Annotated in this window: 47 protein-coding genes (1 of these 47 cut by a window edge); 37 read left to right on the top strand and 10 right to left on the bottom strand. The window is 71.5% G+C overall.

Features of this window, described 5'->3' with window-relative positions:
• Positions 1-387: 387 nt before the first annotated feature.
• The 8 genes from AC067N_RS20610 (at position 388) to AC067N_RS20575 (ending at position 9,467) form a co-directional block, all read left to right on the top strand.
• The gene (locus AC067N_RS20610; protein WP_478680322.1) at positions 388-1,389 is read left to right on the top strand and encodes an ABC transporter permease; all 1,002 of its coding nucleotides are present in this window, start codon (positions 388-390) and stop codon (positions 1,387-1,389) included.
• Between the two features lie 106 nt (positions 1,390-1,495).
• On the top strand, positions 1,496-3,265 hold the full coding sequence (locus tag AC067N_RS20605) for an ABC transporter substrate-binding protein (RefSeq protein ID WP_478680321.1): 1,770 nt from the start codon (positions 1,496-1,498) through the stop codon (positions 3,263-3,265).
• A 125-nt stretch (positions 3,266-3,390) separates the two neighbouring features.
• Positions 3,391-4,392, top strand: coding sequence for an ABC transporter permease (locus AC067N_RS20600; protein WP_478680320.1), 1,002 nt, complete (start codon positions 3,391-3,393; stop codon positions 4,390-4,392).
• Positions 4,389-5,486, top strand: a complete 1,098-nt coding sequence (locus AC067N_RS20595; RefSeq protein WP_478680319.1) for an ABC transporter ATP-binding protein — start codon at positions 4,389-4,391, stop codon at positions 5,484-5,486. The genes AC067N_RS20600 and AC067N_RS20595 overlap by 4 nt, the downstream gene beginning before the upstream one ends.
• A 23-nt stretch (positions 5,487-5,509) precedes the next feature.
• On the top strand, positions 5,510-6,784 hold the full coding sequence (locus AC067N_RS20590) for an ABC transporter ATP-binding protein (RefSeq protein WP_478680318.1): 1,275 nt from the start codon (positions 5,510-5,512) through the stop codon (positions 6,782-6,784).
• A gap of 78 nt (positions 6,785-6,862) precedes the next feature.
• The gene (locus tag AC067N_RS20585) at positions 6,863-7,522 is read left to right on the top strand and encodes a trimeric intracellular cation channel family protein (RefSeq protein ID WP_478680317.1); all 660 of its coding nucleotides are present in this window, start codon (positions 6,863-6,865) and stop codon (positions 7,520-7,522) included.
• A gap of 55 nt (positions 7,523-7,577) precedes the next feature.
• Positions 7,578-8,432, top strand: a complete 855-nt coding sequence (locus AC067N_RS20580; RefSeq protein WP_478680316.1) for a thioesterase family protein — start codon at positions 7,578-7,580, stop codon at positions 8,430-8,432.
• Between the two features lie 48 nt (positions 8,433-8,480).
• Entirely contained in the window at positions 8,481-9,467 is a 987-nt protein-coding gene (locus tag AC067N_RS20575; RefSeq protein ID WP_478680315.1) for a helix-turn-helix transcriptional regulator, read from the top strand.
• A 638-nt stretch (positions 9,468-10,105) separates the two neighbouring features.
• Here AC067N_RS20575 and AC067N_RS20570 read toward each other — a convergent pair.
• Positions 10,106-10,732 carry a TetR family transcriptional regulator gene (locus AC067N_RS20570; protein ID WP_478680314.1) on the bottom strand — a complete coding sequence of 209 codons (627 nt, stop codon included), beginning with the start codon at positions 10,730-10,732 and terminating at the stop codon, positions 10,106-10,108.
• A gap of 147 nt (positions 10,733-10,879) precedes the next feature.
• On the opposite strand from AC067N_RS20570, the gene AC067N_RS20565 reads away from it, so the two are divergent.
• From AC067N_RS20565 to AC067N_RS20555, 3 genes are all read left to right on the top strand, one after another.
• On the top strand, positions 10,880-11,044 hold the full coding sequence (locus AC067N_RS20565) for a hypothetical protein (protein WP_390953777.1): 165 nt from the start codon (positions 10,880-10,882) through the stop codon (positions 11,042-11,044).
• Positions 11,045-11,101: 57 nt separating this feature from the next.
• Complete coding sequence (locus AC067N_RS20560; protein ID WP_478680313.1) at positions 11,102-11,380, top strand: DUF4190 domain-containing protein; 279 nt, start codon at positions 11,102-11,104, stop codon at positions 11,378-11,380.
• Between the two features lie 152 nt (positions 11,381-11,532).
• Positions 11,533-12,696 (top strand): cysteine desulfurase family protein, encoded by a 1,164-nt coding sequence (locus AC067N_RS20555; protein WP_478680312.1) that lies wholly within the window; start codon positions 11,533-11,535, stop codon positions 12,694-12,696.
• An 83-nt stretch (positions 12,697-12,779) separates the two neighbouring features.
• On the opposite strand, the gene AC067N_RS20550 is transcribed toward AC067N_RS20555, so the two are convergent.
• Positions 12,780-13,487, bottom strand: coding sequence for an N-acetylmuramoyl-L-alanine amidase (locus AC067N_RS20550; RefSeq protein WP_478680311.1), 708 nt, complete (start codon positions 13,485-13,487; stop codon positions 12,780-12,782).
• A gap of 59 nt (positions 13,488-13,546) precedes the next feature.
• Here AC067N_RS20550 and mnmA point away from each other — a divergent pair, with 59 nt between their 5' ends.
• The 16 genes from mnmA (at position 13,547) to AC067N_RS20470 (ending at position 34,406) form a co-directional block, all read left to right on the top strand.
• Positions 13,547-14,677 carry a tRNA 2-thiouridine(34) synthase MnmA gene (gene mnmA, locus AC067N_RS20545; RefSeq protein WP_478680310.1) on the top strand — a complete coding sequence of 377 codons (1,131 nt, stop codon included), beginning with the start codon at positions 13,547-13,549 and terminating at the stop codon, positions 14,675-14,677.
• A gap of 141 nt (positions 14,678-14,818) precedes the next feature.
• The gene (locus tag AC067N_RS20540; protein ID WP_478680309.1) at positions 14,819-15,676 is read left to right on the top strand and encodes a class I SAM-dependent DNA methyltransferase; all 858 of its coding nucleotides are present in this window, start codon (positions 14,819-14,821) and stop codon (positions 15,674-15,676) included.
• Between the two features lie 9 nt (positions 15,677-15,685).
• Complete coding sequence (locus AC067N_RS20535) at positions 15,686-16,225, top strand: LOG family protein (protein WP_478680308.1); 540 nt, start codon at positions 15,686-15,688, stop codon at positions 16,223-16,225.
• Positions 16,226-16,278: 53 nt separating this feature from the next.
• Positions 16,279-16,968: an SDR family oxidoreductase gene (locus tag AC067N_RS20530; protein WP_468102861.1), complete on the top strand. Its 690-nt coding sequence runs from the start codon at positions 16,279-16,281 to the stop codon at positions 16,966-16,968.
• A 234-nt stretch (positions 16,969-17,202) separates the two neighbouring features.
• A complete protein-coding gene (locus AC067N_RS20525) occupies positions 17,203-18,219 on the top strand; it encodes a methionine synthase (RefSeq protein ID WP_478680307.1) in 1,017 nt (338 codons plus the stop codon).
• A gap of 15 nt (positions 18,220-18,234) precedes the next feature.
• Positions 18,235-20,463, top strand: coding sequence for an NAD-dependent DNA ligase LigA (ligA, locus tag AC067N_RS20520; RefSeq protein WP_478680306.1), 2,229 nt, complete (start codon positions 18,235-18,237; stop codon positions 20,461-20,463).
• A gap of 228 nt (positions 20,464-20,691) precedes the next feature.
• The gene (locus AC067N_RS20515; RefSeq protein ID WP_478680305.1) at positions 20,692-23,043 is read left to right on the top strand and encodes a putative bifunctional diguanylate cyclase/phosphodiesterase; all 2,352 of its coding nucleotides are present in this window, start codon (positions 20,692-20,694) and stop codon (positions 23,041-23,043) included.
• A 288-nt stretch (positions 23,044-23,331) separates the two neighbouring features.
• On the top strand, positions 23,332-23,628 hold the full coding sequence (gene gatC, locus AC067N_RS20510) for an Asp-tRNA(Asn)/Glu-tRNA(Gln) amidotransferase subunit GatC (RefSeq protein ID WP_018531282.1): 297 nt from the start codon (positions 23,332-23,334) through the stop codon (positions 23,626-23,628).
• Positions 23,629-23,635: 7 nt separating this feature from the next.
• Positions 23,636-25,132, top strand: a complete 1,497-nt coding sequence (gatA, locus tag AC067N_RS20505; RefSeq protein WP_478680304.1) for an Asp-tRNA(Asn)/Glu-tRNA(Gln) amidotransferase subunit GatA — start codon at positions 23,636-23,638, stop codon at positions 25,130-25,132.
• Positions 25,129-25,368, top strand: coding sequence for a hypothetical protein (locus AC067N_RS20500; protein ID WP_093723316.1), 240 nt, complete (start codon positions 25,129-25,131; stop codon positions 25,366-25,368). Before gatA ends, AC067N_RS20500 begins: the two co-directional genes overlap by 4 nt.
• 16 nt (positions 25,369-25,384) lie before the next feature.
• On the top strand, positions 25,385-26,899 hold the full coding sequence (gatB, locus tag AC067N_RS20495) for an Asp-tRNA(Asn)/Glu-tRNA(Gln) amidotransferase subunit GatB (RefSeq protein ID WP_478680303.1): 1,515 nt from the start codon (positions 25,385-25,387) through the stop codon (positions 26,897-26,899).
• Between the two features lie 277 nt (positions 26,900-27,176).
• A complete protein-coding gene (locus tag AC067N_RS20490; RefSeq protein WP_478680302.1) occupies positions 27,177-29,474 on the top strand; it encodes an MMPL family transporter in 2,298 nt (765 codons plus the stop codon).
• Positions 29,452-30,027, top strand: coding sequence for a GNAT family N-acetyltransferase (locus AC067N_RS20485; RefSeq protein ID WP_478680301.1), 576 nt, complete (start codon positions 29,452-29,454; stop codon positions 30,025-30,027). Before AC067N_RS20490 ends, AC067N_RS20485 begins: the two co-directional genes overlap by 23 nt.
• A 35-nt stretch (positions 30,028-30,062) precedes the next feature.
• Complete coding sequence (locus tag AC067N_RS20480) at positions 30,063-30,641, top strand: hypothetical protein (protein ID WP_478680300.1); 579 nt, start codon at positions 30,063-30,065, stop codon at positions 30,639-30,641.
• Positions 30,642-30,858: 217 nt separating this feature from the next.
• On the top strand, positions 30,859-31,086 hold the full coding sequence (locus AC067N_RS20475; protein WP_478680299.1) for a hypothetical protein: 228 nt from the start codon (positions 30,859-30,861) through the stop codon (positions 31,084-31,086).
• Positions 31,087-31,163: 77 nt separating this feature from the next.
• Positions 31,164-34,406, top strand: a complete 3,243-nt coding sequence (locus tag AC067N_RS20470; RefSeq protein ID WP_478680383.1) for a helix-turn-helix transcriptional regulator — start codon at positions 31,164-31,166, stop codon at positions 34,404-34,406.
• A 6-nt stretch (positions 34,407-34,412) separates the two neighbouring features.
• Here AC067N_RS20470 and AC067N_RS20465 read toward each other — a convergent pair whose 3' ends face one another.
• Together AC067N_RS20465 and AC067N_RS20460 are read right to left on the bottom strand one after the other, a co-directional pair.
• Positions 34,413-35,579 carry a PQQ-dependent sugar dehydrogenase gene (locus AC067N_RS20465; protein WP_478680298.1) on the bottom strand — a complete coding sequence of 389 codons (1,167 nt, stop codon included), beginning with the start codon at positions 35,577-35,579 and terminating at the stop codon, positions 34,413-34,415.
• Positions 35,580-35,772: 193 nt separating this feature from the next.
• On the bottom strand, positions 35,773-36,771 hold the full coding sequence (locus AC067N_RS20460; protein WP_478680297.1) for an aldo/keto reductase: 999 nt from the start codon (positions 36,769-36,771) through the stop codon (positions 35,773-35,775).
• Between the two features lie 76 nt (positions 36,772-36,847).
• Here AC067N_RS20460 and AC067N_RS20455 point away from each other — a divergent pair, with 76 nt between their 5' ends.
• The 6 genes from AC067N_RS20455 (at position 36,848) to serA (ending at position 46,927) form a co-directional block, all read left to right on the top strand.
• Complete coding sequence (locus tag AC067N_RS20455) at positions 36,848-37,852, top strand: 2-hydroxyacid dehydrogenase (protein WP_478680296.1); 1,005 nt, start codon at positions 36,848-36,850, stop codon at positions 37,850-37,852.
• A gap of 391 nt (positions 37,853-38,243) precedes the next feature.
• Positions 38,244-41,291, top strand: a complete 3,048-nt coding sequence (locus AC067N_RS20450; RefSeq protein WP_478680295.1) for a putative bifunctional diguanylate cyclase/phosphodiesterase — start codon at positions 38,244-38,246, stop codon at positions 41,289-41,291.
• Positions 41,292-41,537: 246 nt separating this feature from the next.
• On the top strand, positions 41,538-43,385 hold the full coding sequence (locus tag AC067N_RS20445; protein ID WP_478680294.1) for an acetolactate synthase large subunit: 1,848 nt from the start codon (positions 41,538-41,540) through the stop codon (positions 43,383-43,385).
• Positions 43,386-43,410: 25 nt separating this feature from the next.
• Positions 43,411-43,938 carry an acetolactate synthase small subunit gene (ilvN, locus tag AC067N_RS20440; RefSeq protein WP_478680293.1) on the top strand — a complete coding sequence of 176 codons (528 nt, stop codon included), beginning with the start codon at positions 43,411-43,413 and terminating at the stop codon, positions 43,936-43,938.
• Between the two features lie 169 nt (positions 43,939-44,107).
• Positions 44,108-45,109 (top strand): ketol-acid reductoisomerase, encoded by a 1,002-nt coding sequence (gene ilvC / locus AC067N_RS20435; RefSeq protein ID WP_478680292.1) that lies wholly within the window; start codon positions 44,108-44,110, stop codon positions 45,107-45,109.
• Between the two features lie 228 nt (positions 45,110-45,337).
• Positions 45,338-46,927 (top strand): phosphoglycerate dehydrogenase, encoded by a 1,590-nt coding sequence (gene serA / locus AC067N_RS20430; RefSeq protein ID WP_478680291.1) that lies wholly within the window; start codon positions 45,338-45,340, stop codon positions 46,925-46,927.
• Positions 46,928-47,005: 78 nt separating this feature from the next.
• Here serA and AC067N_RS20425 read toward each other — a convergent pair whose 3' ends face one another.
• The 5 genes from AC067N_RS20425 to AC067N_RS20405 form a co-directional block, all read right to left on the bottom strand.
• Complete coding sequence (locus AC067N_RS20425; protein WP_478680382.1) at positions 47,006-47,707, bottom strand: ATP-binding cassette domain-containing protein; 702 nt, start codon at positions 47,705-47,707, stop codon at positions 47,006-47,008.
• A gap of 26 nt (positions 47,708-47,733) precedes the next feature.
• Positions 47,734-48,846, bottom strand: a complete 1,113-nt coding sequence (locus tag AC067N_RS20420; RefSeq protein ID WP_478680290.1) for an ABC transporter ATP-binding protein — start codon at positions 48,844-48,846, stop codon at positions 47,734-47,736.
• Positions 48,839-50,671: an ABC transporter permease subunit gene (locus tag AC067N_RS20415; protein ID WP_478680289.1), complete on the bottom strand. Its 1,833-nt coding sequence runs from the start codon at positions 50,669-50,671 to the stop codon at positions 48,839-48,841. Before AC067N_RS20415 ends, AC067N_RS20420 begins: the two co-directional genes overlap by 8 nt.
• Positions 50,668-52,158, bottom strand: coding sequence for an ABC transporter substrate-binding protein (locus AC067N_RS20410; RefSeq protein WP_478680288.1), 1,491 nt, complete (start codon positions 52,156-52,158; stop codon positions 50,668-50,670). The genes AC067N_RS20415 and AC067N_RS20410 overlap by 4 nt, the downstream gene beginning before the upstream one ends.
• A gap of 159 nt (positions 52,159-52,317) precedes the next feature.
• A complete protein-coding gene (locus AC067N_RS20405; protein ID WP_478680287.1) occupies positions 52,318-53,520 on the bottom strand; it encodes a PucR family transcriptional regulator in 1,203 nt (400 codons plus the stop codon).
• 128 nt (positions 53,521-53,648) lie between these two features.
• Between AC067N_RS20405 and AC067N_RS20400 the strand changes: the two genes are divergently transcribed.
• The 4 genes from AC067N_RS20400 to AC067N_RS20385 all read left to right on the top strand — a co-directional run bounded on the left by AC067N_RS20400 (position 53,649) and on the right by AC067N_RS20385 (position 57,290).
• Positions 53,649-54,575: a proline dehydrogenase family protein gene (locus tag AC067N_RS20400; protein WP_478680286.1), complete on the top strand. Its 927-nt coding sequence runs from the start codon at positions 53,649-53,651 to the stop codon at positions 54,573-54,575.
• Between the two features lie 39 nt (positions 54,576-54,614).
• Positions 54,615-56,246: an L-glutamate gamma-semialdehyde dehydrogenase gene (pruA, locus tag AC067N_RS20395; protein WP_478680285.1), complete on the top strand. Its 1,632-nt coding sequence runs from the start codon at positions 54,615-54,617 to the stop codon at positions 56,244-56,246.
• Positions 56,247-56,331: 85 nt separating this feature from the next.
• A complete protein-coding gene (locus AC067N_RS20390; RefSeq protein WP_478680284.1) occupies positions 56,332-56,874 on the top strand; it encodes a GNAT family N-acetyltransferase in 543 nt (180 codons plus the stop codon).
• 284 nt (positions 56,875-57,158) lie between these two features.
• Positions 57,159-57,290 carry a hypothetical protein gene (locus AC067N_RS20385; RefSeq protein WP_086014670.1) on the top strand — a complete coding sequence of 44 codons (132 nt, stop codon included), beginning with the start codon at positions 57,159-57,161 and terminating at the stop codon, positions 57,288-57,290.
• Positions 57,291-57,351: 61 nt separating this feature from the next.
• On the opposite strand, the gene AC067N_RS20380 is transcribed toward AC067N_RS20385, so the two are convergent.
• Positions 57,352-57,671 carry the final stretch of a purple acid phosphatase family protein gene (locus AC067N_RS20380; protein WP_478680283.1) on the bottom strand. It continues 1,282 nt past the right edge of the window, so only the last 320 of its 1,602 coding nucleotides appear in the window; its start codon lies off the right edge, out of view; its stop codon occupies positions 57,352-57,354.

Here is a 57,671-nt window from a genome sequence, read left to right as displayed (position 1 = left end):
GGCGGTCCGGGTGATTTGCTCCCTCTGTCGTGATGTCGCCCAGGGGTGAATGGGAAAAAGAGGGCGACGCGCGAGGCCCCCGAGGTTGATGTGATCCCCGTCACACCTCATGCCTCGTGGTGCGAAGTGCGGCCCTGTTGTGGGGGGATATGACTCTTTCGTGCCAAGTGTGTGCCGTTCGCCAGTAGTTGACCGGTGTCCGCATAGCGGAGCCCGGAGGCGGCATCACGTTTAGGCATCCATTCACCGTCAGGTCTGGTCAGGGCTCGACGAACCGTTGAAGACTCGCCCACCAGGGGCTTTCGGCCCCTGTCTATAAGGGAGATTGAAGCCGCCACAGCGGCAAGTGCGGGCCGGTCACCGCCGGTTGAGAGGGGTCCCTGCCACATGACGGCGCCATTGCACGACACGACCGCGGAGGCGGTTCCGGCCGCGCCCGCCGATCCGGCCGGGCCGGCGGGGAAGAAGGTCGAGGGACGGTCCCTCAAGCAGATCGCCTGGAACCGTCTCAAGCAGGACAAGGTCGCCCTGGCGGGCGGCGTCACGGTGCTTCTCCTGGCCCTGGTCGCGGTCTTCGCCCCCCTGATCGTCTCCCTGCTGGGCCACCCGCCGAACGAGTTCCACCAGGAGGAGTTGGACCCGTTGACCAACCTGCCGCAGGGCGCCTGGGGCGGGATGAGCAGCGACTTCCTCTTCGGTGTCGAACCCAACAAGGGTCGTGACGTGTTCAGCCGGATCGTCTACGGCGCACGTATCTCGCTCCTCGTGGCCTTCCTCGCGGCTGTGGTGGCAGTGGTGCTGGGCACGCTCTTCGGCATCATGGCCGGCTACTTCGGCGGCTGGGTCGACGCGTTGATCAGCCGCACCATGGACGTGCTCCTCGCCTTCCCGCAGCTGCTCTTCATCATCTCCCTGGTCTCGGTCCTTCCGGACGACCTGCTGGGGCTGACCGGGTCCGGTGTGCGTATCGCCGTACTCGTCCTGGTCATCGGATTCTTCGGGTGGCCGTACGTCGGCCGCATCGTGCGCGGCCAGACCCTGAGTCTGCGGGAGCGCGAGTACATCGAGGCCGCCCGCAGCCTCGGCGGCGGCAGGCGCCACATCCTCTTCAGGGAGCTGCTGCCCAACCTGGTGGCGCCCATCCTCGTCTACGCGACGCTGATGATTCCCACCAACATCCTCACCGAGGCGGCGCTCAGCTTCCTCGGAGCGGGTGTGCGGCCGCCGACGGCCTCATGGGGCGGCATGCTGCGCGACGCCCTCGCAACCTACGAGCACGACCCGATGTTCATGGTCTTCCCCGGTGTCACCATCTTCATCGCCGTACTCGCCTTCAACCTCTTCGGGGACGGGCTGCGTGACGCCCTGGACCCCAAAGGCACCCGATAAGTCCCGCACGGGGCACCACAACTCACCCCTGACCAACCGTCAGGCGGCACTTTCCAAGGTACTCCGGCTCTGGTCCGGGACCGCGAATCTCGGAGGTTCCAAGACAATGCCCACGGTTTCTTCGAAGCGACGGCTCGCTGCCGGTGCAGCCCTCGTTGTCGCGGCGCTGATGACCACCACGGCGTGCGGCGGCGGCAACGGCGACGGTGACGAGGAAGGCCAGGGCGCCGGCTACAACGCCGCTCTCGGCAAGGTCGTCAACGCGTCCACCAAGAAGGGCGGGACGCTCAAGTTCATCGGCAAGCAGGACTTCGACTCCCTCGACCCGCAGCGCACGTACTACGGCATGACCTGGGACTTCATGCGCTTCTTCACGCGCACCCTGGTCACGTACGACACGAAGCCGGGCGACGCGTCCAACAAGCTGGTCGGTGACCTGGCCACCGGCCCCGCCGAGGTGTCGGCCGACGGCAAGACGTACACCTACAAGCTGCGCGACGGCCTGACGTGGGAGGACGGCTCCGCGCTCACCTCCAAGGACATCAAGTACGGCATCGAGCGGATCTGGGCCACCGACGTCATCACCGGCGGGCCGGCGTACCTCAAGCAGACCCTCGACCCCAAGGGCGAGTACCCCGGGCCGTACAAGGACAAGTCCAAGGACAAGCTGGGCCTCAAGGCCATCGAGACGCCCGACGACAAGACCATCGTCTTCAAGCTGCCCAAGGCCAACGGCGACTTCGAGCAGTTCCTGGCCATGCCCACCGGCGCCCCGGTGAAGCAGAGCGAGGACACGGGCGCCAAGTACACCAACAAGCCCTTCTCCTCCGGCCCTTACAAGGTCCAGTCCTACAAGGCGGGCAAGGAGCTGACCCTCGTCCGCAACACCAACTGGAAGAAGGCGTCGGACCCGATCCGTCCCGCCCTCCCGGACAAGATCACCGTGACGATCTCCGCCAACCTGGAGGAGAACGACAAGCGGCTGATGGAGGGCGACTACGACCTCGACGTCAACGGCACGGGCATGACCCAGTCCGGCCGCGTCAGCGCCATCCAGGACTACAAGGCGAACGTCGACAACATCCAGACGTCCTTCGTCCGCTACGTCGCCCTCGTGCACACCGCGAAGCCGTTCGACAACGTCCACTGCCGCAAGGCCGTCTTCTACGCCACCAACTTCGCGGGCCTGCAGCAGACCCGCGGCGGCGAGATCGCCGGCGGTGACATCGCCAACTCGGTCTTCCCGAAGGCCATCCCGGGCTACACCGACTACGACCCGTACGGCGTCCTCGCGCGCAAGGGCAAGCCGGACCTCGCCAAGGCCAAGGCCGAACTGAAGGAGTGCGGCCAGCCGAACGGCTTCTCCACCAAGATCTCCGCACGCACCAACCAGCCGAGCGAGGTCGACGCGGCCGAGGCCCTGCAGGAGCAGCTGGCCAAGGTCGGCATCAAGATCGACGTCGACCCGATCGACGGCGCTCAGTCCTCCAGCATCACCGGCTCCCCGAAGGTCGTGAAGGAGCGCGGTTACGGCATGACGATGGCCGGCTGGGGCCCCGACTTCCCGACCGGTCAGGGCTACGCGCAGCCTCTGTTCGACAGCCGCTTCATCTTCGAGAACGGCAACTACAACGAGTCGCAGATCAAGGACCCGGAGATCGACAAGCTCTTCGACAAGGCGATCGCGTCGACCGACCCGGCCGAGGCCACCACTCTCTACGAGCAGCTGAACAAGCGCCTGCTCGACAACGCCGACTGGATGCCCTTCATCTACGAGAAGAACATCTCGTGGCGCAGCCCGCGGCTGACCAACGTGTATTCGTCCGCCGCGTACAACGGCCGCTACGACTACGTCACGCTCGGTGTCGTGAAGTAGCAGCCGACCACGTCGTCGACCGATCCTTGCCGCCGAATCCCGCCAGTCCGAAGGGCAGGTGAGGGCCCTGAGCGGTGGCCCGGACCTCTCACAAGGAGGTCCGGGCCACCGCAGGGCCGTACACAGTGCTTGCTTATCTCATCCGGCGTCTTACCGCCGTCGCTGTTCTGGTGCTGGTCGTACTGCTCGCGACCTTCACCGTGTTCTACATGCTGCCCAGATGGGCGGGACAGGACATCGCCGTCCTCTTCGCCGGCAAGGCGACAGGTGCCGAGCAGGTCGAGGGCATCCGCACCAAGCTGGGCCTCGACGACCCCCTTCTCGCACAGTTCTGGGAGTTCATCAAGGGCATCCCGCTGGGGCGGGACTACGCCAACGGTGACGACGTCACCCACTGCCCGGCCCCCTGCTTCGGCTACTCCTTCGTCACGGAGGAGCCGGTGTGGAACACGCTCAAGGACGCCCTGCCCGTCACCGGTGCGCTCGCCCTCGGCGCCTGTGTCCTCTGGCTGGCCGGCGGTGTCGCGACAGGCGTGCTCTCCGCGCTGAAGCGAGGCTCCGTGTGGGACCGCGCCGCGATGATCGCCGCCCTCGGCGGCGTCTCCCTGCCGATCTTCTTCACCGGCATGGTCGCGATGGGCATCTTCGTGCACAGCCTGGGGATGGTGCGCATCGAGGACAACCTCAGCACCGACGACCCCATCGGCGTGTGGTTCGAGACCCTGATCCTTCCGTGGATCGTGCTCGCCCTGCTGAACGCGGCGATGTACGCACGCCTCACCCGGGCCACCATGCTGGAGGTGCTCGGCGAGGACTACATCCGTACGGCGCGGGCCAAGGGGCTCGGCGAGCGGGTGGTCATCACCCGGCACGCGTTGCGCTCGGCGATGACCCCGATCCTGACCGTGTTCGGCCTGGACCTCGGTGTGCTGCTCGGCGGCGCCGTCCTCACCGAGTCGACCTTCAACCTGCCCGGCCTCGGACTCGCCGCGGTGCAGGCCATCAGCAGCAAGGACCTGCCGGTCATTCTCGGCGTGACCTTGTTCGCCGCTCTGGCGATCGCCGTGGCCAACCTCCTGGTGGACCTTCTGTACGCAGTCATCGACCCGCGAGTGAGGCTGGGATGACAGACCTGGACAAGACGGGAGCGGCCGTGGGGGAACCCGTGGCGGGTTCTCCGGCACCGACCGCCTTCCTCGAGGTGCGGGACCTGCGGGTGCACTTCCCGACCGACGACGGCCTGGTCAAGTCCGTCGACGGGCTCAGCTTCCAGCTGGAGAAGGGCAAGACCCTCGGCATCGTGGGCGAGTCCGGCTCGGGCAAGTCGGTCACCTCGCTCGGCATCATGGGTCTGCACACGGCCGGGCAGTACGGCAAGCGGAAGGCGCAGATCTCCGGCGAGGTCTGGCTGGACGGCACCGAACTCCTCTCCGCGCCTCCCGAGCACGTACGGAAGCTGCGCGGCCGGCAGATGGCGATGATCTTCCAGGACCCGCTGTCGGCGCTGCATCCGTACTACACGATCGGCACGCAGATCGTGGAGGCGTACCGCGTCCACCACGACGTGGACAAGAAGACCGCCCGGCGCCGTGCCGTGGAGATGCTCGACCGTGTCGGCATCCCCCAGCCGGACAAGCGGGTCGACAACTACCCGCACGAGTTCTCCGGTGGTATGCGCCAGCGGGCGATGATCGCCATGTCGCTGGTCAACAATCCCGAACTGCTCATCGCGGACGAGCCCACCACCGCCCTGGACGTGACCGTCCAGGCGCAGATCCTCGACCTCATCCGCGATCTGCAGAAGGAGTTCGGGTCCGCGGTCATCGTCATCACGCACGACCTGGGCGTCGTCGCCGAACTCGCCGACGACCTCCTCGTGATGTACGGCGGCCGCTGCGTCGAGCGGGGCCCGGCCGAGAAGGTGTTCTACGAGCCCCGGCACCCCTACACCTGGGGTCTGCTCGGCTCGATGCCCCGCCTGGACCGGGACCAGCAGGAGCGGCTCATCCCCGTCAAGGGCTCCCCGCCGTCCCTCATCAACCTTCCGCCGGGGTGCGCCTTCCATCCGCGCTGCCAGTTCGCGGACCTGCCCAAGGGCAACGTCACCCGTGAGGTGCGCCCCGAGCTGGCCGAGGTCGGCAGTCAGCACTGGGCCGCCTGCCACCTGCCCCCGGAGCAGCGGCAGCGTATCTGGACCGAAGAGATTGCGCCGAAGCTGTGAGCGAGACATCCAAGGACACGGCCGTGACCATTCCCCGGCAGAGCGGGGAGGCGGCACCTGCCGCGACCCGCAAGGACGTCGCCCCCGGCGAGATCCTGTTGAAGGTGACCGGGCTCCAGAAGCACTTCCCGATCCGCAAGGGCCTCTTCAAACGACAGGTCAGTGCCGTACGGGCCGTCGACGGCATCGACTTCGAGGTACGGGCCGGCGAGACCCTGGGTGTCGTGGGCGAGTCCGGCTGCGGCAAGTCGACCATGGGCCGTCTGATCACCCGGCTGCTCGAACCCACGGCGGGAACCATCGAGTTCGAGGGGAGGGACATCACGCACCTCGGTGCCGCCGGCATGCGGCCACTGCGCCGGGACGTGCAGATGATCTTCCAGGACCCGTACTCGTCGCTGAACCCCCGCCACACGATCGGCACGATCGTCGGTGCTCCGTTCCGCCTCCAGGGCGTCACACCGGAGGGCGGGATCAAGAAGGAGGTCCAGCGCCTGCTGTCGGTGGTCGGGCTCAACCCCGAGCACTACAACCGCTACCCGCACGAGTTCTCCGGCGGTCAGCGCCAGCGCATCGGGATCGCCCGCGCGCTCGCCCTCAAGCCCCGCATGGTCGTGGCCGACGAGCCGGTCTCAGCGCTCGACGTGTCCATCCAGGCGCAGGTCGTCAACCTCATGGACGACCTCCAGGACGAGCTGGGCCTCACGTACGTGATCATCGCGCACGACCTCTCCGTCGTCCGCCATGTCTCGGACCGCATCGCGGTGATGTACCTCGGCAAGATCGTCGAGCTCGCCGACCGGGACGCCCTGTACCAGGCGCCGATGCACCCGTACACCAAGGCCCTGCTGTCGGCGGTGCCGATCCCGGACCCGAGGCGGCGCGGCGCCAAGAGCGAGCGCATCCTGCTCAAGGGCGATGTGCCCTCGCCGATCGCGCCGCCGAGCGGCTGCCGCTTCCACACCCGGTGCTGGAAGGCCACGGAGGTCTGCCGGACCACCGAGCCGCCGCTCGCCGAGCTGAGGCCGGGCCAGCGGGTCGCCTGCCACCACCCCGAGAACTTCGAGGACCAGCAGCCCCAGGACGTCGTGCTGCTGACGGCCGCCAAGGAGGCGGGCGAGCTGGTCCCGGACGAGGTGCTGGCCCAGTCGGCGGAGACCTCCGCGGCGGTCGCGGCGGAGGTGGAGGCCGTGGCGGAGGCGGACGCCGTGGCGGAGGCGGACACCGCGGCGGAGGCGGACACGGGGGCCGGGGAGCCCGCCGAAACCGAGATCGCCAAGGAGACCGGCAGCAAGTGACAAGTAACAAGTAAGACGAAAGTGATCCCCTGCCTTGCAATGTAAGGCAGGGGATCGTTGTTGCGTCACAATATGTGGGTGCTCCAGCAACTGTTCACACCGTCCGTCCAGCATGCGCTCGATCTGATCGGCATCTTCGTCTTCGCGATCTCCGGCGCGCTGCTGGCCGTGCGCAAGAACTTCGACGTCTTCGGCATCGCCGTCCTCGCCGAGGTCACCGCGCTCGGCGGCGGGCTCTTCCGGGACCTGGTCATCGGCGCCGTACCGCCGGCCGCCTTCACCGACCTCGGCTACTTCATCACCCCGCTGTTCGCCGCCCTGCTGGTGTTCTTCCTCCATCCGGAGGTCGAGCGCATCCAGAACGGGGTGAACGTCTTCGACGCGGCGGGTCTCGGCCTGTTCTGCGTCACGGGCACGACGAAGGCGTACGAGTACGGGCTCGGGCTCACGGCCTCGGCGGCCCTCGGTCTCGCCACTGCGGTCGGCGGCGGTGTGCTGCGGGACGTGCTCGCCAACGAGGTGCCCTCGCTGCTGCGCTGGGACCGCGACCTGTACGCGGTGCCCGCGATGGTCGGCGCCTGCCTGGTCGTCCTCTGCATCGGCTACGACGTGCTCACCCCCTTCACCTCCGCCTTCGCGGCGGTCACCGCCTTCGTGCTGCGGCTGCTGGCGATGCGGTACCACTGGCGGGCGCCGAGGGCGTGGAACCGGCGCTCGGCGGCGGTCGAGGAAGGGTGAGGGTGCCGTCACGTAAAAGCTACCGCTTAGTAATTTCCTGTTGTACGGTTCACCCATGCCCGAAGCAGCTTCCGTACAGGCCACCGTCGGCGACAGTGAGTTCGACCGGGACACCGCGGTCACCCGGCGGGCACCCGGCGTCTACGACGTGCACCTCTCCGCCGGCTGGACGATCATCAGCGCCGTCAACGGCGGCTACCTCCTGGCCGTGCTGGGCCGCGCCCTCGCGGACACCTTGCCGCACGCGGACCCGTTCACGGTCTCCGCGCACTACCTGACCGCGTCCCAGCCGGGCCCCGCCGTCATCCGCACGGATGTCGTCCGCACCGGCCGGACCCTGTCGACCGGCCAGGCGTCCCTCTTCCAGTACGACGACGAGGGCCGCGAGATCGAGCGGATCCGCGTCCTCGCCTCCTACGGCGACCTCGGCTCCCTCCCGGACGACGTCCGGACGACGGCGAAGCCGCCCGCGATACCGCCGATCGACCAGTGCTTCGGCCCCCAGGACGCGCCCGCCCCGGTCCCCGGCAGCTCCGCCATCGCCGACCGCCTGTGCCTCAAGCTGGACCCGTCGACGCTCGGCTGGGCGCTCGGCGCGCCCTCGGGGAACGGCGAGATGCGGGCCTGGTTCGGGCTCGCCGACGGCCGTGACGCCGACCCCCTCTCGCTGCTCCTCGCGGTGGACGCGCTGCCGCCCACCGCCTTCGAGCTGGGCATCTCCGGCTGGGTCCCGACGGTCGAGCTGACCGTGCACGTGCGGTGCCGACCGGCGCCGGGGCCGCTGCGGATCTCCATCGCCACCCGCAACCTCGCAGGCGGCTTCCTGGAGGAGGACGCCGAGGTCTGGGACAGTGCCGACCGCATGGTCGCGCAGTCACGGCAGCTGGCGCGGGTCAGGCTCGCGGGCTGAACGGCCGGCCCGGCCGGTCGGCCGTCCTCCGTCGGGCACCCTGGTGAGGTGAAGGCCGGCCGACTCCTCTCGATCCTGCTGTTGCTCCAGACGCGGGGCCGGGTGCCCGCACGGGAACTGGCCGAGCGGCTGGAGGTGTCGGTGCGGACCGTCTACCGGGACGTCGAGGCGCTGTCGGCGGCCGGGGTGCCGGTGTACGCCGAGCGCGGCCGGCACGGCGGGATCGAGCTGCTCGCCGGGTTCCGTACGGATGTCACGGGGCTCACCGCCGACGAGTCGCGGGCCCTCTTCGTGCCGGCCGGGCGGGGCGAGCACACCGCGCTCGGGCTGGACGAGGCGCTGGGCTCCGCCCTGCGCAAGGTGATGGCCGCGCTCCCCGCACCGCACCGGCCGGCCGCCGAGAGCACCGGCCGCCGCGTCCTCGTCGACGCCGCCCGCTGGAGAAGCGGACCGAGGGCGCCCGTGGACCCCGTGGACTTCGCGACGCTCCAGGACGCCGTGTTCACCGACCGGCGACTGCGGCTGCGCTACCGGCACGGCGGCGACCGCGACCGGCGCACCTACACCGTCGACCCGTACGGGCTCGTCTGCAAGGCGGGCGTCTGGTACCTCGTCGCCGACCGGCGGGGCGGACCGAGACTCTTCCGGGCGGACCGGGTCCGGTCGGCGACCGTCCTCGACGACCCCGTCCGGCGCAGGCCGGGCGTCGAACTCGCCGACGCCTGGGAGGAACTGCGGCGCCAGGTGGAGGAGCGGACGGGCGGCATCGACGTCACCGTCCGCGTGCGGCGCTCCTTCCTCGACATGTTCCTGCGGCTCCAGGCCGCCTGGCTGTCGGGCCCGCCCGACGACGACGGTGAGAGCGAGTGGGTGACCGCGCGACTGTCGTTCGGCCTGCTGGGGGAGGTGCGCCAACTCCTCGTCCTCGCCGACCGCCTGGAGGTCCTCGCGCCTCCCGAGGCACGGGCGGAACTGGCCGCCGCGGCCGCCTCCGTCACAGCCCTGTACGAGCGGCCCTTCCCGGCGGAGGACTGAACCGCCCTCTCGGACAGGAGTGTTGGCGACGCTTTGCCCAGCGCACAGGACGGACACGGTGCGAACCCAAGAGAGGCCCGCCCAGGGGGCGTTGGTTCGATGCCCGCGCCTCGCACTCCCTCGTCCCTCCCGGAGTCGTCTCTCCTGAAGCGTGTGCGTCTCGGCCCTGCCGCGGCCCTGTCGGCGGTCGCACCCCTCGCCCTGGTGGCGTGCGGCTCCGGTGATTCCTCGTCGTCCACCTCCAGCAACGGCGACTCCGCGCGGCGGAGCTGCCAGGCTCCCTCGGCCGCTCCCTCCGGCACCCCGTCCGGGGCGCCGTCCGCCCCGCCCGTGAACGGCCGGGCGGCGTCCGGCACTCCGTCGGTCGCTCCCCCCGGCGCTCCCTGCGGCGCGCCCGGTAGGGCACCCGGCGGTGAGGGCGGCTGCGGTGGCCCCGGCGGGGGCCGCGGGGGCGGCGGTGGGGGCGCGGAGCGGGGCGCCGAGCGGTGTGCCGGGCCGGGAGGCGCCGGGCGTCGGCGTCCGAGGGCGACCGACCGGCCGCGCCGGGCCCGGAGGGGCGCGCGCCGGGCTGCGGGCGCGCCCCTCCGCGGGTGCACGCGCGGTCATCGCCGAGGCCCCGGTGGCGCCTCGGCGACTCCTCAGTCGAGCCAGTGGCGGCAGCCGATGCTGATCAGCCGCATCCGACGGCCCGCGAGGCGCGTCACGCGCTCGCGCTCCGCGTCGGGATCGTGATGGGCCTCCAGGAAGAGCGAGGCCGTCACCAGCATCTGGTCGACGTACAGACCGGCCAGCATCAGCCGGTCGTCGTCGCTCCAGCCGGCGGTCTCGGGCCTCCTGGTCAGCTCGTTGCGGACCTCCTCGGCGAACCGGGCCAGTTGGCCCTGGATGGCCTCCCGCACCGGCTGGACACCTCCGTGCCGCTCACGCGCGATGAAACGGACGTGAGCGGGGTACCCGTCCACATGACGGGCGATCAGCTCGATGGCGCGCTCGATCAGTTCGTCACTGTCGCCGACCGCGGACATCAGATCCCCCAGCACGGGGTGCAGACTCCCCAGCGCCTCCTCGACCAGCGCGACACCGAGGTCCGCTGTCGAACGGAAGTGCCGGTAGAACGCGGTCGGGGCGACCCCCACGGCCCGGGTGACCTCACGGAGGCCCAGGCTGCTGAGGCTCTGGTCCTCCAGCAGGGCGAGCGCGGCGTCCATGAGCGCCTGCCGGGTCCGCTGCTTCTGCGCCTGCCGGATGCCGAAGGTGTGACTCATGCCATGCAGTTAACAACTGTTCTCCGTAATTGCAAAGCCGGGCCGCACGTTAGACTTGAGAGTCAGTGAACAAGTGTTGCTACAACCGTTCACCGAAATGTAACGACGAACCGAACCGCCGGACACGACACGAGAGGCACTCACGCCATGCTGTTCCTCGTCGCCGCACTTCTGCTGCTGGGGATCGTCCTGGGCACCGTGGCCCACGTTCCGCTCTCCGTCTCCCTGGTCGCCGCGGCCGTCATCGGTGCCTGGCTGGCGGTCTTCGCGTACCGCGAGCGCCACGCCCGCCGTGGCCGGACCACCAACTGACCTTCCCCGGCCACCCGTTGGAAGCCGTCCGTCCACCCCTAGGGAGCTGACCGCACCATGCAACTCACCGCCGCACCCCGGACCCGTCCCGCCGCCCGCCGTCAGGGCCGCGACGCCGACGGCATGGCCGTCGCCTCCTTCGTCCTCGGGCTTCTGGGCCTCCTCGTGCTCAACCTCTTCCTCGGTCCCATCGCCATCGTTCTCGCCTGCGTCGCCCTGAAGCGCGGCACGACGAGGCGGGGCCGGGCCTTCCTCGGCCTCGGCCTGGGCGTCGCCGACCTGGTGGTCCTGGCCGTCCTGACCCAGACGACGAACACGGTGTCCTGGAGCTTCTGAGCCGAGCGGGACCGGCCGTCCCGGAGGCGATCCGCCGCCCCGGCCACCGCGGCACCGCCACCGCGACCGCCCGTCACCGCCGTCGGCGGGGCCCACCGCCGTAGGTAGCGGCCGAGGCCGGTGCCCGGCGCCCCCGTAGAATCGGGCACACCATGGCTTACCTCGACCACGCGGCGACGACACCGATGCTCCCGGAGGCGGCAGAGGCGCTGACCGCCCAGCTGAGCGTCACCGGCAACGCCTCCTCGCTGCACGCATCCGGCCGCAGAGCCCGCCGCACCGTCGAGGAGGCCCGCGAGACCCTCGCGGAGGCCCTCGGAGCCCGCCCCAGCGAGGTCGTGTTCACCTCCGGCGGCACCGAGGCCGACAACCTCGCCGTGAAGGGCCTGTACTGGGCCCGCCGCGACGCCGACCCGGCCCGCACCCGGGTCCTCGCCAGCCCCGTCGAGCACCACGCCGTCCTGGACGCCGTCCACTGGCTCGGCGAACACGAGGGCGCCACGGTCGAGTACCTCCCGGTGGACGCCCACGGCCGTGTCCACCCCGAGGCCTTGCGCGAGGCCATCGCCCGCGACCCCGACGACGTGGCGCTCGCCACCGTGATGTGGGCCAACAACGAGATCGGCACGATCATGCCGGTCCGGGAACTCGCCGACGTGGCCTCCGAGTTCGGCGTCCCGCTGCACGCCGACGCCGTCCAGGCCCTCGGACAGGTCCCCGTCGGCTTCGGGGCCTCCGGCCTCGCCGCCATGACCGTCTCCGGTCACAAGATCGGCGGCCCGTACGGCATCGGCGCACTCCTCCTTGGCCGCGAGTACAGCCCCGTACCGGTGCTGCACGGCGGCGGCCAGGAGCGCCATGTCCGCTCCGGCACCCTCGACGTCCCGGCGGTCGCCTCCTTCGCGGTCGCGGGCCGGCTCGCCGCCGAGCAGCAGGAGTGGTTCGCCCGGGAGATCGGCTCCCTGCGCGACTCGCTGGTCGACGCGGTCCGCACGGCGGTGCCCGACGCGCTCCTCGGCGGCGACCCGGTGGACCGGCTGCCCGCCAACGCGCACTTCACGTTCCCCGGCTGCGAGGGCGACTCCCTGCTGCTCCTTCTCGACGCCCAGGGCATCGAGTGCTCCACCGGCTCGGCCTGCACCGCCGGTATCGCCCAGCCCAGCCATGTCCTCCTCGCCACCGGCGCCGACCCGGACCTCGCGCGCGGCACCCTCCGCTTCTCCCTCGGCCACACCTCCACGGAGGCCGACGTCGAGGCGGTCGCCAAGGCGATCGGCCCGGCGGTGGAGCGCGCCCGCAACGCAGGCCTGACCTGAGCACGGCTCCCGAGGTCTGGCCTCGGCCCGGGACCTCAGGCGGTGTCGGGCCCTCGGGGCCCGGCGAAGGCCCGAGGGTGCCCTCAGGCCTTCGCCGAGCCCGACGCCTTCCCGGCAGCCGCGCGCACCAGCTTCATGTAGCGGTCCCAGTCCCAGTGCTCGCCGGGGTCGGTGTGGTCGGTGCCCGGCACCTCGACATGGCCGATGATGTGCTCGCGGTCGAGAGGGATGCCGTAGCGCGCGCAGATACGCGCCGTGAGGCGGGCGGAGGCCTCGTACATCTCGTCCGTGAAGTCCTGGGGGCGGTCGACGAAGCCCTCGTGCTCGATGCCGACGCTCCGCTCGTTGTAGTCGCGGTTGCCCGCGTGGTACGCCACGTCCAGCTCGCGGATCATCTGGGTGACATGGCCGTCCTTGCGGACGATGTAGTGCGACGCGGCCCCGTGCTTCGGGTCCTGGAAGACCTTCACGGCGCTGGCGAAGCTGCCCTGGGTGACATGGATGACCACCATGTCTATGCCGAAGTCGTCCGGCCGGTCCGCCAGCCGCCAGTTCGCGTCCGAGGCCGCCACCCACTTCGCGCCCGCGTAGTCGACCTCGCCCTCCTTGCGCGGCTTCGAGACACCGGGGACGCGCCACCACGCGCGCGTCAGCTCGTCCCGCGCGACGACCGCCGTACCGACGGCGGCCACGGCCGTGCCGATGAGCAGGGCCCGGCGCCCCACACGCCGGTCCCCGTCCTTGCTCCTGCTCCGGGAGACACCGTCCCCGGACGCCCTTCTGGTGCCCACGAGCCGTCAACGGATACTCGCGGGCTCCGGTTCCCGGCGCCCCGTACCCTGGAGGCGTTATGACTGAGACCTCGCAGCGCCCCCGCCCCCTCCGTGTCCTCGCCGCCATGTCCGGCGGGGTCGACTCCGCCGTGGCCGCCGCCCGCGCCGCGGAAGCCGGGCACGACGTGACCGGCGTCCACCTGGCGCTCTCCGCGAACCCGCAGTCGTTCCGCACCGGCGCCCGGGGCTGCTGCACCATCGAGGACTCCCGCGACGCCCGCCGAGCCGCCGACGTCATCGGCATCCCGTTCTACGTCTGGGACCTCGCCGACCGCTTCCGCGAGGACGTGGTCGAGGACTTCATCGCCGAGTACGAGGCCGGACGCACCCCCAACCCCTGCCTGCGCTGCAACGAGAAGATCAAGTTCGCGGCCCTGCTCGACAAGGCGCTCGCCCTCGGCTTCGACGCCGTCTGCACGGGCCACTACGCCAAGGTGATCGTCAACGACGACGGCACGCGCGAACTGCACCGCGCCTCCGACATGGCCAAGGACCAGTCGTACGTCCTCGGCGTCCTCGACGAGAAGCAGCTCGCCCACGCCCTGTTCCCGCTGGGCGACACCGTGACCACCAAGGACGAGATCCGCGCGGAGGCCGAGCGCCGGGGCTTGTCCGTCGCCAAGAAGCCCGACTCGCACGACATCTGCTTCATCGCCGACGGCGACACCCAGGGCTTCCTCGCGAGCCGCCTCGGCAAGGCGGAGGGTGACATCGTCGACGAGTCCGGCACCGTCCTCGGCACCCACGAGGGCGCCTACGGCTACACCATCGGCCAGCGCAAGGGCCTCCGCATCGGCACCCCGGCGCCCGACGGCAAGCCCCGCTACGTCCTCGACATCTCCCCGGTGAACAACACCGTCACCGTCGGCCCCGCCTCCGCCCTCGACGTCGACGGCCTGACGGCGATCAGGCCCCGCTGGTGCGGCGCCGCGCCCACCGGCCCCGGCACCTACACCGCCCAGCTCCGCGCCCACGGCGGCGAGACCGAGGTGACCGCCGAGCTGATCGACGGCGACCTCCACGTCCGCTTCACCGAGCCCGTCCGCGGCGTCGCCCCCGGCCAGGCGATCGTCCTCTACGACGGCACGCGTGTGGTCGGCTCGGCGACGATCGCGTCGACGGCACGCGTGAAGGCGGGCGCCGTCTGAGGACCGGCCTTCCCGGCCCGGGCGCCTCTCCGTCACGAACGCCTCCCCTCGGGTAGCCGTCCGCCCTCGGACGGCGCAGGCTGCTGGTGAGTACTCCCCCAGACACGGCCCAGGGGCCGCAGGAGGCCCAGGGAGGTCGCCGTGACAGCCACAGACCCGGCCGGAAGGCCGTCCACGAAGCCGGCGGCGGAACCGTCCGGGAACCGCCGCGGCCTCACCCACCGGGTCCGCTACGCCCTGCGCCACCCGAAGCGGGTTCCGGCGCACGCCCGCCGGGTGGCCCGCGACACCTGGCTGCGGCTCAAGCACCGGGACCACATCGCGTACTACCGGGCCGTCATGGCCGCCGACACGGCACGCAGCCCCGAGGCCGCCGTCGGGCACAACCCCTCGGTCGAGAAGTGGGAACGCCTCGGCCGGATGCAGTTCGACTACCTCCTGCGGCACGGTCTGGAGCCCCGGCACCGGATGCTGGAGATCGGCTGCGGGAACCTGCGCGCCGGGCGTCTGTTCATCGACCACCTGGACGCCGGGAACTACTACGGGATCGACATCTCGCCGGCGATCCTCCTGGAGGCCCAGCGCACCCTCGTCCGGCAGGGGCTGCAGGCCAAACTGCCCCATCTGACCCTCGTCGCCGACCTGACCTTCGAGTTCCTGCCCGAAGCGCACTTCGACGTCGTCCACGCGCACAGCGTGTTCTCGCACTCACCGGTCCACGTCATAGAGCAGTGCTTCGCCCACGTCGGCCGCATCCTCGCCCCCGGCGGCTTCTTCGACTTCACCTTCGGCCGCACCGAGGGCAAGGAACACCAGGTGCTGCACGAGGACTTCTACTACCGGACCGACACCCTGGTGGAACTCGCCGCGCAGTACGGACTGGCGGCCCGCTTCATGGACGACTGGGAGGAGCTGCCGCACCGCCAGTCGAAGATCCGTCTGAGCCTGCCCCCGGTGACCGGGGCCCGACCGGGCCCCGATGTCGGTGGCACGCCCTAACGTGGAGCCATGAACATCTGCGTCTTCCTCTCCGCCGCCGACCTCGACGACCGCTACACCCGTCCCGCGCGGGAGTTCGCGAAGCTCATCGGCAAGGGCGGCCACACCCTGGTGTGGGGAGGGTCCGACGTCGGACTGATGAAGGTGGTCGCCGACGGTGTGCACGAGGCCGGTGGCAGACTCCTCGGCGTCTCGGTCGAGTTCCTGGCGGCCAAGGCGCGGCCCGGCACCGACGAGATGGTGATCGCGCGGGACCTCCCCGAGCGGAAGCGACTGCTCCTGGAGAAGGCCGACGCCGTGGTGATCATGGTCGGTGGGACCGGAACCCTGGACGAGGCCACCGAGATCCTGGAACTGAAGAAGCACGGCCACACCGACAAGCCGGTGGTGCTCCTCAACACGGCAGGCTTCTACGACGGTCTGAAGGAACAGTTCCGCCGCATGGAGGACGAGGGCTTCCTGCCCCGCCCCCTCGCCGACCTGGTGTTCTTCGCGGAGGAGCCGGTGGGGGCGATGGCGTACCTGGAGGAGAGCCAGGGGATCGAATAGCCGAGGGCCCTCTCCGCGCACCGGCCCGCCCGGGGTGATGCGAGCATGACCGCATGGCTACTCATGTGATCACCGGAGCGGGTTCCGGCATCGGCGAGGCCGTGGCCCGCCGTCTGCACGAACGCGGCGACGACCTCGTGCTGCACGCACGCGACGCCGGCCGCGCGAAGGAACTGGCGGCGCGTTTCCCGGGGGCGAAGACCCTGGTCGGCGATCTGGCCGACCCGGACAAGCTCTCCTGGGCCTTCTCCCACCAGACGCTGCCCGACCGCGTGGACTCCCTGCTGCACATCGCCGGGGTGATCGACCTCGGCCGGGTCGGCGACCTCACCCCCAAGTCCTGGCGCCACCAGCTCAACGTCAACCTGATCGCCCCCGCCGAGCTGACCCGGCACTTCCTGCCCCAGCTGCGCGCCGCCCGGGGCCACGTCGTGTTCGTCAACTCCGGCTCCGGCCTGCACGCCTACGCCGACTGGTCCGCCTACGCCGCCTCCAAGCACGGCCTGAAGGCCCTCGCCGACTCCCTCCGCCACGAGGAGCACGGCAACGGGGTCCGCGTCACCACGGTCTACCCCGGCCGCACGGCCAGCCCCATGCAGGCCAAGGTCCACCAGCAGGAGGGCAAGGAGTACGACCCCTCCCGGTGGATCGCCCCCGAGTCCGTCGCGACGACGATCCTCATGGCCCTCGACCTCCCCCGAGACGCCGAGGTCAACGACCTGACGGTCCGCCCCGGCCGCTGACACGGCTACGGGCGCCTTTGAACCCCGGGGTGCGGGTTCGTCGGCGGGCGCGGGTGGGTGGGGAAAAGCACGGGGCGCAGCCCCGGCCGCTTCTCAGGGGCGCGGGGAACCGCGCGGACAACCCCCGCCCACCCGCACATACCCACCCACCCGAGACCACCCCCTCACCCTCCGCCGGGGTCCGGGGCGCAGCCCCCGGAAAACCCCGGCCGAAGAACACCTACGCTTCGACGTGTGAACGAACACTTCGACTTCGGCCCCGCCACCGGCCTCGGCTCGATGCCCGGCGGCGACGCCAGAGAGGCCGCCAGGACAGTCACCGGCACCTTCGAGTGGCCGGACACGGGCATGCCGTACCTGCCCGAACTCCCCGCCCGCGGCCCCGGCGCCGACATGATCGGCCGCACCGCCGGCCTGCTCGTCGAGCTGTACGCGCGCGTGGAGCCCAGTGGCTGGCGGCTCGGCGACCGGCCCGGCCGGGACACCAAGCGGGCCGTCTCCTGGCTCGGTGAGGACCTGGACGCACTGGAGGAGTTCACCCAGGGCTACGAAGGCCCGCTCAAGGTGCAGGCCGTCGGACCGTGGACGCTCGCCACCGCGCTGGAGCTGAAGAACGGCGAGGCGGCCCTCTCCGACCCCGGGGCCTGCCGGGACCTCGCCGGTTCCCTCGCCGAGGGTCTGCGTCTGCACCTCGCGGAAGTGCGACGGCGCGTACCCGGCGCCCGTGTGGTCCTCCAGCTCGACGAACCCTCCCTCATCGCCGTGCTGCGCGGCCAGGTGAAGAGCGCCAGCGGCTACCGCACCCACCGCGCCGTGGACCGCCAACTCGTCGAGGCCACCCTCCGTGACGTCATCGGCGTCCACACCGAACCGGGGGCGGTCGTCGTGCACTCCTGCGCCCCCGACGTACCGTTCGCGCTGCTCCGCCGGGCCGGTGCCGCCGCGATCTCCTTCGACTTCTCGTTGCTCACCGAGCGTGACGACGACGCGATCGGGGAAGCCGTGGAAGGCGGCACCAGGCTGCTGGCCGGTGTGGTGCCGACCACGGAGGGCCCATTGTCAGACCCTGCCGGTAGCGTCATGGGGGTCAGGACGTTGTGGCGCAGGCTGGGGCTGCATCCGGGGCTTCTCGCGGACGCCGTCACGGTCACTCCGTCGTGCGGTCTCGCGGGCGTCTCCCCGGCGTACGCGCGCCGGGCGCTCGCCCACTGCGTCCAGGCGGCGAGATCCCTCGCGGACAACCCAGAGTAACGGGAGGACAACACGGTGGCCGGCGACAAGGACGCACAGACTGCCCCGACCGCAGCATCCGTACCCGACGAGGCACCGGTGCCGGCCGAGGCCCGGGAGAAGCACGCGCGCCTCGCCGAGCAGATCGAGGAGCACCGCTTCCGGTACTACGTGAAGGACGCCCCCGTCGTCAGCGACGCGGAGTTCGACCGTCTCCTGCGCTCCCTGGAGGCGCTGGAGGAGGAACACCCCGAGCTGCGCACCCCCGACTCGCCGACCCAGAAGGTCGCGGGCGCGTACGCGACGGAGTTCACCGCCGTCCAGCACCGTGAGCGCATGCTCTCCCTGGACAACGCCTTCACCGACGGGGAGCTGGCGGCCTGGGCCGAGCGCGTCGCCAAGGACGTCGGCACCTCCGACTACCACCTGCTGTGCGAGCTCAAGGTGGACGGCCTCGCCGTCAACCTCACCTACGAGCACGGCCGCCTCACCCGCGCCGCCACCCGCGGTGACGGCCGCACCGGCGAGGACATCACACCGAACGTCCGCACCATCGCCGAGATCCCGGACCGGCTGAACGGCGACAAGGTCCCCGACCTCGTGGAGATCCGCGGCGAGGTCTACTTCCCGATGGACAAGTTCGCGGAGCTCAACGCCCGCCTGCTGGACGCCGGCGACAAGCCCTTCGCCAACCCGCGCAACGCGGCCGCCGGTTCACTGCGCCAGAAGGACCCGCGCGTCACCGCCACCCGCCCCCTGCACATGGTGGTGCACGGCATCGGCGCCCTGGAGGGCTTCGAAGGCGGCCTCAGCCGCCTCTCCCAGGCCTACGACCTCCTCAAGTCCTGGGGCCTGCCCACCGCCCGGCACAACCGCGTGGTCGACGACCTCGACGGCGTACGGGAGTTCATCGCGTACTACGGCGAGAACCGCCACTCCGTCGAGCACGAGATCGACGGCGCGGTCGTCAAGCTCGACGAGATCCGGCTCCAGGGCCGTCTTGGATCCACGGCCCGCGCCCCTCGCTGGGCGATCGCCTACAAGTACCCGCCGGAAGAGGTCAACACCAGGCTCATCGACATCAAGGTGGGTGTCGGCCGCACCGGTCGTGTCACGCCCTACGCACAGGTGGAGCCCGTCACGGTGGCCGGCTCCGAGGTCGAGTTCGCCACGCTGCACAACCAGGAAGTGGTCAAGTCCAAGGGCGTGCTCATCGGCGACACGGTGGTGATCCGCAAGGCCGGTGACGTCATCCCCGAGATCCTCGGGGCGGTCGTGGACCTGCGGGACGGCAGCGAGCGGGAGTTCGTGATGCCGGCCGAGTGCCCGGAGTGCCGGACCCCGCTGAGGCCGATGAAGGAGGGCGACATCGATCTCCGTTGCCCCAACGCCCGCACCTGCCCGGCCCAGTTGAGAGAGCGTATCTCCTACCTCGCGGGCCGCGAGTGCTTGGACATCGAGCACTTCGGTGATGTGGCGGCCGCCGCGCTCACCCGCCCCCTGGGCTCGGACGCCGCCCCTCTCGTCGACGAGGGCGACCTCTTCGATCTGACGGTGGAGAAGTTGCTGCCCATCAGGGCGTATGTACTGGATTCCGACAGCGGTCTGCCCAAGCGCGATCCCAAGACGGGCGAGGAGAAGATCGTCACGGTCTTCGCCAACCAGAAGGGCGAGCCCAAGAAGAACACCCTCGCCCTGCTGAAGAACATCGAGGAGGCCAAGAGCCGCCCGCTCGCACGCTTTCTCAACGGACTCTCCATCCGCCACGTCGGACCGGTGGCCGCACAGGCCCTGGCCCGCGAATTCCGTTCGATCGACCGCATCGAGCAGGCATCGGAGGAGGAACTCACCGCGGTCGACGGCGTCGGCGCCATCGTTGCGCAGGCCCTCAAGGAGTGGTTCGCCGAGGAATGGCACCGAGAAATCATCCGTAAGTGGAAGGCGGCCGGAGTCTCTCTCGAGGAGGAAGGCGCGGGCGAGGACGAGGGACCGCGCCCCCTCGAAGGGCTGACCGTCGTCGTGACCGGCACACTCGAGCGCTACACACGCGACGGGGCGAAGGAGGCACTGCAATCACGCGGAGCAAAGGTGACCGGGTCTGTTTCGAAGAAGACCTCATTCGTCGTAGTCGGTGAGAACCCGGGATCGAAGTTCGACAAGGCGATGCAGCTCAAGGTTCCGGTCCTGAACGAGGACGGTTTCGCGGTTCTGCTCGAACAAGGACCTGAAGCCGCGTCGGAAGTGGCGCTTCCGACCGAGGAGTAGGGGTTGAGGGACACCCGTTCGGCGCATACCAGATGCATATGGGTGGCCGGTCGCATTCGGGCAACCGTCGTCGACCGCTGCCCGTGAAAGCCTTGTGCGGCCTACTGTTGAGGTGTGCGCCTGCCGTGCCCGGACGCGTGGCGGGTTCTCGGACGCGGTGCCGCCCCGGGGTGTCGGGAGCGAACGGGCCGCGTGGCGTGGGCACCGCCGGCTGTGAGAGGGACGGGAATGGAACCGACCGAGAGCGTCGCCCCGGACTCCCGGCTGCGCCTGCGCCGGGTGTCCGGGGCCTGGCGGCGGGGGCGCTCCCTGCTCACAGGGGGACGCCCGTTCGGGGGAACCCGGGCGCGGGTCGGAGGCCAGATGCCGACGGCGGACCACCGGGCGGAGCAACCGCCGGGCCGCGCGTTCGCCGGCGCCCCCGGCATCCTCGTACCAGCCCCCGCGCAGCTCACGGCCGGCACCGGAACCGGCTCGCCCCCACCGGTCACGGGCAGGCTCGGTGACGGCCGCGGCCACGCCCTGCCGGGCCACGACAGCGAGCGCCACCCGTCCTGGCCCGCCCTGCCCGCAGCGATCGTGGGCCTCGCCGGAGTCATCCTGGGCGCCGGGTTCTACCGGGCGTTCGCCGGACAGCACGCGCTGTTCCCGGCCGGAGCGGTCGGCTGGTCCCTCGCCCTGCTCACCGGCATCATCGTCGGGCACCTCGTCGCCATGGGCCGCGCCCGCTGGTGGGGCGGCACCGGCTCCGGCGCCGCCCTCACCCTCGCCGTCCTGCTCCTCCACGGCTGGCTCCCGGCCGGCATGGTCAGCCTCACCGTCGTCGTCCTCGTCGGCATCGCCCGCCGGGGCCGCTGGCGGCAGGGCGTGCTGCACGGCGCGGTCGACATCCTCGGCATCGGCGCCGGAGCCCTCGTCCTGCGCGGCTTCGGCCGTGTCCCCTCCGTCGAGCAGCCCTGGGACCCGGAGACCTGGAACCTGTACGCGGCGCCCCAGGTGGCGCTCGTCGCCATCGCCTACCTCGCGGTCACCCGCGCCCTGCTCTGGTATCTGGCCGCGCCGCGCGGCGGCGTCCCCACGGTCGCCCGCACCGCCCTGGTCAGGCAGGGCCTCGTCGCCGTCGCGCTCTTCGGCATCGCGCCCCTCATCTGTGTCGTCGCCACGGCCCAGCCCCTGCTGCTGCCGCTCTTCGCCATTCCGCTCATCGCGCTCGACTCCACCCTGTGGATCGCCCGCGCCCGGGCGGAGGAGCAGCTCCGCGACCCGCTCACCGGACTGCCCAACCGCCAGTGGCTGCTCGAACGGACCTGGACCGCCCTGGACGACGCCGAGCGCATCGGCGCGCGCGCCGCACTGATGCTGATCGACCTCGACCGCTTCAGATCCGTCAACGACACGCTCGGCCATCTCGCGGGCGACCGGCTGCTGTTGCAGGTGGCCGACCGGCTGCGGGTCGCGCTGCCACGCGGCGCGGAGGCCGCACGGCTCGGCGGCGACGAGTTCGCCGTCCTGCTGCCCGTCGCCGACTCCACGACCTCCGCCTCACGCGTCGCCCGCAACCTCGTCGCCGCGCTCGGCTCACCGCTCGACCTCGACGGGCTCACCCTGGTGCTGGAGGCCAGCGCCGGGCTCGCCGTCTTCCCCGATCACGCGCTCGACGCGGAGGGGCTGCTCAGACGGGCCGACGTGGCGATGTACCAGGCCAAGCGGGACCGCACCGGCGTCGAGGTCTACGAGTCCAAGCGGGACTCGAACACACCGGACCGGCTCGGGCTCCTCGGCGACCTGCGGCGCGCGCTGGACGCGCAGGAGGTCGAGCTGCACTACCAGCCGAAGGTCCGCTTCGACGGCCAGGTGGCCGGTCTCGAGGCGCTGGTGCGCTGGGTGCACCCCGAGCGGGGGAAGGTGCCGCCGGACGAGTTCATAGCGATCGCCGAGTCGTCCGGGCTGATGCCCCACCTCACCGAGTACGTCCTGGAGACGGCCCTCGGCCAGGTGGCCCGCTGGCGTGCCCAGGGACTGCACGTACCGGTCGCCGTGAACGTGTCGCCCCGCGACGTCCACACCCCCGGCTTCGCGGGCTCGGTGGCCGCGCGGCTGGCCCGCCACGGGGTTCCCGCGGGGGCGCTCCAGCTGGAGATCACGGAACACGTGCTCCTGGAGGACCCGCAACGGGCCGCGGACACGCTGGCCGGGCTGACCGGGCATGGGGTGAAGATGTCGCTCGACGACTTCGGGACCGGGTACTCGTCGCTGGTCCACCTGCGGCGGCTGCCCGTGAGCGAACTGAAGATCGACCGGTCGTTCGTGGCCCGGCTCGCCGTCGACACCGAGGACGCGGAGATCGTGCGCTGCACCGTCGACCTCGCGCATTCCCTCGGGCTGCTCGTCGTCGCGGAAGGGGTCGAGGACGACGAGACGTGGGAGCGCTTGCGCGACCTCGGATGCGATGCCGTCCAGGGGTGGCTCGTCGCCGCGGCGATGCCGCCGGAGGAGACCACGGCGTGGCTGCGGGCCCGGGGGTCCCGGGGCTGGCAGCGTCCGGCGGCGGCCCTGCCGGCGGCCACGGCGGAGGAGTGACCGCCGGGCGCCCACCGGGGGCGGGGGCCGAGGGCGGAACGGGCCTGGGGCCCGCCCTTCATCCTGAAAAGCGTCTGAAAAGCACGGGGCGTAGCCCCGGTCGCTTTTCAGGGGCGCGGGGAACTGCGCGTCCAACCCCCCCACTCACCCGCACCCGCCGGAACCACACGCACCCCCGAGCTGTGAGGCGCCCTGCCAAGCCCGCGCAGCGAACCCGTGCACGGTCACACCGGCCCGCCCCATAGGATTGGCGCCAAACCACATCGCACTCACCCAGAGGATCGCTGCATGCCTGGCATCACGCGCGAGGAGGTCGCCCACCTCGCCCGGCTGGCGCGTCTGGAGCTGAAGCCCGAAGAGCTCGACCACTTCGCGGGCCAGCTGGACGACATCATCGGCGCGGTCGCCCGCGTCAGCGAGGTCGCCGACCAAGACGTCCCGCCGACCTCGCACCCGCTGCCGCTGACGAACGTCATGCGCGCGGACGAGGTCCGTCCGTCGCTCACCCCCGAGCAGGCGCTGTCCGGCGCCCCGGCCCAGGAGCAGCAGCGTTTCAAGGTGCCGCAGATCCTGGGGGAGGACTGATCACGTCATGACCGACGCCATCATCAAGCTCACCGCGGCGGAGATCGCCGCGAAGATCGCCTCCGGCGAACTCACCGCCGTCCAGGTCACCGAGGCCCACCTGGCCCGCATCGAGGCCGTCGACGAGAAGGTGCACGCCTTCCTCCACGTCGACCGCGAGGGCGCCCTCGCGCAGGCCCGCGCCGTCGACGAGAAGCGGGAGCGGGGCGAGAAGCTCGGCCCCCTCGCCGGTGTGCCCCTCGCGCTCAAGGACATCTTCACCACCGTGGGCGTGCCCACGACCGTCGGGTCGAAGATGCTCGAGGGCTGGATCCCGCCCTACGACGCCACGCTCACCAAGCGGCTGAAGGACGCGGACGTCGTCATCCTCGGCAAGACCAACATGGACGAGTTCGCCATGGGGTCCAGCACCGAGAACAGCGCGTACGGCCCGACCGGCAACCCCTGGGACCTCACCCGGATCCCCGGCGGCTCCGGCGGCGGTTCCTCCGCCTCCCTCGCCTCCTTCCAGGCGCCCCTCGCCATCGGCACCGACACCGGCGGCTCCATCCGTCAGCCGGCCGCCGTCACCGGCACGGTCGGCGTGAAACCGACGTACGGTGCCGTCTCCCGGTACGGCATGGTCGCCTTCTCGTCCTCCCTCGACCAGGGCGGGCCCTGCGCGCGTACGGTCCTGGACGCCGCGCTCCTCCACGAGGTCATCGCCGGTCATGACCCGATGGACTCCACGTCCATCGACGCGCCCGTCCCGCCGGTCGTCGAGGCCGCCCGCAACGGCTCGGTCGCCGGGATGCGGGTGGGCGTCGTCAAGCAGTTCCGCGGTGAGGGCTACCAGGCCGGTGTGGTCCAGCGGTTCGACGAGTCCGTCGAGCTGCTGAGGGAACTGGGCGCCGAGATCGTCGAGCTGGACTGCCCCTCGTTCGACCTGGCGCTGGCCGCGTACTACCTGATCGCGCCGAGCGAGTGCTCGTCGAACCTCGCCCGCTTCGACGGGCTCCGCTACGGCCTCCGTACCGGCGACGACGGCTCGCACTCCGCCGAGGAGGTCACCTCCCTCACCCGTGAGGCTGGCTTCGGCCCCGAGGTGAAGCGCCGCATCATGCTCGGCACGTACGCGCTCAGCTCCGGCTACTACGACGCGTACTACGGCAGCGCCCAGAAGGTCCGTACGCTCATCACCCGCGACTTCGAGAAGTCGTTCGAGCAGGTGGACGTCATCGTCTCCCCGACGACGCCGACCACCGCCTTCCCGATCGGCGAGCGCGCCGACGACCCCATGGCGATGTACCTCGCCGACCTGTGCACCATCCCGACCAACCTCGCGGGCAACGCCGCGATGTCCCTGCCCTGCGGTCTCGCGCCGGAGGACGGGCTGCCGGTCGGACTCCAGATCATCGCCCCGGCCCTGAAGGACGACCGTCTCTACAAGGTCGGCGCCGCCGTCGAGGCCGCCTTCGTGGAAAAGTGGGGGCACCCGCTGCTCGAGGAGGCTCCGTCACTGTGAGTGCACTGTCCAAGGCCAAGGGCTTCAAGAAGTCCCGGTCCGGTCTGTATGTGTCGATGGCCACGTCGGCGTTCGGCGCCGTCGGTGTCTACAAGCAGATCAAGAAGGCCCGCGGAGACAACGACACGCTGCGGCTGCTCGACGCCGTCGTGACCGGAGCCGCGGTCGTCACCAACCTGGCCATTCTCTACCGCGAGCTGAAGCGGCTGGGCGACGACGACGTCCTGCTGGGCTGAGAGGGAAGTTTTCACCGTGACCACCACGACCGACCTGGTGTCGTACGAGGACGCACTCGCGTCGTACGACCCCGTCATGGGCCTCGAGGTCCATGTCGAACTCGGCACCAAGACCAAGATGTTCTGCGGCTGTTCGACCGAACTCGGTCAGGACGCCAACACGCAGACCTGCCCCGTCTGCCTCGGCCTGCCCGGCGCGCTCCCGGTCGTCAACGCGACCGGCGTGGAGTCCGCCATCAAGATCGGTCTCGCGCTGAACTGCGAGATCGCCGAGTGGTGCCGCTTCGCCCGGAAGAACTACTTCTATCCGGACATGCCGAAGAACTTCCAGACCTCCCAGTACGACGAGCCGATCGCCTTCAACGGCTACCTCGACGTGCAGCTGGAGGACGGCGAGGTCTTCCGCGTGGAGATCGAGCGCGCCCACATGGAGGAGGACACGGGCAAGTCGACGCACGTGGGCGGCGCGACGGGCCGCATCCACGGCGCCTCGCACTCGCTGCTCGACTACAACCGCGCCGGCATCCCGCTCATCGAGATCGTCACCAAGCCGATCGTCGGTGCCGGGGAGCGCGCGCCGGAGGTCGCCAAGGCGTACGTCCGTGAGCTGCGCGAGGTCATCAAGGCGCTCGGTGTCTCGGAGGCCCGTATGGAGATGGGCCAGATGCGCTGCGACGTGAACCTGTCGCTGATGCCCAAGGGCGCCGACAGGTTCGGTACGCGCTCCGAGACGAAGAACGTGAACTCGCTGCGGTCCGTGGAGCGCGCGGCCCGCTTCGAGATCCAGCGGCACGCGGCGGTGCTCTCCTCCGGCGGCACCATCGTGCAGGAGACCCGGCACTTCCACGAGGACACGGGGTCCACGACCTCGGGCCGCGTGAAGGAGGAGGCCGAGGACTACCGGTACTTCCCCGAGCCGGACCTGGTGCCGGTGGCGCCCTCGCGCGCATGGGTCGAGGAGATCCGGTCCGCGCTGCCCGAGCTGCCGCTGGTCCGCCGCAACCGGCTCCGCGAGGAGTGGGCCGTCAGCGGCACCGACATGCAGGCGATCCTCAACGCCGGTGCGCTGGAGCCGATCGTCGCCACCATCGAGGCCGGGGCGGACGCCGCCTCCGCGCGCAAGTGGTGGATGGGCGAGCTGGCCCGCAGCGCCAACGAGTCGGGCAAGGCGCTCGACGAGCTGGCGATCACCCCGGCGCAGGTCGCCCGGGTCACCGAGCTGGTCGCGAAGGGTGACCTGAACGACAAGCTGGCACGTCAGGTCATCGAGGGCGTTCTCGCGGGCGAGGGCACCCCGGACGAGGTCGTCGACAGGCGCGGTCTGAAGGTCGTCTCCGACGAGGGCGCCCTGACCACCGCGGTCGAGGAGGCCATCGCCGGCAACCCGGCCATCGCGGACAAGATCCGCGGCGGCAAGGTGGCCGCGGCCGGCGCCCTGGTCGGCGCGGTCATGAAGGCCACCCGTGGCCAGGCGGACGCGGCCCGAGTCAAGGAGCTGATCCTGGAGAAGCTGGGCGTCAGCGAGGGCTGAGCGAGTCGAGCGTCGAGGGCGGTGCGTCAGGGCGACGCACCGCCCTCAGGTGTGTGGGCGGTGTGTGGGCGGTGCGTGGCGCAGGGTGACAGGGTGCCGTCATCCGTCCTGTGAGGTGCATCCCCTCTCGTGTGAGGAGCCCCTCAAAACACCCAAACGATCAGTTCAGGGTGCAACAGTTGCCAGGGATTGCTCATGCGTTCTTTGCGTGTCGTTCCGCTCCATCAGCGGCTGAACACGGTCAAAGATCGAAAATCACCCCCCAGGAGCACGATCCGTGGCAGCCCTAGCACGCTGGTGCGTCCGGCACCGTCTCGTCGCCGTCCTTCTGTGGCTTCTCGCCTTCGCCGGCACGGCCGCCGGCGCCCTGGCAGCGGGAGCCGCGTACTCGAACGACTACAAGACCCCCGGGACCGAATCCAGCCGTGCCACCGCACTCCTGAACGAGGGCTTCCCCGGTACCAGTGGCGACAGCGCCACCGTCGTCTGGCACACCGACGACGGTTCCGTACGGGCCACCGCCGTCGAACAGACGATGAGCCGGACCCTCGACGAGATCGCCGACCTGCCGGGTGTCGCCTCCGTCACCGACCCCTACGACGGCGCCGGCGCCGGCCGGATCAGCCAGGACGGGCGTACGGCGTACGCGAGCGTGACCTTCGACAAGCCGGCCGGTGACGTCGACAAGGCGCAGGCCGAGGCCGTCGTGGACACCGCGAAGGCCGCCGAGGGCCACGGACTCCGGGTGGAACTGGGCGGAGAGACGATCGGGCTCACCGAGACCTCCGGCGGACACCTCGCCGAGATCGTCGGCGTGCTCGTCGCCGCCGTGGTCCTCTTCCTCGCCTTCGGCTCGCTCGCCGCCAGCGTCCTGCCGATCGCGACCGCCCTGGTCAGCGTCGGCACCGCCTACGCGGGCATCACCCTGCTCGGCCATGTCATGACCGTCGCCGACTTCGCGCCCATGCTGGGCACCCTCATCGGCCTCGGCGTCGGCATTGACTACGCGCTGTTCATCGTCACCCGGCACCGGCGCGGTCTGAAGCGCGGACTGCCCGTCGAGGAGGCCGCGCGGACCGCGGTCGCCACCACCGGGCGGGCCGTGGTGTTCGCGGGTGCCACCGTGTGCATAGCCCTGCTGGGCATGCTGATCCTGCGGCTCGGCTTCCTCAACGGCGTCGCGATAGCCGCCTCGCTGACCGTGGTCCTCACCGTCGCCGCCTCCGTGACGCTGCTGCCCGCGCTGCTGTCGTTCATCGGCATGCGCGCGCTCAGCCGCCGCGAACGCCGCCGGCTGGCGGAGCACGGCCCCGAGCCCGAACTGCCGACGGGCTTCGCAGCCCGCTGGTCCGCGTTCGTCGAGCGGCACCCCAAGAAGCTCGGCGCGATCGCCCTCGTCGTCATGACCCTGCTCGCCCTGCCCACCCTCGGCCTGCGCCTGGGCACCTCCGACCAGGGCAACGACCCGAGGACGACGACCACCCGCCAGGCCTACGACCTCCTCGCCGACGGCTTCGGCCCCGGCGTCAACGGCCCGCTCACCCTCGTCACCGAGATCGACGGCGCCGCCGACCGGCTCGCGCTCGACAACCTCGACACCACGCTCCGTGCCACCGAGGGCGTCTCGGCGGTCACTCCGGTGACGTACGGCGCCGGCGGCGACACCGCCTACCTCACGGTCGTCCCCGACTCCTCACCGCAGTCCGCGAAGACCAGCGAGCTGGTCGACCGGCTGCGCGACGAGGTGCTGCCACGGGCCGAGACCGGTACCTCGCTCGATCTGCACGTCGGCGGCATGACCGCCGGCTACGACGACTTCGCCGACGTCATCGTCGGCAAGCTCCCGCTGTTCGTCGGCGTCGTCACCGGCCTCGGCTGTCTGCTGCTCCTGCTCGCCTTCCGGTCCATCGGCATCCCGCTGAAGGCCGCCGCGATGAACGTGGCGGCCGTCGCCGCCGCGTTCGGCGTGGTCGTCGCGATCTTCCAGTGGGGCTGGGGGAGCGAACTGCTCGGCCTCGGCCGGGCGGGCCCGATCGAGCCCTTCCTCCCGGTGATCATGGTCTCGGTCCTCTTCGGGCTCTCCATGGACTACCAGGTGTTCCTGGTCAGCCGGATGTACGAGGAGTGGCTGGAGACCGGTGACAACCGGCGCGCGGTCCGCGTCGGCCTCGCCGAGACCAGCCGGGTGATCAACTCCGCGGCGGTCATCATGATCTCCGTCTTCCTCGCCTTCGTGCTCAGCGGCGACCGGGTGATCGCCATGTTCGGCATCGCGCTCGCCGCCGCCGTCGCCCTCGACGCCTTCGTCCTCCGTACGCTCCTCGTCCCCGCCCTCATGCACATGCTCGGCGGCGCCAACTGGTGGCTGCCCCGCTGGCTCGACCGGCGCATGCCCCGCATCAGCATCGAGCCGCCCGAATCCCGCGCCGCCCATGAGAGGCTGGCCGCCGCGACGGACGCCGAGGCGGCGGACGTACTGGCGGGGAACCCCGGCGGGATACCGGGGCCACGTGCCGCCGACGCGACGGACGGACAGGCGAAGGAGCGACGGGATGTACGCGATATCCCTGGGTGACGACGGAGCCGAACTGCGTCCCCTGGAGCCCTGGCACGCCGAGGAGTTCCTCGCGCACCTGGAGCGGGGGCGGGACTTCATCAACCAGTACATCCCCTTCGGCTCGACCGCCACGGACGTCCCCTCCGCGCGTGCCGTCCTCCAGCGGTACGCCGACATGCGCGCCGCCGACACCGGCTCCCTGCACGGCATCCGGCTCGACGGGAAGCTCGTCGGCGGGGTCCTCTTCCTCAACTTCGACGCCGAGAACGCCAACTGCGAGGTGGGCTGCTGGCTCGAACCGGCGGCCACGGGACGCGGGCTGGTCACGCGTGCGATGCACGTCCTCATCGACTGGGCGGTCGAGGCCCGCGGCATCCACCGGGTGGAGTGGATCGCGGCCTCCGGGAACGAACCGAGCCTGAACGTGGCCCGGCGGCTGGGCATGTCGCGGGACGGCGTGCAGCGGGAGCGCTATCCCCACCGAGGGGTCCGGCACGACCTGGAGATATGGTCCGTCCTGGCGCCGGAATGGCGCGCGGCACGCGCGCGCGGCGTTCACAAGGATCATTAAGAGACCTCTCAGACAACATTCGTACGGTGCGAGGTATGGGAACCAAGACAGTGGACGAGGCCGGAGCCGGGACGGGCACCGAGACGAAGGTCGACGAGGAGTCGGTCGACGTGACCAAGGAGGACCCCGCCGCGAGGGCCGAGGAGCAGGACGCCGGCCTGGACGAGACCGGTGAGGCCGGCGAAGACGGTGAGGACCTCCCGCCGGCCGCCGCCAAGGCGCAACCGGGCGTCGGGCAGGGTGCCGCGGGCATCGTCGCCGTGGTCCTCGGCCTCGTCTCGCTGACCGGCAGCTGGGTCGGCACCGTGGCCCAGGCCCGCAACCAGATGTTCGGACAGCTGGAGACCGCGCAGAACGCCGACGTCGCCACGATGCTCCAGCAGTACTACGGCGACTCGTGGAACGCGAACGCCCTCGTCTCCGGGATCTTCGCCCTGGCCGCGATGCTCGTCGGCGTCGCCGTCCTGGTCCGGCCCGCGTTCGGCGACCCCGACCAGGTGCAGGCGCCGTGGATCAAGTCGGTCGCGTGGGCGGGTGTCGCGGTCGGCTTCATCGGACTGGTGCTCGCCGTCCTGAAGTACTCCGACATCCTGCTGGGCCTGCCCAACACCTGACGTCCCCGCCCGGACGGGGCGGCTTCTGAGGGGCCTTAGGCCCGTCGTGGGGGATCCTTACGACGGACCTGGGGCCCCTCATCCGTTCAGGGCGCCTTTCTGAGGCCCCGGGCCCGCTCAAGATGCGGAACTCTCCCGATGCGGCGGACCCGCCTCGCAGACGAAGGTCGAGGCATCGCGACAAGCGAACCCGACCGACTCTCACGAGGGGCACGACATGTTCGAGTACGAGCAGCGCATCCGCACCGAGGAACTGATCCGCGACGCGGAGCACTACCGCCTGGCACGCGACGCCCGCCGCGCCGGCCGCGAGGCCGCACGCGACTCCCGCACGACACGCAGCCCCGAGTCCGGGCCGGGCTCCGGGAAACAGGACGCCGCGGACACCGACGATCACGGCCGGCACCACCGCACGCGCCGGTTCCGGCTGCCGCGCACCACGTGAGCCCGGACCTCCCGGCGCCCGGTCCCGGACCCCGCGAGGTGCGGATATTCGGTGCCGAAGCGGCGGATCCGCATGCGATGCTCGGCGGTGTGGAGACCAGGTCCGTCAGTCCGGTGTTCGTCGGCCGTGCCGAGGAGTTGGAGGTGCTGCGCGACGCCCTTGCCCGCGCCGCGGGCGGCGCCTCCCGGATGCCCGGCGGTGGGGGAGCGGGCGAGCCGCAGGCCCTGCTGCTCTGCGGGGAGGCCGGGGTCGGCAAGACCCGGCTGGTCGAGGAGTTCGCCACGGCGGCCGAGCGCGACGGCGCGGTCGTCGCGCTCGGCGGCTGCGTCGAGATCGGCGCCGACGGACTGCCCTACGCGCCCTTCTCCACCGCCCTGCGCGCCCTGCACCGCAGGCTCCCCGCCGAACTGATCGCCGCAGCCGCCGGCCAGGAACCCGAACTGGCCCGACTGCTGCCAGAGTTGGGCGAGACACCGCCGACCAGGCACGACGAGGAGGGCACCGCCCGGCTCTTCGAACTCACCGCCCGCCTCCTGGAACGCCTTGCCGCCGACCGCACCGTCGTCCTCGTCCTGGAGGACCTGCACTGGGCCGACGCCTCCACCCGCCACCTCCTCGCCTACCTGCTGCGCACCCTGCGCACCGGCCGCCTCGTCGTCCTCGCCACCTACCGCTCCGACGACATCCACCGCCGCCACCCGCTGCGCCCCCTCCTCGCCGAACTCGACCGCCTCCGCACGGTCCGCCGCATCGAACTGCGCCGCTTCAACCGCGCCGAGGTCGGCTACCAGCTCACCGGCATCCTCGCCGCCGCACCCGACCCGGCCCAGGCCGACGAGATCTTCGAACGCTCCGACGGCAACGCCTTCTTCGTCGAGGAACTCGCCGTGGCCGCGCACGACGGCGGCTGCGCGGCCCTCACCGACTCCCTGCGGGACCTGCTCCTCGTCCGCGTCGAACGGCTCCCCGAGGACGCCCAGCGGGTCGCCCGCATCGTCGCCGAGGGCGGCTCCACCGTGGAGTACCCCCTGCTCGCGGCCGTCGCCGGGCTCTGCGAGGACGACCTCATCGAAGCCCTGCGCGCGGCCGTCGGCGCCAACATCCTGCTCGCCGCCCCCGGCGGCGACGGCTACCGCTTCCGCCACTCCCTGGTCCGCGAGGCCGTCAGCGACGACCTGCTCCCCGGCGAACGCTCCCGCCTCAACCGCCGCTTCGCCGAAGCCCTGGAGGCCGACCCCGCGCTCGTCCCGGCCGACGGCCGCGCCACCCGCCTGGCCAGCTACTGGTACCACGCCCACGACGCCGCCAAGGCCCTGCCCGCCGTCCTCGACGCCGCCGTCGAGGCCCGTTCCCGCCACGCCCACTCCGAGCAACTACGGCTCCTGGAGCGGGCGATGGAGCTGTGGGACGCCGCCCCCGACGCGGTACGGGCCGCACTGCGCCCCATCGACTACACCGAGGTCTACCCTCCCCCACTGCCCGAAGGGCGTTGCGGCACCCCCAGCGGCTGCGACCCCGCCACCACCCCCCTCAGCTACCTCGACCTCATGGCCGAGGCGGCCGTCGCCGGCCGGCTGTGCGGTGAGCGGGAACGGGCCATGCGGATCACCCGGCGGGCGCTGGACCTGCTGGCGGACGGGGGAGACCCGCTGCGCACCGCCTGGTTCTGGGTGCAGCGTTCCCTGCTGACCGAGGGCCTGTCCCGGGGCGACGGCTGGAAGGAACTCGCCACCGCCCAGGACCTCATGCGCGGTCTGCCGCCGTCGACGATGCACGCCGAGGTCCTCTCCCGCGTCGCCGGCTGGGCCATGCTGCACGCTCCCGGCCCCGACGCGCTCTCCGACGCCCAGCGGGCCGTCGAGTACGCCCGCATGGTGGGCGCCGAGGACATCGAACTCAACGCCCGCCTCACCCTGGGCGGTCTGATGGTCGACGCCGGGGACGTCGACGCCGGTGTCACCGAGATGCAGGCCGTACGCCGCCGGGCCCTCGAACGCGGCCCCTCCGCCGTCGTGGGCCGCAGCCACGTCAATCTGCCCTCCAGTCTGGAGAGCGTCGGCCGCTCCCGCGAGGCCGTCCGTGTTCTGCGCGAAGGGCTCGACCTCACCCAGCGGATGGGTCTGTCGGACTCCGAGGCCTGGGTGTGGGGCAACCTCTCCGAGTCGCTCATCTCCCTCGGTCAGTGGGACGACGCACTGGACGCCGCGAAGAAGTCACGGGACGTCGGCCCGAGCGCCAAGAGACTCGGCGGCAGCGCCCTCTGCGTCGCCGCCATCGCCCTCGCCCGCGGCGACACGGCCGAGGCCCGGCGCCAACACGCCGCCGCGTACGGCCACTTCGGCACCCACAACCCCATGCCGCAGAACAACCTGCCGCTCTCCCTGCTCGCCATCGGCATCGCCGCCGCCGAGGGCCGCCTGACCGACGCCCGCGCCGAACTCGCCCGTGTCCTCGACGCCGGCTTCCCCGTCGGCACCCAGCGGTACGCCTGGCCGCTGCTGCTCGCCGCCGCCGTCGCGGAGGCCGACGCCCGGGGGCTGCCCACCGCCGATCACGGCCGGACCGAGGTGCTCGGCCGGATTCTCGCGGCGGTCAGGAAACTCACCACCGGCGCACCGATCTGGCTCGCCCACGAACAGTGGGTACGCGCCGAACTCCGGCGTGCCGAGGGCCTGATGACCGCCGACACCTGGTCCGAGGTCGTGACCGCCTTCGAACCCCTGGAACGCCCCTACGACCTGGCCCGCGTCCGGTACCGCCTCGCCGAGGCCCTGCTGGCGGACGGCGCCGACGACGGCGCCCGGCACCGGGCGACGGAACTGCTGCGGTTGTCCGCGGCCGTCGCCGGCCATCTCGGCGCCCGCCCGCTCGCCGAGGGTGTCGCCCTCCTCGCCCGGCGTGCCCGCCTCCCCCTCAGCCCCGTCGCAGAGCCCGCGGCCGCACCGGCCGACCCCGTCGCCGCCCTCGGCCTCACCGGACGCGAGCGCGACGTCCTCCGTCTGGTCGCGGCCGGCCGCACCAACCGCCAGATAGCCGAGGAACTCTTCATCTCCCCGAAGACGGCCAGTGTCCACGTCTCCAACATCCTCGCCAAGCTGAGCGTCGCCGGACGCGGCGAGGCAGCGGCTGTGGCCCATCGACTCGGCTTGTTCCCCGCGGAGACGGCGGAGACGGCCGAGACGGCGGAGGCGGCCGAGACGGCGTACCGGGCCGGGCCCGGCCGGCGGGGCGCGTCCCCGCGCCGGGCGTCACCGGCTGGTTCCGGCGAGGCGGGGACGAGGCGGGCGCCGAGCGCCAGGGGCTCCGTCGCCGGTGGATGACCCGGGCTACCTCACCTTCAGCTCCAGGATCCTGTCGTCGCCGTCCTCCGGGGAGCCCCGGCCGTCCGTCTCGCTGGTGGTCAGCCAGAGTCTGTCGCCGCCGGCGGAGACGACGGTGCGGAGTCGGCCGTAGTCGCCCTCCAGGAAGGGCTGGGGGTCGGCCGACGCCTTGGTGCCCCGGAGGGGGATGCGCCACAGGCGCTCGCCCTTCAGCCCCGCCATCCACACGGAGCCCTCCGCTATCGCGATGCCGCTCGGGGAGGCGTCGTCCACGCTCCACACGGCCACCGGGTCGACGTAGCCGGACTCGCCGCCCTTGCCCTCCGCCTCGGGCCAGCCGTAGTTCCCGCCGGGGCGGATCTGGTTCAGCTCGTCCCAGGTGTCCTGGCCGAATTCCGATGCCCAGAGACGCTGCTTGCCGTCCCAGGCGAGGCCCTGGACGTTGCGATGGCCGTAGGAGTACACCACGGAGTTGCCGAAGGGGTTGCCCGGGGCGGGCTCGCCGTCCGGGGTCATCCGGAGGATCTTGCCGCCGAGGGACTTCCTGTCCTGGGCCAGAGGGCCCTCGTAACGCTCACCCGTGCCGGCGTACAGCATCTGGTCGGGGCCGAAGGCGATGCGGCCGCCGTTGTGGTTGGTGCCCTTGGGGATGCCTCGGAGGACCGTGTCGGGGGCGCCCAGCTGCTCGCCCTCGGGCTTCCGGGGGTCGTACAACATCCGCACGATGCGGTTGTCGGACTCCGAGGTGAAGTAGGCGTAGATCATGTGGTCGGAGGCGTAGTCCGGGGAGACGGCGATGCCGAGCAGGCCGCCCTCACCGGCCGCGGCCACCCCGGGGACCTCGCCCAGCTCCGTCCTCCTGCCCGTCTCCGTGTCGATCCTGCTGATCGTGCCCCGGTCGCGGGAGGACACGAGGAGGCCGCCCTCGGGGAGGGGGGCCAGGCCCCAGGGGGTGTCGAGGTTTTCGGCCACGGTGCGGACCACCTCGACCGAGCCCCTGGCAGGGGGCGCGGTCTCCGCCGGCCGGCCCTCGGAGGGGGAGGCGGACGGGGCGGAGGTGGTGGGTGAGCCGGTGGGGGCGGTCGGTCGCTCTCCGTCGTCGGAGGAACAGCCGGCCGTCATCAGGAGCACGGTCGCGGCCAACGTGGCCGTCACCGCTCGACGTTGCACCATCACGATCCCTTCGACGCGGAGCTTCCACCTTCCTACACCGCGAGTGCCCCCCAGGTTCCACCTCCGGCAGATCAAGGTGCTTTTTCGGGCCGCCGGCCCCGGATTCCCCCGCCCCGCCGCCCCTGCCCGTCCCATCCACCAGGTCGGCCGCCCTGGTGGCCCCGCTCCGGCGCCGATCAGCTCGGGGGGTCTCTCAGTCCCAGGAACCCCGGGCCGGAGGGAGCGCGGCCACCTCCGTGAGGTCCTTCGGGGTCAGGTGCAGCGTGGTGGCCGCCGCGTTCTCCATGGCCCAGCGCTCGTGCTTCGTGCCGGGTACGGGGACGACGTGGGGGCCCAGGGTGAGGAGCCAGGCGAGGGCCACCTGGGCGGGGGTGACCTCGTCCCCGTGACGGGCCGCTATGCGGCGGAGGCCCGCGACCACGGGCTGGTTCGCGGCCATCATCTCGGCCGTGAAGCGGGGGTGACGGGCCCGGACGTCGTCGGGTTCGAAGCCCTGGCCGGGGGTGAGCGTGCCGCTGAGGAAGCCGTTGCCCAGCGGCATGGCGGCGAGGAAACCGATGCCGCGGGCCGCGCACCAGGGCAGGAGATCGGCCAGGGCCTCCCTCGACCAGACCGACAGCTCGGCCTGCACCGCGCTCACGGGGAACACCTGTTGGATACGCCGCAGCCGGCGGATCGTGGCGTCGTGCATGCCCGCCCCCGGCCGGCGGCCCGCCCGCGCGCCCACCGCGCACAGACCCAACGACCGTACCTTTCCGGCCTGGACGAGTTCCGCCATCGCACCCCACGTCTCCTCGACGGGGACCTCGGGGTCCTCGCGGTGCAGTTGGTAGAGATCGATGACGTCCGTCTGCAGCCGCCGCAGCGAGGCGTCGCACGCCCGTTTCACATAGCCGGGGCGGCCGTTGGCGACGATGTGCTGCTCGCCCACGAGCAGGCCCACCTTGGTGGAGACGAACGCCTCCGCGCGGCGCTCCCTCAGCACCCGCCCCACCAGCAGCTCATTGGTGAACGGGCCGTACATGTCGGCCGTGTCCAACAGCGTCATACCGAGGTCGAGCGCCCGGTGCACCGTCCGCATCGACTCGTCGCCCCGTCGTAGCGACCCGGTGTACGCCCAGCTCATCGGCATGCATCCGAGTCCGACGGCCCCCACCTCGAGCGTCGCCGCGCCGATCGTCCTGCGCTCCACCTGGTCGTGACCCTCCCTCTCCTGGCCCCCCAACCTAACCTCTGCCGTCACGGACGCCTGACATAGCCTCCGGAGCATGACTGCTGACCTCACCACCGCCAGGACCGCCGGCACGACCGGCGACGTGTGGCTCCCCATCCCACCGGACGAGATCGAGGGCCTGCCGCAGGGACCCCGCTATCTGTTCTGGGACGGCGGTGAGGACGGCGCCCAGGAATACCCGGGCGACCCGGCGGACTGCGTGCTGTACGTGGTGCCTTACATGAAACGGCTGTCGGTGCGCGTCGGACCGCTGGAGTCCATGCGGAACCTGAAGGTCATCCAGACGCTGACCGCGGGCGTCGACGACGTCCTGTCCCGGCTGTCGGCGGTCGCCCCCGGCGTCCGGCTGTGCAACGCCCGCGGTGTGCACGAGGCCAGCACGGCGGAGCTCGCGCTCACCCTCACCCTCGCCTCCCTGCGCGGTGTGCCCGACTTCGTCCGGGCCCAGCAACAGGGGCTCTGGCAGGGCACCGGGTTCCGTCCGTCGCTCGCGGACAAGAACGTGCTCATCGTCGGCTACGGCGCGATCGGCGCCGCCATCGAGGACCGGCTCACACCGTTCGAGGTGGCGCGGGTGGCGCGCGTCGCGCGCTCTGAGCGCACCACAGAGCGCGGACCGGTGCACCCGCTCACCGATCTGCCCGCCCTGCTGCCCGAGGCGGATGTCGTCATCCTGTCCACGCCGCTCACCGAGCAGACGAAAGGCCTGGTCGACGCCGACTTCCTGACCCTGATGAAGGACGGGGCCCTGTTGGTCAACGTGGCCCGCGGGGCCGTGGTCGACACCAAGGCACTTCTCGCGGAACTGGAGAACGGACGCATCTGCGCGGCCCTCGATGTCACCGAACCCGAGCCGCTGCCGCCCGGCCACCCGCTGTGGCACGCGCCCGGCGTCCTCATCAGTCCCCACGTCGGCGGCCCCAGCTCGGCCTTTCTGCCGCGTGCGAAGAGGCTGCTGGTGGACCAGTTGGCGCGCTTCGTGAACCACGAGCCGCTGCGCAACGTGGTCCTTACGACAGGCGCGACGGCAGGCGCGTAATCCACTTCGGGCACCCTCCGCATTCCTCCGGAAGCGGACCGTGCCCGCATTGCCGCAGGTGGTCACGGAGAGTAGAGGAACTATGTCCCTGAGTGACGATACTGGTGTATCGTCCCGACAGGGGCTGCGCCGCGCACCGTTCGGCGCCGGGGACGGACTTGAGACAGCGAGGGGGGCGACGGGCGATGCACGGCCTATGGACGAACGATCCGACGCGACGGACCCGCCGACGGAGGCCCTGGCAAGCTGTGACGTCGAGGCACCCGCAGGGGGGCCACGACGACCACGGCGGTCACGGTCGGCACCGAGTGAACGGCAGCCGCAGAAGGCACACCCATCCCACGCCCCGCGACCGGTGGGACACGGGCACGGTGATCACCGGGGAGTTCCGGTGAGTCCCCGCCCGTCCACCGTCTCCACGCTGAGCCCCACACCTCGCCCGACCAGGTCGCCGTCCGGCCCGCCCCTGCCCGGTGAGCCGGCGTCCGACCGCGACGGAGCGAGCCTGCGGGCCCAGCTCGTGCTCGCCCTGCTGTGCGCGGCCTACGCCGTCGGTGCCGCGCTCGGCTGGGGCAACGAGCGAGTCGCCCTCGTCATGGGTGACTTCGGGCTCGCCGCCGCGGCGGCGACAGCCGCCGTCTCCTGCTTCCGCTACGCACGCAGCCGCCGCGGCGGCTTTCGAGCGGCCTGGCTGCTGTTCGCCCTCTCGTCCGCCATGGCGGCGCTGGGCAACGGCGTCTGGGGGTGGTACGAGGTCGTCCTGGAGCGCCCCGTCCCCAACCCGAGCTACGCCGACCTGTTCTTCCTCTGCTTCGCGCCGCCCGCCATCGTCGGTCTGCTGGTGCTGGCCAAGCGGCCCGTGACCAAGGCCGGCTGGGTCTGTCTGGTGCTGGACGCCTGGCTGATCGGCGGCTCCCTGGTGACCCTCTCGTGGAGCCTCGCCCTCGCCCAGACCGCCCAGCTCGGCGGTTCGACCACCGCGCACACCGCGCTCTCGCTCGCCTATCCGCTGCTCGACATCGCGCTGGTCAGCATGGTGCTCGCCCTGCACTTCCGCCGCTCCTCGATGCACCGCTCCGCGGTGAACACCGCGATCGGCGCGCTCGCGCTCACCGTGGTGTGCGACGCCCTGTTCACCTCGCCCCTCATGCACAACAGCTACCGCTCGGGCCAGCTCCTCGACGCCGGCTGGTTCGCTGGTTCCCTGCTCCTCGCCTACGCCCCCTGGGCCGGGCAGCGGCACGGACGGTCCGAGGACGGGACGCACACACGCGTGGTGCACGAACACATCCCGGGTCAGCGCCACGACGCCCAGCACCGGCACGACGCCCGGCACCGGCACGACGGCCCCCAGGCCGGCCACGTCCATGTGCTCCTCCAGGGCGGAGAGCATGCTCGGTATCCGGCCACCCGCCCCATCGCCGGATCACTGGCCGCCCTCACCCCGTACCTGGCCGCCGCGGTCTGCACCCTGGGCATCCTCTACAACGTCCTGAACGGCCGCAGCGTCGACCGGGTGGTGCTCGTCACCGCCTGCACCGTCGTGCTCGCCCTCGTGGTCCGCCAGGGCATCATGCTGCTCGACAACATCACGCTCACCCAGGAACTGGCCCAGAAGGAGAACCACTTCCGCTCCCTGGTCCAGGGGTCCAGCGACGTGATCATGATCGCCGCGCCCAGCGGCATCCTCCGCTACGTCAGCCCGGCCGCCGTGGGGGTCTACGGACGCCCCGCGGAGGAACTCGTGGGCAAGGAGCTGGCCTCGATCATCCACCCCGAGGACCTCGGCTGCGTGGTGCACGAGGTGCGCCGCTTCCTCGCCGCCAGCCCGGCCGAGGAGCCCACCACCCGTATCGAGTGCCGCTTCAAGTCCGGCGACGGCGGCTGGCTGAACGTGGAGTCCACGATCAACCGCCACCACGGGGGGCTCATCCTCAACAGCCGGGACGTGACCGAAAGGGTGCGCCTCCAGGCCCAGCTGCAACACAACGCCGAGCACGACCCGCTGACCGACCTGCCCAACCGCGCGCTGTTCACCAAGCGCGTCCAGCAGGCGCTTTCCGGCCGCCGCTCCACCGACCGGGGCGTCGCCCTGCGCAACACAGCGGTCCTCTTCATCGACCTCGACGGCTTCAAGGCCGTCAACGACACCATCGGGCACCAGGCCGGGGACGAGCTCCTCGTGCAGGCCGCCCGCAGGCTCCAGGAAGCGGTCCGCCACGGTGACACCGCCTCCCGCCTCGGCGGCGACGAGTTCGCGGCCCTCATCGTCGGCGACGGCACCCGCGACCGGGCCGCCCGGGAGCAGCACATCGTCGAGCTGGCCGACCGATTGAGGATCACACTGTCCCAGCCCTACAGCATCGACGGCAACGATGTCCGGGTGGCCGCCTCCATCGGCGTCGCCTTCGCCGAACCCGGCCTCGGCGCGGGTGAGCTGCTGCGCAACGCCGACCTCGCCATGTACCGCGCGAAGGCGTCCGGCAAGGGGCGCGTCGAGCTGTACCAGCCGCAGATGCAGCAGGACGTCGTCCGCAAGGCCGAGCTGGCCACCCGGCTGCGGGCCGCACTGCACGACGGCGAGTTCATGCTGCTGAACCAGCCCGTGGTGGAGCTGGAGACCGGCCGGATCGCATCGGTGGCGACCGCGGCCCGCTGGCGCTCGTCCCAGGGGGTGCTCTTCACCCCGGCCGAATTCCTACGGGTCGCCGAGGACAGCGACAAGACCGCTGAACTGGGCCGATGGATGCTGGAGCAGGCGGTCGAGCAGGCCGCCGACCGTCTCAGCAGTGGCCTGAACGTGCCGGTTTCCGTCCGGATGAGCGCCCGGCGCCTGCTGGACCGCTCACGGCCGGGCGGCTCCGTCGAGACGCTGCTGACCCGCCACGGGCTGCCCTCCGGCTCCCTGGTGATCGAGCTGTCCGACACGGAGCTGAAGGGCGGCCTGGACGACCTGGAGCGCCGGCTGAAGCAGCTGCGGCGCCTCGGCGTCCGGATCGCCCTGGACGGCTTCGGCGGCGGCCACGGCGCCATCACGGCACTGCGCCGCCTCCCCGTCGACGTACTGAAGCTGGACCGCAGTCTCGTCGAGGGGGTCGTCGAGTCCACCCGGCTCTACAAGATCACCAGCGGGCTGCTGCGTATCGCCGGCGATCTGGGCCTGCAGTGCGTGGCCGACGGGGTCGATCTGCCCGAGCAGGTCGTCGCCCTGCGCGCGATGGGCTGTACGCACGGACAGGGCGCCGCTTTCTCCGGACCGCTGGACGAATACCGGCTGCGCCGGGCACTGTCCTTGGGCCACTACCCCGTGCCCTCCGGACCGGCCGAGCCCGCGTTCGCGGGCGGCGGGGCAGGGGTGTACACAAGTGGTGTCCCCGCTGTTTACGGAGGCGGCAGTGCCCTTCGCTCACATAATGAGACTCCTGTCCCACCCACTTGACACACGGTGCGCGCCGGGGGGAGGGTCAGTGCCATGCGCACCCGAATTCTCGTACTTGGAAAGCGCGTCGGCTGAAGCTGGGACCGACCGGAGGATGATCCGGAATCCCCAGCGACCGTACCCGGCGCGCTCCCCTCGCTTGCCTCATGGCAAGGAGGGGTTTTTTGTTGCACGGGCACCAGTCAGCGCACGTCGCACACCGCACGAACCTCGCAAAAAACCCTCAGCATCGAGAAGAGAATGCCGATGACCGAGCAGGCCACCGGGGCCCACCATCCGCAGCCGCGGCCCCGATCCGGAGGACAGTCCGCCCCCGTCGAACACGTCACGGGCGCGCAGTCCCTCATCCGCTCTCTCGAGGAGGTCGGGGCCGACACGGTATTCGGCATTCCCGGCGGTGCGATCCTCCCGGCGTACGACCCGCTGATGGACTCGACCCGTGTGCGTCATGTGCTGGTGCGCCATGAGCAGGGCGCCGGTCACGCCGCCACCGGTTACGCGCAGGCCACCGGCAAGGTGGGCGTGTGCATGGCCACCTCGGGCCCCGGTGCCACCAACCTGGTGACCCCGATCGCCGACGCCCACATGGACTCGGTGCCGATGGTCGCGATCACCGGCCAGGTCGCGTCCAAGGCGATCGGCACGGACGCCTTCCAGGAGGCGGACATCGTGGGCATCACCATGCCGATCACCAAGCACAACTTCCTGGTCACCAAGGCGGAGGACATCCCGCGCACCATCGCGCAGGCCTTCCACATCGCCTCCACCGGCCGCCCCGGCCCGGTCCTGGTCGACATCGCCAAGGACGCCCTCCAGGCCCGTACGACCTTCAGCTGGCCGCCCACCACCGACCTGCCCGGCTACCGCCCGGTGACCAAGCCGCACGCCAAGCAGATCCGTGAGGCCGCCAAGCTGATCACCGCCGCCAAGCGGCCGGTGCTGTACGTCGGCGGCGGTGTCCTCAAGGCCGGTGCGACCGCCGAGCTGAAGGTGCTCGCCGAGCTGACCGGCGCGCCCGTCACCACCACCCTGATGGCGCTCGGCGCGTTCCCCGACAGCCACCCGCAGCACCTGGGCATGCCCGGCATGCACGGCTCCGTGGCCGCCGTCACCGGACTGCAGAAGGCCGACCTGATCGTCGCCCTCGGCGCCCGCTTCGACGACCGCGTCACCGGCAAGCTGGACAGCTTCGCCCCGTACGCCAAGATCGTCCACGCGGACATCGACCCGGCCGAGATCGGCAAGAACCGCGCCGCCGACGTGCCGATCGTCGGTGACGCCCGCGAGGTCATCGCCGACCTGATCCAGGCCGTCCAGAAGGAGCACAGCGAGGGCAACCAGGGCGACTACAGCGCCTGGTGGAAGGACCTGAACCGCTGGCGCGAGACCTACCCGCTGGGCTACGACCAGCCCACCGACGGCTCGCTCTCCCCGCAGCAGGTCATCGAGCGCATCGGCCGGCTCGCCCCCGAGGGGACGATCTTCGCGGCGGGCGTCGGCCAGCACCAGATGTGGGCCGCCCACTTCATCCAGTACGAGAAGCCGGCCACCTGGCTGAACTCCGGCGGCGCCGGAACGATGGGGTACGCGGTCCCGGCCGCCATGGGCGCCAAGGCCGGCGCCCCCGACCGGACCGTCTGGGCGATCGACGGCGACGGCTGCTTCCAGATGACCAACCAGGAGCTGACCACCTGCGCCCTGAACGGCATCCCGATCAAGGTCGCGGTCATCAACAACGGCGCCCTCGGCATGGTCCGCCAGTGGCAGACGCTGTTCTACAACCAGCGCTACTCGAACACCGTGCTCCACTCCGGCCCGGACGACGTCAACCCGAACGCCCGCGGCACCCGCGTCCCCGACTTCGTGAAGCTGTCGGAGGCCATGGGCTGCTACGCCATCCGCTGCGAGTCCCCTGACGACCTCGACAAGGTCATCGAGGAGGCGAACTCGATCAACGACCGGCCGGTCGTCATCGACTTCATCGTCCACGAGGACGCGATGGTGTGGCCGATGGTCGCCGCCGGCACCTCCAACGACGAGATCATGGCCGCCCGTGACGTCCGCCCCGACTTCGGCGACAACGAAGACGACTGAGAGCCGTAGGTAAAGGAACCAGACCATGTCCAAGCACACGCTCTCCGTCCTGGTGGAGAACACCCCCGGCATCCTGGCCCGGATCGCCGCGCTGTTCTCCCGCCGCGGCTTCAACATCGACTCGCTCGCGGTCGGTGTCACCGAGCACCCCGAGATCTCCCGCATCACCATCGTGGTGAACGTGATCGAGGAACTGCCCCTGGAGCAGGTGACCAAGCAGCTCAACAAGCTCGTCAACGTGCTGAAGATCGTCGAGCTGGAGCCGTCCTCCGCCGTGCAGCGGGAACTCGTTCTGGTGAAGGTGCGCGCCGACAACGAGACCCGCTCCCAGATCGTCGAGATCGTCCAGCTGTTCCGCGCCAAGACCGTCGACGTCTCCCCGGAGGCCGTCACCATCGAGGCCACCGGGTCCGGCGACAAGCTGTCCGCCATGCTGAAGATGCTGGAGCCGTTCGGCATCAAGGAGCTGGTCCAGTCCGGCACGATCGCGATCGGCCGCGGCGCCCGTTCGATCACCGACCGGTCGCTGCGCGCACTGGACCGGTCCGCCTGACGGTTCGAACACCTCGCCAGGCGCCGTCCGCCCGGTGGACGATGGCCCGACCGACGGCACGGGCGGCCGGCGACACGCCGTCCGCCCGTATGCCGAGACCCCGAGACTTCCTTTCCCCCTGCCGTCATACGGTGGGAAGCAACACCTGCACTCAAGGAGAGAACCCAAAGTGGCCGAGCTGTTCTACGACGCTGACGCCGACCTGTCCATCATCCAGGGCCGCAAGGTCGCGGTCATCGGCTACGGCAGCCAGGGCCACGCCCACGCGCTGTCGCTGCGCGACTCGGGTGTCGACGTCCGCGTCGGTCTGCACGAGGGCTCGAAGTCCAAGGCGAAGGCCGAGGAGCAGGGCCTGCGCGTGGTGACCCCGTCGGAGGCCGCCGCCGAGGCCGACGTCATCATGATCCTGGTCCCGGACCCGATCCAGGCCCAGGTCTACGAGGAGCACATCGCCCCGAACCTGAACGACGGCGACGCCCTGTTCTTCGGCCACGGCTTCAACATCCGCTTCGGCTTCATCAAGCCCCCGGCCGGCGTCGACGTGTGCATGGTCGCCCCCAAGGGCCCGGGCCACCTGGTCCGCCGCCAGTACGAGGAGGGCCGCGGCGTTCCCTGCATCGCCGCCGTCGAGCAGGACGCCACCGGCGGCGCCTTCGCGCTGGCCCTGTCGTACGCCAAGGGCATCGGCGGCACCCGCGCCGGCGTCATCAAGACGACCTTCACCGAGGAGACCGAGACCGACCTGTTCGGTGAGCAGGCCGTCCTCTGCGGTGGCACCGCGGCGCTGGTGAAGGCGGGCTTCGAGACGCTGACCGAGGCCGGCTACCAGCCGGAGATCGCGTACTTCGAGTGCCTGCACGAGCTGAAGCTGATCGTCGACCTCATGTACGAGGGCGGCCTGGAGAAGATGCGCTGGTCGATCTCCGAGACGGCCGAGTGGGGCGACTACGTCACCGGCCCGCGGATCATCACCGACGCCACCAAGGCCGAGATGAAGAAGGTCCTCGCCGAGATCCAGGACGGCACCTTCGCCCAGGCCTGGATGGACGAGTACCACGGTGGTCTGAAGAAGTACAACGAGTACAAGACCCAGGACTCGGAGCACCTGCTGGAGACCACCGGCAAGGAGCTGCGCAAGCTGATGAGCTGGGTCAACGACGAAGAGGCCTGATCCGATGAGGCCGGCCGCGGCGGGTTCACCCGGAGCCGTGGCCGGCCTCTTCTCACGTCCGGGTGACCTTTCCGCGGTGGCGTGGGACGACGCCCTCGGCGCCACTACACTGCTGGACTACATACGCGTCAGGCCCACAGCGTCGTGCGTCTTCCACGCGGCCACCACCCTCCACCGCCTGCGGCCGTCGGGACGGCCGTCCGCAGCATTGGACTTGTGAGGACTCACGTGAGCTCGAAACCAGTCGTACTGATCGCTGAAGAGCTGTCGCCCGCCACCGTCGACGCGTTGGGCCCGGACTTCGAGATCCGGCACGCCAACGGGGCGGACCGAGCCGAACTGCTCCCGGCCATCGCCGACGTCGACGCCATCCTCATCCGCTCGGCCACCAAGGTCGACGCCGAGGCGATCGCCGCCGCGCGGAAGCTGAAGGTCGTCGCACGAGCCGGTGTCGGCCTGGACAACGTGGACGTGTCCGCCGCCACCAAGGCCGGCGTGATGGTCGTCAACGCCCCCACCTCGAACATCGTGACCGCCGCCGAGCTGGCCTGCGGTCTCCTCCTCGCCACCGCCCGCCACATCCCGCAGGCGAACACGGCGCTCAAGAACGGCGAGTGGAAGCGCAGCAAGTACACGGGCGTCGAGCTCGCCGAGAAGACCCTCGGTGTCGTCGGCCTCGGCCGCATCGGCGCGCTCGTCGCGCAGCGCATGTCCGCCTTCGGTATGAAGGTCGTCGCCTACGACCCGTATGTGCAGCCCGCGCGCGCCGCCCAGATGGGCGTGAAGGTCCTGTCGCTGGACGAGCTGCTGGAGGTCTCCGACTTCATCACCGTCCACCTGCCGAAGACCCCCGAGACGGTCGGTCTGATCGGCGCCGAGGCGCTGCACAAGGTGAAGCCCTCGGTGCGCATCGTGAACGCCGCGCGCGGCGGGATCGTCGACGAGGCCGCGCTGTACTCGGCGCTCAAGGAAGGCCGCGTCGCCGGCGCCGGCCTCGACGTGTACGCCAAGGAGCCGTGCACCGACTCCCCGCTGTTCGAGCTGGACCAGGTCGTCTGCACCCCGCACCTCGGCGCCTCCACCGACGAGGCGCAGGAGAAGGCCGGTATCGCCGTCGCCCGCTCCGTGCGGCTCGCCCTCGCCGGTGAGCTGGTCCCGGACGCGGTGAACGTGCAGGGCGGGGTCATCGCCGAGGACGTCAAGCCGGGCCTGCCGCTCGCCGAGCGCCTCGGCCGTATCTTCACCGCGCTGGCCGGTGAGGTCGCCGTCCGTCTGGACGTCGAGGTGTACGGCGAGATCACCCAGCACGATGTGAAGGTGCTGGAGCTGTCCGCGCTGAAGGGCGTCTTCGAGGACGTCGTCGACGACACGGTGTCGTACGTGAACGCGCCGCTGTTCGCGCAGGAGCGGGGCGTCGAGGTACGGCTGACGACCAGCTCGGAGTCGCCGGACCACCGCAATGTCGTCACCGTGCGGGGCACGCTCGGCAGCGGCGAGGAGGTCTCGGTGTCCGGCACGCTGGCCGGTCCGAAGCACCACCAGAAGATCGTGGCCGTCGGCGACTACGACGTGGACCTCGCGCTCGCCGACCACATGGTCGTCCTGCGGTACGGGGACCGTCCCGGTGTCGTCGGCACCGTCGGCCGGATCTTCGGCGAGCACGGCATCAACATCGCCGGTATGCAGGTCGCCCGGTCCGCCGCCGGTGGCGAGGCCCTCGCGGTGCTCACCGTCGACGACACGGTGTCGCAGAGTGTGCTCTCCGAGGTGGCCGAGGAGATCGGCGCTACGTCGGCGCGCTCGGTGAACCTCGTCTGACGTTTCGCGCGTACGGGCCGGGGCCCGGCCACCTTCGGGTGGCCGGGCCCCGACCCGTTCTCGGCGGGCAGGCGAGGTCTACGCGGCCACGATCCGGCCCCCGCGCATCTCGATCGAGCGGTCCGCGAAGTGCCGTACAACTGACCGGTCGTGACAGATGAACAGATAGGCGAGGCCCAGGTCGTCCTGGAGGTCGGCGAGGAGGTTGAGGACGCCGGCGCGGACGGACGGGTCGAGGGCGGAGACCGGTTCGTCGAGGACGAGGAGCCGGGGCTCGGAAGCCAGGGCGCGGGCGATACCGGCGCGCTGGCACTGGCCGCCCGACAGCTCGTGCGGGAAGCGGTCGCCGTGGGCGGCGGCGAGGCCGACCCGGTCGAGGAGTTCGGCGACCCGCGCGGGGCCCGTCGCATCCCAGCGGCCCTGGACGCGCAGCGGCTCCGCCACCGTGTCACGGATGCGGCGGCGGGGGCTGAGCGAGCCGTACGGGTCCTGGAACACAGGCTGCATACGGGGCCGGAGCGGACGCAGTTCGCGCTCGGTGAGCGTCGTCAGCTCCCGGCCCTCGAAGCGGACCCGGCCGCTGTCGGGGCGGCGCAGTTGGAGCACGGCGGCCACCGTGGAGGACTTGCCGCAGCCGGACGGGCCGTTCAGGGCGAGGGTCTCGCCCGCGGCCAGGGTGAAGGAGACGTGATCGACGGCGATGACCGTGCCGTAGCGGACGACCAGGTCCCGCACATCGAGCAGGGCGGGGCTCCCGTCGTCCGGCAGGGAGCGGTCCATGTCGTCCAGGGGGGCGGGGGACTGGTTCACGCGGGCTGCTCCAGGAACAACTCGGTCGCCGGGTGCGGCACTTCGTCCCAGCGGTGGCAGGAGACCTCATGGCCGTCGCCCGCCGTCCGCGCGCCGGGTTCCTCGTGGCGGCAGCGGTCGTCGGCGAGCGGACAGCGGGGCGCGAAGGCGCAGCCGGGCGGCAGCGCGTCGGGCGCGGGCGGGGAGCCGGGGATGGCGGGCAGCCGGCGACGCCGTGCGGCGGTGGTCCCGTGACGCGGAGCCCCGCCGACGAAGCCGTCCTCGCCGTCCACCGGCGGCAGCGACGCCAGCAACCCCGCCGTGTACGGTGCCCGCGGGCGGTCCAGCACCCGGGGCGTCGGGCCCTGTTCGACCTGGCGGCCGGCGTACATGACCAGGACGCGGTCGGCGTGCTCGCGGACCACGCCCAGGTCGTGGGTGACCAGGACGAGCGCGGCGCCGACCGCCTCGCGCTGCTCGCCGAGGACCCGCAGCACCTGGTCCTGGAGCTCCGCGTCGAGCGCGGTGGTGGGTTCGTCGGCGACGACCACGTCCGGTTCGTTGATCGTCGCCATGGCGATCACGGCCCGTTGGCGCATCCCGCCGGAGTACTCGTGGGGGTGGGCCCGCGCCTTGCGTACGGCGTCGGGGATGCCCACCCGGTCGAGGGCGGCGATCGCCCGGGCCCGGGCCTCCGAACGGGAGACGCCGGCCACCGACCTTACGGCCGCGGCGAGTTGGTCGCCCACGGGATGCACGGGGGAGAGGGCGGACAGGGCGTCCTGGGGGACGAGCGCGATGCGGCGGCCCCGGAGGGCGGTGAGGGCCGGGCGGGTGGCGCCCAGCAGCTCGGCGTACGACCCCGGCTCGTCCCGCAGCCGTACGCTCCCGCTCGTCGTCGCGCCCGGCGGCAGCATGCCCAGCAGTGCCCGCGCGGTGAGGGACTTGCCCGCGCCGGACTCGCCGACGAGGGCGAGCACCTCGCGGGGGCGGACGTCGAAGGAGAGCCCTCGGACGACATCCAGGGCACCGAAGGCGACCCGCAGGTCACGTACCGACAGCAGGGCGTCGGGCGCGGTCGGCGCGAGGGCTGAGAGGGGAGGGCGGGGTGCGAGGGGTGCGTCAGACATGTCGGGCTCCCGCCAAGGTCTCGTCCTTCCCGTCCTTCTCGTTCGTGTGGTCCTCCCGGCCCTTCCGTTCCCGCCCGATCGTGCGGGAGCGGTCGGTCTTCCGGGGGCGCCGCCGAGCCCGCCCTTCGGTGTACGCCGCGCCGGACACCGCGAGGCCCGCCAGCAGGGCAAGGGCGACCGCCGGAGCCAGGGCCGCCCACGGGGCGCGTTCCACGTAGGCGCGGGACTCGTCGAGCAGCAGGCCCCACTCGGGGGTGGGTGGCTGGGCGCCCAGGCCGAGGAAGCCGAGCGAGGCGAGGGCGAGGGCGATACCGGGGAGGCGGAGGATCGCGTGCCGGGCGACCGGGGCGGCCACGGAGGGCAGAACGTGCCGGGTGAGGATCCAGGACGGGCTCGCGCCGATGGCCCGTTGGGCGGTGAGGAACGTGGACGCCCGTACTTCCTGGACCAGGGCCGCCGCGTGCGCGGCCAGCGGTGGCCAGGAGATCAGGGCCACGGCCAGGGCGGCGCCGCCCGTGCCGGGGCCCGCCGCTGCGGCGACCAGGATGCCGGCGATCACCGGCGGCAGCGCGTTGGCGATGTCGGACGCGCCCTCGGCCACGCGGGGCAGGAAACCGAGGGCCAGCGCGGCCAGCAGGCTCAGGGCGCAGACCGCCGCCGCCGTGCCGACGGTGGAGGCGGCGCCGTGGCCGAGGCGGGCCAGCACGTCACGGCCGAGCCCGTCCGTGCCGAGCGGGTGCGCCCAGGACGGCGGCAGCAGCCGGGCGGTGGTGTCCACGGCGTACGGGTCGCGCAGCAGCCCCCAGCCGATCGTGACCAGGAGGAGCACCGCGAGGGTCAGCGGCACCGCCGGGTGGGTGCGCACCGGGCGGGCGGCCGGGAGGGTGAGGCCCGCGTCGCGCAGGGCGGGGCCGAGGAGCCGGCGCCGGGCGAGGGCGGCCAGGGCGCCCATGACCAGGCCCAGCGCCAGGAGGGCGAGGACCGAGCCCTGGAGGAGGGGGAGGTCCTGCGACTTGGCGGCGCCCAGGGCCGTGCGGCCGATGCCGGGCACCGCGAACACCGTCTCCACGGCGACCGCGCCGCCGGTCAGGCCGACGGCGGCCATGCCGAACTGCGGGACCAGCGGCGGCAGGACGCGTCGCAGCGCCGCCGCCGAGACCCGGGCCCGGCTGACGCCGGCGCCCCGCCACAGCTCGACCCAGCGCTCGTCGAGCACGGCGGGCAGCGCGTCCGCGACCAGCCGGCCGAGCAGACCGCCGGCCGGGACGCCGAGGGCGATCGCGGGCAGCACCAGGTACTGGGGGCCCGCCCAGCCGGAGGTGGGCAGCCAGCCCAGCCACACCCCGCACACCAGCAGTGCCACCGTGGCCAGCAGGAACTCGGGGACGGCGGCGAGCATCGCGGCGAACGCGCCGGCCGTCCCCCGGCCGCGCAGCAGCACCGGGGCGACCAGCGCGCAGGCGAGCAGGACGGCGACGCCGAAGGCGGCGCCCATGAGGCCGAGGGAGACCTGGAGGCCGGAGACCACCGAGGGGAGCACATCGGTGCCGGACACCCAGGACGTGCCGAGGTCGCCGCGCAGCAGCCCGGACGCCCAATCGCCCAGCAGGGCCAGGGGTCCGGCGTCAAGGCCCAGGTCCTCGCGGATCGCGTCCAGCGCCTCCGGTGTCGCCTCCTGCTCGGCGGACCGGGCACGCAGCACGGTCAGCGCGGGGTCCCTGCCGGAGAGCCAGGGCAGCAGGCCGACGGCGGCCAGGACGGCGAGCAGGCACACGAAGCGGGTCAGTCCCGCGGGGCCGACCGACCTCCTTACGGTTTCCCTCACTTGACGTAGGTGGCGGCGGTGACCAGCTCGCGTTCGCGCGGGTCGTGCGCCGCGTTCACCACACCGGCCGCGTCGCCCTGGATGACGCGCTCGTGGAGCATCGGCACGGCGGCGTCGGTGCCGAGGACGGCTGCCTCGGCCTCGATGACGGCCTTGCGGCGGGCGTCGCCCGCGTCGGTGTCGGACGCCTTCCTCAGGGCGGCGTCGACCTTGTCGTCGGCCAGCTGGGCGATGTTGAAGGAGCCGTCGGAGGCGAAGTCGCTGAAGAGGTACGCGGCCGGGTCGCCGGAGTCGAGGACGGTCGCCCGGGAGAGGATGAAGGCGTCGAACTCGCCCGCCAGCGCGTCTGATTCGATGTTGGCGTACTCGCGCACATCGAGCTTCACCTTGAACCCGGCCTTCTGGAGCTGCTGCTGGAGGGTGGCGGCGACCTCGGGCAGTTCGGCGCGGTCGGTGAAGGTGCCGATGGTGATCGACTCGCCGGACGGGTCACCGGCCTCGGCGCGCTTCACCGTCGAGCGCAGTTCGGCGGCCCAGGGCAGCGCGGGCCCCAGCAGTCCCTTCGCCACGTCGGCGCGCCCCTCGTAGACGCCCTTGACGATCGACTCGGCGTCGACGGCCTCACGGGCGGCGGCACGCAGGGAGGCGTCCTTGAAGACGCCCTTCCCGGTGTTCAGGTAGAGGGTGTTGGTGCGCGGCATGGGCACCTCGGTGATCAGGTCCTGGTCGAGGACGGCGGCCTGCGAGACGGGGATCGCCTCGACGATGTCGGCCTCGCCGGTCCGCAGGGCGGCGGCGCGGGCGGTGCCGTCGGGCACGAACCTCACGTCGATGCCGGGGGCCTTGGCCTTGTCGCCCCAGTAGTCGTCGTAGCGGTCGAGGGCGGCGGAGGAGGTGCCGTTGACCTCGGTCAGTTCGAAGGGGCCGGTCCCCGCGCCGACCGGGTTCACCGTCTTCCCCCGGTACGCCTTCGCGGCGAGGATCGACAGCTGGGGCGAGCTGAGGCGCTGCGGGACCAGGGGGTCCTCGACGGCCGTGGTGACGGTGACGGTGTCGCCGTCGGCCTTCGCGGTGAGCTCCACGCCGTCGAGGATGCGGGGCTTGGGGGAGGCGGTGGCGGCCCGGGTGAGGGAGTTGACGACGGCGTCACCGGTCAGCTTCGTGCCGTCGTGGAAGGTCACGCCGTCCCGGATCGTGAACGTCCAGCTCTTGCCGGACTGCTTCCACTCGGTGGCCAGCGCGGGCCGCGCGTCGCCCTCCGGGTCCAGCTTCACCAGGGTCTCGGCGGTCGACCAGCGCGACAGCTTGAACGCGTCGTCGGACAGCGGCGACAGGCCCGAGCGGGGCGGCAGCATGTGCGCGACCCGGATGCGCCTGCCCTCGCCGCTGGCGGCACCGTCGGCCCCCGTCGACGAGAAGCACCCCGTGAGCAGGGCGGAGGCCGCGGTGACCGCGGTCAGGGGGAGAAGACGGACGGGGACGCGCACGGGGACACTCCGAGTAAAGGCGTGGTCAAAGGTTGAACGCGCCATGACCGTAGCATGATGACAATCATTTTCAGAAGTAGGGATTTGCGCCACCGGTGCCCCGGGGATGGCGCTTTCTGCCCGTCGGCACGGCTCAGCCCCCAGTGACCTGTCGAGCCCTCAGAGCCGAGCCCCCTTCAGCGCCATGTGCAGCAGCAGCCGGTCCTCGCCGTCGTCCAGGTCGAGGCCCGTCAGCTGTTCGACCCGGGACAGGCGGTAGTAGAGGGTCTGGCGGTGGATGCCCAACTCCGCCGCCGTGCGCCCCGCCTGGCCCGCGCAGTCGAGGAACGTCTCGGCCGTGCGGGCCAGTTCGCGGTGGGCGGGGGACAGCAGGGCACGGACGGCCGGGTCCCGGGATGCCTCCGGGGACAGCGAGGTCAGCAGGCGGTACGGGCCGATGGAACGCCACTCGGCGACCGGGCCGAGCCGGGGCTCCGCCAGGGCCGCGCGGGCCGCCGCCGACGCCTCGCGCCACGCGGTGCCCAGCTCGCCGAGCCCCGCACGGGCGCCCGCGACCCCGGCCGCCGCCCCCGCGCCCGCCCGCTCCAGCAGCCGGCCGGCCGCGGTGAGCGCCGGCGCCGGGACCTCCGCGGAACGCAGCCGCACCAGCAGGGCGAGGCTCTGGCCGTCCGCGCCCCACGGCACCGTGCACAGCGCGGTCGCCCCCGGCACCGTACGGAAGGACGGGACCTCGTCCGGGGCGGCCGACGGCCACGGGGCCACGCACACCACGGTGTGGACGCCGTCACCGCGCGGGCCCAGAGCCGCGCGCAGCTCCGCCACCGCCATGTCCCGCTCCCAGCCCCGCCCGGCGGTGAGCACCGCCCGCAGCTCACGGGTGAGGTCGGCACCCGCCTGGGCCTCGTTCGCGAGGAGCGCGCCGATCCGGGAGGCGACGGTCATCGCGGCGGACAGCTGGGCGTCGGTGGGGCCGGGATCGCCGTCCAGGAGCCAGACATAGCCGAGGACGACACCCCGATGGCGTACCGGGAGGCAGACACGGCCCCGGAGCACGCCGGCCTCGGGTGTCGGGGGGATGCGGACGGGGGCGGTCGCCCGGGTGATGCCGAAGCCCTCGAACCACTCCCGCACCGCCGACGTGGAGCGGCGGGTCAGGATCGAGCGGGTGCGGACCGGGTCCAGGGCCGACGGGTCGAGATCGCCCTCGCTGTCGTACGCGCCGAACGCGATCAGCTCGAAGTCGCGGTTCTCCAGCGTCGCCGGGGCGCCGAGCAGCGCCGAGATCTCGTCGACGAGCTCCTGGTAGTCACCCACGTGGTGGAACGATGCGGCGTCCGGCGTCACGAGGGCATTCTCCCCCATCCGACCGCGGCCTTCATACATCTGTCTGAGATCTGCGGCACCGATGCGTGACAGCTGTCGATGGCCGCCGATCGGGGGGATCCTTAGGTTTCACGGTGGTTCTATCTGCTGGTTTGTGGAGGTGCCCCGTGCTGGGTCCCGTGATTCTCGCCGCGTCGCGCAGCGACCGGATGCGACGCCTGATCTCGGCGGCGCCCGTGACCAAGCAGGTCGTCGACCGCTTCATCCCCGGTGAGGTCGTCGACGACATCGTTCCCGTCGTCCGGGACCTCACCGCCGAGGGCCTCGAGGTGACGCTGGACGTCGTCGGCGAGGACATCACCCGTCCCGAGCAGGCCACCGCCGCCCGGGACGCCTACCTGGAGCTGATCGACCGGCTCGGGGGGCTGGAGCTGGGCGAACGCGCCGAGATGTCGGTGAAGCTGTCCCTCTTCGGCCAGGCGCTGGAAGGCGGCCACGAGCTGGCCCTCGCCAACGTCCGCCCCGTCGTCGAGGCCGCCGCCGCGATCGGCACGACCGTCACCCTCGACGCGGAGGACCACACCACCCTCGACTCGATGTTCGCCGTCCACGACGAGCTGCGCCGGGACTTCCCCCAGACCGGCTGCGTCATCCAGGCCTACCTCTTCCGCACCGAGGCCGACGCCCGCCGGCTCGCCGCCAACGGCAGCCGGGTGCGGCTGGTCAAGGGCGCCTACAAGGAGCCCGCCTCCGTCGCCCACCAGCAGAAGACCGAGATCGACAAGGCGTACGTCCGCACCCTGAAGATCCTCATGGACGGTGAGGGGTACCCGATGATCGGGTCCCACGACCCCCGCCTCATCTCCATCGCCCAGGAACTCGCCCACCGCGCCGGGCGCAAGCTCGACGAGTACGAGTTCCAGATGCTGTACGGCATCCGCACCGACGAGCACCACCGGCTCGCCGCCGAGGGCCACCGCATGCGCGTCTACACCGCGTACGGCACGGACTGGTACGGCTACTTCATGCGCCGTCTTGCCGAGAAGCCGGCCAACCTGCGCTTCTTCGTCCGCTCGATGGTCAGCAAGGGCTGAGCCCGAAAACCGCCCGCTCAGTAAGGAGTTACGGAACCCATGGACGCTGTGACCCAGGTCCCCACCCCCGTCAACGAGCCGGTGCACGGCTACGCCCCCGGGTCCCCCGAGCGGGCCCGGCTGGAGGTCAAGCTGAAGGAGCTGGCCGAGAACCCGATCGACCTGCCATGCACCATCGGCGGCGAGAAGCGGATGGGCGGCGGTGACCGCTTCGACGTCGTCCAGCCCCACAACCACAAGGCCCGCCTCGGCACCTACGCCAACGCCACCCGGCAGGACGCGCGGGACGCCATCGACGCGGCACTCGCCGCAGCGCCCGCCTGGCGCGCGATGTCCTTCGACGACCGCGCCGCGATCATCCTGCGCGCCGCCGACCTGCTCGCCGGCCCCTGGCGCGAGACCATGGCCGCCTCCACCATGCTCGGCCAGTCCAAGACCGCCCAGCAGGCCGAGATCGACACCCCCTGCGAGCTGGTCGACTTCTGGCGCTTCAACGTCAAGTACGCCCGCGACCTGCTCGCCGAGCAGCCCCCGGCGAACTCCCCGGGCGTCTGGAACCGCCTCGACCACCGCCCGCTGGAGGGCTTCGTCTACGCGATCACGCCGTTCAACTTCACGGCGATCGCCGGCAACCTGCCGACCGCGCCCGCCCTCATGGGCAACGTGGTCGTGTGGAAGCCGAGCCCGACCCAGACCCACGCCGCCGTGCTGCTCATGCGGCTGCTGGAGGAGGCCGGGCTGCCGAAGGGCGTCATCAACCTCGTCACCGGTGACGGCATCGAGGTCTCCGAGGTCGCCCTGGAGCACCGTGATCTCGCCGGCATCCACTTCACCGGCTCCACCAAGACCTTCCAGTACCTGTGGAAGACGGTCGGCGCCAACATCGAGAAGTACCGCTCCTACCCGCGTCTGGTCGGCGAGACCGGCGGCAAGGACTTCGTCGTCGCCCACCCGAGCGCAGACCGCGCGGTGCTGAAGACGGCCCTCACCCGGGGCGCCTTCGAGTACCAGGGGCAGAAGTGCTCCGCGACCTCGCGCGCCTACATCCCGGCGTCCATCTGGAACGACGGCTTCAAGGAGGAGTTCGCCGCCGAGGTCGACTACCTCACCATGGGTGACGTCACCGACCTGTCGAACTTCATCGGCGCCGTCATCGACGAGCGCGCCTTCGCCAAGGTCAAGGCCGCGATCGACCGGGCGAAGTCCGACCCGGCCTGCACGATCGTCGCGGGCGGCTCCTACGACGACTCGGTCGGCTGGTTCGTCCGCCCGACCGTCGTCGAGTGCACCGACCCGGAGAACGAGGTGTTCACCACCGAGTACTTCGGCCCGTTCCTCGCGGTGTACGTCTACGAGGACGACACGTACGACGAGATGCTGACCCAGATGGAGTCGGTCTCCGACTACGCCCTCACGGGGTCGGTCATCGCCGGAGACCGCGCGGCCGCCGCGTACACGATGGACAAGCTCCGCTACGCCGCCGGCAACTTCTACATCAACGACAAGTCCACCGGCGCGGTCGTCGGCCAGCAGCCGTTCGGCGGCGGCCGGGCGTCGGGAACGAACGACAAGGCCGGTGCCCCGCAGAACCTGATGCGGTGGACGCTGACCCGCGCGATCAAGGAGACGCTGGTCCCGCCGACGGACTACGCGTACCCGCACATGGGCTGACATCGCGGCACGGCGGCGGGCCGGATCCTCGACGATCCGGCCCGCCGCCGTGTCCCCGGCCCGCGGCCGCCGCGACAATGGGGTGATGACCGCACCCGGGCTCCGCACAGCGCACACCGCAGACCTCACCCCCGCTGAACTCGACGCCGCGCGCGGGCTGTTGTACGACGCATTCGACGGCGACCTCTCGCCGGAGGACTGGGACCACACACTGGGCGGCGTGCACGTGCTCGCCCACGACGAGCGGGGGCTCGCCGGGCACGGCGCTGTCGTCATGCGGCGGGTGCGGTACGGGGCGCGCTGGCTGCGCGTCGGATACGTCGAGGGCGTCGCCGTACGCCGGGACGTGCGGCGGACCGGGATCGGCGCTCGGATCATGGCCGCCCTGGAAGGCGTCGTCACCCGCGCCTACGACCTCGGCGCGCTCTCCGCGAGCGACGAGGGCGCCCACCTGTACACCGGCCGCGGCTGGCGGGTGTGGGCCGGCCGGATCAGCGCGCTCGGCCCCGACGGGGTGGTCCGGCTGCCCGAGGAGGAGGGCTCCGTGTACGTGTGGCCCGCCCCCGCCGCCGTGGACGATCCCGAGGCCGAGCTGGTCTTCGACTGGCGGGACGGCGACGTGCTCTGATCCGCGCTGTCCGGAGGACCGGGGCCCGGTGAAAAAACGCAGGTCAGCGGGGTGTGACCTAATTCGCCGTCTCAGATAGTAGGAAGTCCGATTAATTGTGGAGACAGATGCCCCGGCCTCACTTAGCTTTGTAGGAGCCGAACGTCTCGCTCGACCCAGCGAATGGCGGTCGAGAGCCGGAGGCCCTAGGCAGGCAACCCCTGCGGCCCCGCTCCCCGCCCCATCCGGCGTCTCACAGCCCTCCGTTTCCGTACTCCGGAATGCCTCGAAGGAGTCGATTCCCCATGGCCGAGACGACCGTCCGCCGCCGAGTCCGTCACGCTTCCCGGACCACCGAGTCCGACCGGAAGAACGCCGCCGCCGCCCTCCAGCGCGCCCTCGACCGCAGGGACAACGGCGGCTCCACCGGGCACTGAGCCACCCCACCAGCCGGGAGCCGCACCCGTCCGGGGTGCGGCACGGCCGTGGGGCACCGGCTCACGCGCCGCGCCGCACCTCGAAGTGGTCGACTCGCTTGCCGTTCTGGGCGATCGCCGACACCTTGAGCCGGGGTCTGGGACCCGCCTCCGCCTCCACCGACAGGAACGAGAAGCCGGTGTAGCGGACGCGGGACCACTCCACGACCTCCGTCCTCCGGTCCTTCGACCTGGTCCACCGGAAGGACTCGATCGAGTCGAGGTCGCGGACCTTGCCCTCGAAGCTGTCCGCGACGCCCTGGGGGAAGGCGTACAGCTCCTTGCCGCCCCCGCCCGCCGTGACGTACACGATCCCGTCCCGCGTCGGGTCGGTGGACCCGC

It is taken from the genome of Streptomyces sp. NPDC042364, assembly GCF_056437585.1.
The sequence above is the reverse complement of the archived record's forward strand: the minus strand, read 5'-3'. Positions and strand labels throughout refer to the sequence as shown.

What these genes read in the sequence shown, in the direction of transcription:
- AC067N_RS20530 (WP_468102861.1), top strand. Translation starts at nt 16,279, where the DNA reads ATGGCTACTCATGTGATCACCGGAGCGGGTTCCGGCATCGGCGAGGCC.
- AC067N_RS20385 (WP_086014670.1), top strand. Translation starts at nt 57,159, where the DNA reads ATGGCCGAGACGACCGTCCGCCGCCGAGTCCGTCACGCTTCCCGGACC.
- AC067N_RS20425 (WP_478680382.1), bottom strand. Translation starts at nt 47,707, where the DNA reads ATGGACCGCTCCCTGCCGGACGACGGGAGCCCCGCCCTGCTCGATGTG.
- AC067N_RS20610 (WP_478680322.1), top strand. Translation starts at nt 388, where the DNA reads ATGACGGCGCCATTGCACGACACGACCGCGGAGGCGGTTCCGGCCGCG.
- mnmA (WP_478680310.1), top strand. Translation starts at nt 13,547, where the DNA reads ATGACTGAGACCTCGCAGCGCCCCCGCCCCCTCCGTGTCCTCGCCGCC.
- AC067N_RS20580 (WP_478680316.1), top strand. Translation starts at nt 7,578, where the DNA reads ATGCCCGAAGCAGCTTCCGTACAGGCCACCGTCGGCGACAGTGAGTTC.
- AC067N_RS20420 (WP_478680290.1), bottom strand. Translation starts at nt 48,846, where the DNA reads ATGTCTGACGCACCCCTCGCACCCCGCCCTCCCCTCTCAGCCCTCGCG.
- AC067N_RS20475 (WP_478680299.1), top strand. Translation starts at nt 30,859, where the DNA reads ATGTTCGAGTACGAGCAGCGCATCCGCACCGAGGAACTGATCCGCGAC.
- AC067N_RS20535 (WP_478680308.1), top strand. Translation starts at nt 15,686, where the DNA reads ATGAACATCTGCGTCTTCCTCTCCGCCGCCGACCTCGACGACCGCTAC.
- AC067N_RS20480 (WP_478680300.1), top strand. Translation starts at nt 30,063, where the DNA reads ATGGGAACCAAGACAGTGGACGAGGCCGGAGCCGGGACGGGCACCGAG.
- AC067N_RS20470 (WP_478680383.1), top strand. Translation starts at nt 31,164, where the DNA reads ATGCTCGGCGGTGTGGAGACCAGGTCCGTCAGTCCGGTGTTCGTCGGC.
- AC067N_RS20560 (WP_478680313.1), top strand. Translation starts at nt 11,102, where the DNA reads ATGCAACTCACCGCCGCACCCCGGACCCGTCCCGCCGCCCGCCGTCAG.
- AC067N_RS20595 (WP_478680319.1), top strand. Translation starts at nt 4,389, where the DNA reads ATGACAGACCTGGACAAGACGGGAGCGGCCGTGGGGGAACCCGTGGCG.
- AC067N_RS20465 (WP_478680298.1), bottom strand. Translation starts at nt 35,579, where the DNA reads ATGGTGCAACGTCGAGCGGTGACGGCCACGTTGGCCGCGACCGTGCTC.
- AC067N_RS20390 (WP_478680284.1), top strand. Translation starts at nt 56,332, where the DNA reads ATGACCGCACCCGGGCTCCGCACAGCGCACACCGCAGACCTCACCCCC.
- AC067N_RS20570 (WP_478680314.1), bottom strand. Translation starts at nt 10,732, where the DNA reads ATGAGTCACACCTTCGGCATCCGGCAGGCGCAGAAGCAGCGGACCCGG.
- AC067N_RS20445 (WP_478680294.1), top strand. Translation starts at nt 41,538, where the DNA reads ATGACCGAGCAGGCCACCGGGGCCCACCATCCGCAGCCGCGGCCCCGA.
- gatC (WP_018531282.1), top strand. Translation starts at nt 23,332, where the DNA reads ATGCCTGGCATCACGCGCGAGGAGGTCGCCCACCTCGCCCGGCTGGCG.
- AC067N_RS20485 (WP_478680301.1), top strand. Translation starts at nt 29,452, where the DNA reads ATGTACGCGATATCCCTGGGTGACGACGGAGCCGAACTGCGTCCCCTG.
- AC067N_RS20565 (WP_390953777.1), top strand. Translation starts at nt 10,880, where the DNA reads ATGCTGTTCCTCGTCGCCGCACTTCTGCTGCTGGGGATCGTCCTGGGC.
- gatA (WP_478680304.1), top strand. Translation starts at nt 23,636, where the DNA reads ATGACCGACGCCATCATCAAGCTCACCGCGGCGGAGATCGCCGCGAAG.
- AC067N_RS20555 (WP_478680312.1), top strand. Translation starts at nt 11,533, where the DNA reads ATGGCTTACCTCGACCACGCGGCGACGACACCGATGCTCCCGGAGGCG.
- ilvN (WP_478680293.1), top strand. Translation starts at nt 43,411, where the DNA reads ATGTCCAAGCACACGCTCTCCGTCCTGGTGGAGAACACCCCCGGCATC.
- AC067N_RS20455 (WP_478680296.1), top strand. Translation starts at nt 36,848, where the DNA reads ATGACTGCTGACCTCACCACCGCCAGGACCGCCGGCACGACCGGCGAC.
- pruA (WP_478680285.1), top strand. Translation starts at nt 54,615, where the DNA reads ATGGACGCTGTGACCCAGGTCCCCACCCCCGTCAACGAGCCGGTGCAC.
- AC067N_RS20515 (WP_478680305.1), top strand. Translation starts at nt 20,692, where the DNA reads ATGGAACCGACCGAGAGCGTCGCCCCGGACTCCCGGCTGCGCCTGCGC.
- AC067N_RS20605 (WP_478680321.1), top strand. Translation starts at nt 1,496, where the DNA reads ATGCCCACGGTTTCTTCGAAGCGACGGCTCGCTGCCGGTGCAGCCCTC.
- AC067N_RS20405 (WP_478680287.1), bottom strand. Translation starts at nt 53,520, where the DNA reads ATGGGGGAGAATGCCCTCGTGACGCCGGACGCCGCATCGTTCCACCAC.